Annotated in this window: 59 protein-coding genes, 1 pseudogene and 1 riboswitch (1 of these 61 only partly in view); of the genes and pseudogenes, 44 read left to right on the top strand and 16 right to left on the bottom strand. The window is 71.3% G+C overall.

The window, feature by feature from the left end:
- The 8 genes from NYZ95_RS09600 to NYZ95_RS09565 form a co-directional block, all read left to right on the top strand.
- Positions 1-635, top strand: the 3' portion of a protein-coding gene (locus NYZ95_RS09600; protein WP_262851049.1) for an ABC transporter permease. The gene continues 232 nt to the left of window position 1, outside the view; only the last 635 of its 867 coding nucleotides appear in the window; its start codon lies off the left edge, out of view; the stop codon is at positions 633-635.
- Positions 636-641: 6 nt separating this feature from the next.
- Positions 642-986: a cupin domain-containing protein gene (locus NYZ95_RS09595; protein WP_262851048.1), complete on the top strand. Its 345-nt coding sequence runs from the start codon at positions 642-644 to the stop codon at positions 984-986.
- Between the two features lie 50 nt (positions 987-1036).
- The gene (locus NYZ95_RS09590) at positions 1037-1750 is read left to right on the top strand and encodes an SGNH/GDSL hydrolase family protein (RefSeq protein ID WP_262851047.1); all 714 of its coding nucleotides are present in this window, start codon (positions 1037-1039) and stop codon (positions 1748-1750) included.
- A 9-nt stretch (positions 1751-1759) separates the two neighbouring features.
- A complete protein-coding gene (locus NYZ95_RS09585) occupies positions 1760-2143 on the top strand; it encodes an ankyrin repeat domain-containing protein (RefSeq protein ID WP_139105295.1) in 384 nt (127 codons plus the stop codon).
- Positions 2144-2193: 50 nt separating this feature from the next.
- A riboswitch (TPP riboswitch) is annotated at positions 2194-2313 on the top strand.
- Complete coding sequence (locus tag NYZ95_RS09580; protein WP_139087034.1) at positions 2304-2942, top strand: ECF transporter S component; 639 nt, start codon at positions 2304-2306, stop codon at positions 2940-2942. (Overlaps the previous riboswitch by 10 nt.)
- Entirely contained in the window at positions 2939-4393 is a 1455-nt protein-coding gene (locus NYZ95_RS09575) for an ABC transporter ATP-binding protein (protein WP_262851046.1), read from the top strand. Before NYZ95_RS09580 ends, NYZ95_RS09575 begins: the two co-directional genes overlap by 4 nt.
- Positions 4390-5079 (top strand): energy-coupling factor transporter transmembrane component T family protein, encoded by a 690-nt coding sequence (locus tag NYZ95_RS09570; protein ID WP_262851045.1) that lies wholly within the window; start codon positions 4390-4392, stop codon positions 5077-5079. Before NYZ95_RS09575 ends, NYZ95_RS09570 begins: the two co-directional genes overlap by 4 nt.
- A 78-nt stretch (positions 5080-5157) precedes the next feature.
- Positions 5158-5610: a MaoC family dehydratase gene (locus NYZ95_RS09565; RefSeq protein ID WP_139087037.1), complete on the top strand. Its 453-nt coding sequence runs from the start codon at positions 5158-5160 to the stop codon at positions 5608-5610.
- A 19-nt stretch (positions 5611-5629) separates the two neighbouring features.
- Here NYZ95_RS09565 and crcB read toward each other — a convergent pair whose 3' ends face one another.
- The 3 genes from crcB to NYZ95_RS09550 all read right to left on the bottom strand — a co-directional run bounded on the left by crcB (position 5630) and on the right by NYZ95_RS09550 (position 10042).
- Positions 5630-6010: a fluoride efflux transporter CrcB gene (crcB, locus tag NYZ95_RS09560; protein WP_262851044.1), complete on the bottom strand. Its 381-nt coding sequence runs from the start codon at positions 6008-6010 to the stop codon at positions 5630-5632.
- Positions 6007-6456 carry a fluoride efflux transporter FluC gene (locus tag NYZ95_RS09555; protein WP_262851043.1) on the bottom strand — a complete coding sequence of 150 codons (450 nt, stop codon included), beginning with the start codon at positions 6454-6456 and terminating at the stop codon, positions 6007-6009. The genes crcB and NYZ95_RS09555 overlap by 4 nt, the downstream gene beginning before the upstream one ends.
- A 142-nt stretch (positions 6457-6598) precedes the next feature.
- Positions 6599-10042 carry an FUSC family protein gene (locus NYZ95_RS09550; protein WP_262851042.1) on the bottom strand — a complete coding sequence of 1148 codons (3444 nt, stop codon included), beginning with the start codon at positions 10040-10042 and terminating at the stop codon, positions 6599-6601.
- A gap of 170 nt (positions 10043-10212) precedes the next feature.
- On the opposite strand from NYZ95_RS09550, the gene NYZ95_RS09545 reads away from it, so the two are divergent.
- The 14 genes from NYZ95_RS09545 to NYZ95_RS09480 all read left to right on the top strand — a co-directional run bounded on the left by NYZ95_RS09545 (position 10213) and on the right by NYZ95_RS09480 (position 24178).
- Positions 10213-10518 (top strand): urease subunit gamma, encoded by a 306-nt coding sequence (locus NYZ95_RS09545; RefSeq protein ID WP_262851041.1) that lies wholly within the window; start codon positions 10213-10215, stop codon positions 10516-10518.
- A gap of 3 nt (positions 10519-10521) precedes the next feature.
- A complete protein-coding gene (locus NYZ95_RS09540) occupies positions 10522-11403 on the top strand; it encodes a sirohydrochlorin chelatase (RefSeq protein ID WP_262851040.1) in 882 nt (293 codons plus the stop codon).
- A gap of 53 nt (positions 11404-11456) precedes the next feature.
- On the top strand, positions 11457-11936 hold the full coding sequence (locus NYZ95_RS20595) for an urease subunit beta (RefSeq protein WP_443677474.1): 480 nt from the start codon (positions 11457-11459) through the stop codon (positions 11934-11936).
- A complete protein-coding gene (gene ureC / locus NYZ95_RS09530) occupies positions 11936-13663 on the top strand; it encodes an urease subunit alpha (RefSeq protein ID WP_262851039.1) in 1728 nt (575 codons plus the stop codon). The genes NYZ95_RS20595 and ureC overlap by 1 nt, the downstream gene beginning before the upstream one ends.
- A 5-nt stretch (positions 13664-13668) precedes the next feature.
- Complete coding sequence (locus NYZ95_RS09525) at positions 13669-14364, top strand: urease accessory protein UreF (RefSeq protein WP_262851038.1); 696 nt, start codon at positions 13669-13671, stop codon at positions 14362-14364.
- A gap of 43 nt (positions 14365-14407) precedes the next feature.
- Positions 14408-15043: an urease accessory protein UreG gene (gene ureG / locus NYZ95_RS09520; RefSeq protein ID WP_262851037.1), complete on the top strand. Its 636-nt coding sequence runs from the start codon at positions 14408-14410 to the stop codon at positions 15041-15043.
- Positions 15040-16053, top strand: coding sequence for an urease accessory protein UreD (locus NYZ95_RS09515; RefSeq protein WP_262851035.1), 1014 nt, complete (start codon positions 15040-15042; stop codon positions 16051-16053). Before ureG ends, NYZ95_RS09515 begins: the two co-directional genes overlap by 4 nt.
- Positions 16054-16061: 8 nt before the next feature.
- Positions 16062-16994: an urea transporter gene (locus tag NYZ95_RS09510; protein WP_262851033.1), complete on the top strand. Its 933-nt coding sequence runs from the start codon at positions 16062-16064 to the stop codon at positions 16992-16994.
- Positions 16995-17066: 72 nt separating this feature from the next.
- A complete protein-coding gene (locus tag NYZ95_RS09505) occupies positions 17067-17882 on the top strand; it encodes a P-loop NTPase family protein (protein ID WP_262851031.1) in 816 nt (271 codons plus the stop codon).
- A complete protein-coding gene (locus tag NYZ95_RS09500) occupies positions 17879-19972 on the top strand; it encodes a YhgE/Pip domain-containing protein (RefSeq protein ID WP_262851029.1) in 2094 nt (697 codons plus the stop codon). The genes NYZ95_RS09505 and NYZ95_RS09500 overlap by 4 nt, the downstream gene beginning before the upstream one ends.
- Positions 19973-20171: 199 nt before the next feature.
- Positions 20172-22013 carry a molecular chaperone DnaK gene (gene dnaK / locus NYZ95_RS09495; protein ID WP_262851027.1) on the top strand — a complete coding sequence of 614 codons (1842 nt, stop codon included), beginning with the start codon at positions 20172-20174 and terminating at the stop codon, positions 22011-22013.
- A complete protein-coding gene (grpE, locus tag NYZ95_RS09490; RefSeq protein WP_262851025.1) occupies positions 22010-22585 on the top strand; it encodes a nucleotide exchange factor GrpE in 576 nt (191 codons plus the stop codon). The genes dnaK and grpE overlap by 4 nt, the downstream gene beginning before the upstream one ends.
- 43 nt (positions 22586-22628) lie before the next feature.
- Entirely contained in the window at positions 22629-23774 is a 1146-nt protein-coding gene (gene dnaJ / locus NYZ95_RS09485; RefSeq protein WP_262851023.1) for a molecular chaperone DnaJ, read from the top strand.
- 2 nt (positions 23775-23776) lie between these two features.
- The gene (locus NYZ95_RS09480) at positions 23777-24178 is read left to right on the top strand and encodes a heat shock protein transcriptional repressor HspR (RefSeq protein ID WP_279307580.1); all 402 of its coding nucleotides are present in this window, start codon (positions 23777-23779) and stop codon (positions 24176-24178) included.
- Between the two features lie 3 nt (positions 24179-24181).
- Here NYZ95_RS09480 and NYZ95_RS09475 read toward each other — a convergent pair whose 3' ends face one another.
- Positions 24182-24682 carry an Lrp/AsnC family transcriptional regulator gene (locus NYZ95_RS09475; protein WP_262851021.1) on the bottom strand — a complete coding sequence of 167 codons (501 nt, stop codon included), beginning with the start codon at positions 24680-24682 and terminating at the stop codon, positions 24182-24184.
- 153 nt (positions 24683-24835) lie between these two features.
- Between NYZ95_RS09475 and hppD the strand changes: the two genes are divergently transcribed.
- Positions 24836-26041 carry a 4-hydroxyphenylpyruvate dioxygenase gene (gene hppD, locus NYZ95_RS09470; RefSeq protein ID WP_262851019.1) on the top strand — a complete coding sequence of 402 codons (1206 nt, stop codon included), beginning with the start codon at positions 24836-24838 and terminating at the stop codon, positions 26039-26041.
- A gap of 38 nt (positions 26042-26079) precedes the next feature.
- Positions 26080-26838 (top strand): polyphosphate--glucose phosphotransferase, encoded by a 759-nt coding sequence (ppgK, locus tag NYZ95_RS09465; protein ID WP_262851017.1) that lies wholly within the window; start codon positions 26080-26082, stop codon positions 26836-26838.
- A gap of 7 nt (positions 26839-26845) precedes the next feature.
- On the opposite strand, the gene NYZ95_RS09460 is transcribed toward ppgK, so the two are convergent.
- Together NYZ95_RS09460 and NYZ95_RS09455 are read right to left on the bottom strand one after the other, a co-directional pair.
- A complete protein-coding gene (locus NYZ95_RS09460) occupies positions 26846-27346 on the bottom strand; it encodes a DUF421 domain-containing protein (RefSeq protein ID WP_262851015.1) in 501 nt (166 codons plus the stop codon).
- A 40-nt stretch (positions 27347-27386) separates the two neighbouring features.
- Positions 27387-27896, bottom strand: coding sequence for a hypothetical protein (locus NYZ95_RS09455; protein ID WP_262851013.1), 510 nt, complete (start codon positions 27894-27896; stop codon positions 27387-27389).
- A 72-nt stretch (positions 27897-27968) separates the two neighbouring features.
- Between NYZ95_RS09455 and NYZ95_RS09450 the strand changes: the two genes are divergently transcribed.
- From NYZ95_RS09450 to NYZ95_RS09440, 3 genes are read left to right on the top strand one after another with little or no spacing between them, the layout of a single operon-like run.
- On the top strand, positions 27969-28979 hold the full coding sequence (locus tag NYZ95_RS09450; RefSeq protein ID WP_262851011.1) for an aldo/keto reductase family protein: 1011 nt from the start codon (positions 27969-27971) through the stop codon (positions 28977-28979).
- Positions 28980-28990: 11 nt separating this feature from the next.
- Positions 28991-29419 (top strand): pyridoxamine 5'-phosphate oxidase family protein, encoded by a 429-nt coding sequence (locus NYZ95_RS09445; protein ID WP_262851010.1) that lies wholly within the window; start codon positions 28991-28993, stop codon positions 29417-29419.
- A gap of 4 nt (positions 29420-29423) precedes the next feature.
- On the top strand, positions 29424-30584 hold the full coding sequence (locus NYZ95_RS09440) for an acyl-CoA dehydrogenase family protein (protein ID WP_262851008.1): 1161 nt from the start codon (positions 29424-29426) through the stop codon (positions 30582-30584).
- On the opposite strand, the gene NYZ95_RS09435 is transcribed toward NYZ95_RS09440, so the two are convergent.
- The gene (locus tag NYZ95_RS09435; RefSeq protein WP_262851006.1) at positions 30585-31217 is read right to left on the bottom strand and encodes a nucleoside/nucleotide kinase family protein; all 633 of its coding nucleotides are present in this window, start codon (positions 31215-31217) and stop codon (positions 30585-30587) included.
- 76 nt (positions 31218-31293) lie between these two features.
- On the opposite strand from NYZ95_RS09435, the gene NYZ95_RS09430 reads away from it, so the two are divergent.
- From NYZ95_RS09430 to NYZ95_RS09415, 4 genes are all read left to right on the top strand, one after another.
- Positions 31294-31566 carry a DUF7218 family protein gene (locus tag NYZ95_RS09430; RefSeq protein WP_262851004.1) on the top strand — a complete coding sequence of 91 codons (273 nt, stop codon included), beginning with the start codon at positions 31294-31296 and terminating at the stop codon, positions 31564-31566.
- A gap of 53 nt (positions 31567-31619) precedes the next feature.
- Entirely contained in the window at positions 31620-32219 is a 600-nt protein-coding gene (locus NYZ95_RS09425; RefSeq protein WP_262851002.1) for a sulfite oxidase-like oxidoreductase, read from the top strand.
- Positions 32219-32947 (top strand): ferredoxin reductase, encoded by a 729-nt coding sequence (locus tag NYZ95_RS09420; RefSeq protein ID WP_262851000.1) that lies wholly within the window; start codon positions 32219-32221, stop codon positions 32945-32947. Before NYZ95_RS09425 ends, NYZ95_RS09420 begins: the two co-directional genes overlap by 1 nt.
- Before the next feature lie 90 nt (positions 32948-33037).
- Positions 33038-33487: a hypothetical protein gene (locus tag NYZ95_RS09415; protein ID WP_262850998.1), complete on the top strand. Its 450-nt coding sequence runs from the start codon at positions 33038-33040 to the stop codon at positions 33485-33487.
- A gap of 11 nt (positions 33488-33498) precedes the next feature.
- Here NYZ95_RS09415 and NYZ95_RS09410 read toward each other — a convergent pair whose 3' ends face one another.
- Positions 33499-34398: a hypothetical protein gene (locus NYZ95_RS09410; RefSeq protein ID WP_262850996.1), complete on the bottom strand. Its 900-nt coding sequence runs from the start codon at positions 34396-34398 to the stop codon at positions 33499-33501.
- A 144-nt stretch (positions 34399-34542) separates the two neighbouring features.
- On the opposite strand from NYZ95_RS09410, the gene NYZ95_RS09405 reads away from it, so the two are divergent.
- The gene (locus NYZ95_RS09405) at positions 34543-35166 is read left to right on the top strand and encodes a vitamin K epoxide reductase family protein (protein WP_262850994.1); all 624 of its coding nucleotides are present in this window, start codon (positions 34543-34545) and stop codon (positions 35164-35166) included.
- Between the two features lie 75 nt (positions 35167-35241).
- Here the strand turns inward: NYZ95_RS09405 and NYZ95_RS09400 are convergent, their stop codons facing one another.
- The 3 genes from NYZ95_RS09400 to NYZ95_RS09390 are packed head-to-tail and all read right to left on the bottom strand — an operon-like array spanning position 35242 to position 39407.
- Complete coding sequence (locus NYZ95_RS09400; RefSeq protein ID WP_262850992.1) at positions 35242-35997, bottom strand: PspA/IM30 family protein; 756 nt, start codon at positions 35995-35997, stop codon at positions 35242-35244.
- Between the two features lie 59 nt (positions 35998-36056).
- A complete protein-coding gene (locus NYZ95_RS09395) occupies positions 36057-38018 on the bottom strand; it encodes a TPM domain-containing protein (RefSeq protein ID WP_262850991.1) in 1962 nt (653 codons plus the stop codon).
- Positions 38019-38063: 45 nt separating this feature from the next.
- A complete protein-coding gene (locus NYZ95_RS09390) occupies positions 38064-39407 on the bottom strand; it encodes a GH1 family beta-glucosidase (RefSeq protein WP_262850989.1) in 1344 nt (447 codons plus the stop codon).
- Positions 39408-39421: 14 nt separating this feature from the next.
- Here NYZ95_RS09390 and NYZ95_RS20565 point away from each other — a divergent pair.
- Together NYZ95_RS20565 and NYZ95_RS09385 are read left to right on the top strand one after the other, a co-directional pair.
- Positions 39422-39742, top strand: a pseudogene (locus NYZ95_RS20565) (hypothetical protein); the annotation flags it as partial.
- Positions 39737-40633, top strand: a complete 897-nt coding sequence (locus NYZ95_RS09385; RefSeq protein ID WP_372500470.1) for an MFS transporter — start codon at positions 39737-39739, stop codon at positions 40631-40633. The pseudogene NYZ95_RS20565 and the gene NYZ95_RS09385, both read left to right, overlap by 6 nt.
- Before the next feature lie 30 nt (positions 40634-40663).
- Here the strand turns inward: NYZ95_RS09385 and NYZ95_RS09380 are convergent, their stop codons facing one another.
- On the bottom strand, positions 40664-41827 hold the full coding sequence (locus NYZ95_RS09380; protein ID WP_262850986.1) for a pyridoxal phosphate-dependent aminotransferase: 1164 nt from the start codon (positions 41825-41827) through the stop codon (positions 40664-40666).
- Positions 41824-43149: a SpoIID/LytB domain-containing protein gene (locus tag NYZ95_RS09375; protein ID WP_262850984.1), complete on the bottom strand. Its 1326-nt coding sequence runs from the start codon at positions 43147-43149 to the stop codon at positions 41824-41826. The genes NYZ95_RS09380 and NYZ95_RS09375 overlap by 4 nt, the downstream gene beginning before the upstream one ends.
- 105 nt (positions 43150-43254) lie before the next feature.
- Here NYZ95_RS09375 and NYZ95_RS09370 point away from each other — a divergent pair, with 105 nt between their 5' ends.
- Together NYZ95_RS09370 and pyrE are read left to right on the top strand one after the other, a co-directional pair.
- A complete protein-coding gene (locus tag NYZ95_RS09370) occupies positions 43255-43929 on the top strand; it encodes a class E sortase (RefSeq protein ID WP_262850982.1) in 675 nt (224 codons plus the stop codon).
- A 27-nt stretch (positions 43930-43956) separates the two neighbouring features.
- Positions 43957-44496: an orotate phosphoribosyltransferase gene (pyrE, locus tag NYZ95_RS09365; protein ID WP_262850980.1), complete on the top strand. Its 540-nt coding sequence runs from the start codon at positions 43957-43959 to the stop codon at positions 44494-44496.
- Here the strand turns inward: pyrE and NYZ95_RS09360 are convergent.
- Positions 44457-45500: a glycerophosphodiester phosphodiesterase family protein gene (locus NYZ95_RS09360; RefSeq protein WP_262850978.1), complete on the bottom strand. Its 1044-nt coding sequence runs from the start codon at positions 45498-45500 to the stop codon at positions 44457-44459. The two genes, pyrE and NYZ95_RS09360, sit on opposite strands and share 40 nt — an antisense overlap.
- An 88-nt stretch (positions 45501-45588) precedes the next feature.
- On the opposite strand from NYZ95_RS09360, the gene NYZ95_RS09355 reads away from it, so the two are divergent.
- From NYZ95_RS09355 to NYZ95_RS09340, 4 genes are all read left to right on the top strand, one after another.
- On the top strand, positions 45589-46218 hold the full coding sequence (locus NYZ95_RS09355; RefSeq protein ID WP_262850977.1) for a TrmH family RNA methyltransferase: 630 nt from the start codon (positions 45589-45591) through the stop codon (positions 46216-46218).
- Between the two features lie 267 nt (positions 46219-46485).
- Positions 46486-47850 carry an FAD-dependent oxidoreductase gene (locus NYZ95_RS09350; RefSeq protein WP_262850975.1) on the top strand — a complete coding sequence of 455 codons (1365 nt, stop codon included), beginning with the start codon at positions 46486-46488 and terminating at the stop codon, positions 47848-47850.
- 39 nt (positions 47851-47889) lie between these two features.
- Positions 47890-48909: a class II fructose-bisphosphate aldolase gene (gene fbaA / locus NYZ95_RS09345; RefSeq protein ID WP_262850973.1), complete on the top strand. Its 1020-nt coding sequence runs from the start codon at positions 47890-47892 to the stop codon at positions 48907-48909.
- Between the two features lie 10 nt (positions 48910-48919).
- On the top strand, positions 48920-49336 hold the full coding sequence (locus NYZ95_RS09340; protein WP_262850971.1) for a DUF3151 domain-containing protein: 417 nt from the start codon (positions 48920-48922) through the stop codon (positions 49334-49336).
- A gap of 133 nt (positions 49337-49469) precedes the next feature.
- On the opposite strand, the gene NYZ95_RS09335 is transcribed toward NYZ95_RS09340, so the two are convergent.
- Positions 49470-50378, bottom strand: coding sequence for a diacylglycerol/lipid kinase family protein (locus NYZ95_RS09335; protein WP_262850969.1), 909 nt, complete (start codon positions 50376-50378; stop codon positions 49470-49472).
- A 112-nt stretch (positions 50379-50490) separates the two neighbouring features.
- Here NYZ95_RS09335 and NYZ95_RS09330 point away from each other — a divergent pair, with 112 nt between their 5' ends.
- The 4 genes from NYZ95_RS09330 (at position 50491) to NYZ95_RS09315 (ending at position 54042) form a co-directional block, all read left to right on the top strand.
- A complete protein-coding gene (locus tag NYZ95_RS09330) occupies positions 50491-51774 on the top strand; it encodes an adenylosuccinate synthase (RefSeq protein WP_262850967.1) in 1284 nt (427 codons plus the stop codon).
- A gap of 93 nt (positions 51775-51867) precedes the next feature.
- Positions 51868-53130: a phosphoribosylamine--glycine ligase gene (gene purD, locus NYZ95_RS09325; protein ID WP_262850965.1), complete on the top strand. Its 1263-nt coding sequence runs from the start codon at positions 51868-51870 to the stop codon at positions 53128-53130.
- 28 nt (positions 53131-53158) lie between these two features.
- Entirely contained in the window at positions 53159-53602 is a 444-nt protein-coding gene (locus NYZ95_RS09320) for a nitroreductase family deazaflavin-dependent oxidoreductase (RefSeq protein ID WP_262850963.1), read from the top strand.
- Between the two features lie 8 nt (positions 53603-53610).
- Positions 53611-54042 (top strand): nitroreductase family deazaflavin-dependent oxidoreductase, encoded by a 432-nt coding sequence (locus tag NYZ95_RS09315; RefSeq protein ID WP_262850962.1) that lies wholly within the window; start codon positions 53611-53613, stop codon positions 54040-54042.
- Here the strand turns inward: NYZ95_RS09315 and NYZ95_RS09310 are convergent.
- On the bottom strand, positions 54039-54138 hold a 100-nt coding region (locus NYZ95_RS09310), incomplete at its 5' end, for an integrase core domain-containing protein (protein WP_262851540.1). The genes NYZ95_RS09315 and NYZ95_RS09310 overlap by 4 nt on opposite strands.

The following is a 54138-nucleotide window of genomic DNA, read 5'->3' as shown; positions in this document are numbered from 1 at the left end:
TGCTCGCGTCGATGGTGTCCACCGTGCTCGGCACGATCGGCGGAGTCGCCCTCGCGCGTGCCCGTGCCGGGGCGCGCTGGGCCGGCATCCTGACGGCACTGCTCGCGGTCACGCTGATCACGCCGGAGGTCATCGACGGCATCGCGATCCTGCCGTGGCTCGTCACCCTCGGGACGGACGGCGGCCTCGCGGTCGTCAACAACGGCATGGTGCGCCTGGTGATCGTGCACACCTCGCTCGCGGTCGCCGTGGTCACGTTCATCGTGCGTGCGCGGATGCGAGGGATGGACGAGCAGATCGAGGAGGCGGCCGCCGACCTCTACGCGGCTCCGTGGAACAGGTTCCGTCAGATCACGCTTCCGTTGGCCTCGCCCGGCATCTTCGCCGGTGCGCTGATGGCGTTCACGCTGAGCCTCGACAACACGATCGTCGCGTCGTTCGTCCAGGTACCGGGCTACACCCCGTGGCCGGTCTACGTGTTCGGATCGCTCAAGGTGGGCCTGCGCCCGGAGATCGCTGCCGTGTCGACCGTGATGCTGCTGCTGACGCTCGCGGCGCTCGCCGTCGTGTGGGCAGTGCTGCGGCGGTCCGGGGACGACAACGCCTCGGTCGCCTCGACCTTTACCGGAGGATGAGCACGAATGACAAAGGCACGTGAGCGGCTTCTGTCGGCCGCAACCGGAACCCATCCGCTCGAGCCAGGAACGCTCGACCCGACGGACGTCGTCGACGGCTCGCCGAGCACGGCGTCCACCGAGCTCGCGGCGCTCGACGGCGCGTCCGTCGGACTTTGGGAGATCACCGCCGGCACGGTCCGCGACACCGAGATCGACGAGGTCTTCGTCGTGCTGTCCGGGGACGCGACCGTGCGCTTCGAGGACGGCAGCACGCTTTCGCTGCGGCCCGGCGTCGCCGTACGCCTGCGCGCCGGCGACCGTACGGTGTGGGAGGTTCGCGAGACCCTGCGCAAGGTCTACCTGGCCTGATCCGTCCCGGTTCCGACCCGCCGGGCCCACGCACGAGGGATCATGAAGGGGTGAGCGCCTTCGGCACGCCCCGACCGCGACGTGCGGACGCGTCGTGGCGGGCACGTCTGGCGGTGGTCCTGCTGCTTCTGACGCTCAGCGCGGCGTTCCTCACCGACCTCGGGCAGAGCCGTGCCGACGCCGTGCGGTGCGAGCGGTTCACGTCGCAGTCCGAGGCACGCCGTGCGGTCGTCGCCCCCGCCCTCGGGAAGCGGGTCGTCGTGATCGGCGACTCCTGGTCCGCGGGCCTCGGCCTGGACGATGCCGGCGACGCCTGGACCTCGCGGCTGTCCGGGCAGGTGCACGTCGACGCATTCTCCGGTTCGGGGTTCAGTCGGTCGGCGAGCCCGTGCGACGGCTCGTGGTTCGGCGCCCGTGCCGGCCGTGCCGTGGCCGGGGGCGCGGACCTGGTCGTGGTGGCAGGAGGTCTCAACGACGTCGACCAGCCGGTGGGTGCCGTCCGAGCGGGCTTCGCGCGGGTGATGCGTGCGGTGGGGGAGCTGCCGGTCGTCGTGGTCGGACCCGCGTCCGCGCCGTCGCGCGCCGGGGGTGCGCCCGAGGTCGACACGCTCCTCGCCGATCTCGCGGAAGCCCACGGTGCCGCCTACGTCTCGACGCTCGGTCTCGACCTTCCATACCTCGAGGACGGGCTGCACCTGTCGCCGGAGGGCCACCGCGCGTTCGGCGACTTCGTCGCGACGCGCCTGGAGGTTCTCGGCGCGTAAGGTCCGTGCATGGAGCGGAACGAGCCTCCCGACCCCGAGGTGGTCGAGCTCGCGCACCGGATGTTCGACCTGGCGCGCGACGGTGACGCCGACAGCCTGCTCGCGTACGTCGACGCCGGCGTACCCCTGGAGATGACCGACCCCGACGGCAACACGCTGCTGATGCTCGCGGCGTACCACGGCCATGCCGACGTGGTGCAGCGTCTGCTCGATGCCGGCGCGGACGTCGACCGGCTCAACGACCGCGGTCAGAGCCCGCTCGCGGGCGCCGTCTTCAAGGGGGAGGACCTCGTGGTGTCGCTGCTCATCGGCGCCGGGGCCGACCCGGACCTGGGGACGCCGTCGGCCCGGGCGACGGCCGCGATGTTCGGCCGGGACAACCTGCTGACCTGACGACCCACGGCGGACACCTCGTCCGTCGCGGCAGCGAGGCGCTACAGTCGATCCCACGACAGGGGAGCGCGGGTGCCCACGGGCACGGTGCGCTGAGAGTGCGGAAAGCCCGCAGACCCTCCGAACCTGCACCGGTTAGCACCGGCGAAGGGAGTCACCCATGGCTGAGGCCATTCGTTCTCGCACGTCCGCGACCACCCGTTACCGCACGGTCGACCTCGTCACCGTCGCGATGCTGGGGGTCGCGCTCGGTGTCGTCTTCTGGGGCTGGAACCAGCTGTTCGCCGTGGTGAGCGGCACTGCGCTGTTCGCCTTCCCGCCGAGCTCCGGGCTCATCTGCGGCGTCTGGCTGCTCGGCGGTGTCGTCGGCGGTCTCGTCGTCCGCAAGCCCGGTGCCGCGGTCGGCACGGAGCTGGTCGCGGCCACGGTGTCGGCGCTGCTCGGCAACCAGTGGGGGATGTCCGTCGTCGTCTCGGGACTGATCCAGGGGTTCGGCGCCGAGCTCGTCTTCGCCGTGTTCCTCTACCGGCGGTGGGGCGTCGTCGTTGCCGCGCTGGCCGGTGCGCTGGCGGGCGCTGGTGAGGCCGTGTACGAGTGGTTCGCCTACTACGCGGACTGGTCGTTCGGCTACCAGCTCGTCTACCTCGCGTTCTTCGTGGTCTCCGGCGCGCTCGTCGCTGGGGTCGGCGGCTGGGCCCTCGTCCGTGCGCTCGCGTCGACCGGGGCGCTCGACGCGTTCGGGCCGGGACGCGACTACCACGCACGCACGGCGGTGTCTGCGGACCACGATCAGGCGTGACCGGCTCGATCACGCTCCGCGGCTTCGGCTGGCGTCCGCTCGGTCGGCGGGCCCCGGTCGTCGCCGGACTCGACCTGCGGGTCGAGCCCGGTGAGCGCGTCCTGCTCGCCGGTCCCTCCGGTGCCGGCAAGTCGACCGTGCTCCGCGCCGTCGCCGGGGTGCTCGCGACCGCCGGTGACGGCGACCTGCTCGGCGAGGTCGAGACCGAAGGCCGGATCGGTCTGCTCCTGCAGAACCCGGGTGACGCCGTCGTCGCTGAGCGGATCGGGCGTGACGTCGCGTTCGGTCTCGAGAACGCGCGCGTCGCCCCGGATGCGATGTGGCCCCGTGTCCGTGCCGCGCTGGAGGCCGTCCGACTCCCGTACGGGGTGCAGCACCCGACGGCGGCGCTCTCGGGAGGTGAGCTCCAGCGTGCGGCGCTCGCCGGGGTCCTCGCGTCGCGGGCCGACGTCCTGCTCCTCGACGAACCGACCTCGATGCTCGACGACGCGAACGCCGAGGGCGTGCGCCGGTGCATCACCGACGTCGTGGCCGAGAGCGGGGCGACGCTCGTGGTGGTCGAGCACCGGCTCGCGCCGTGGCTCGACCACGTCGACCGGGTCGTCGTGCTCGGGCGCGACGGCGAGGTGGTCGCCGACACGGACCCGGCGACGTTCGCGGCCACGATGCGCGACGACCTTGCCTCCGCGGGCGTCTGGATGCCGGGCGTGCCCGCGCCCGAACCCGTCGAGCCTCCCGCCGCGCTCGTCGTGCCGCATCGTCGGCCCGCGCCGACCCTCGAGGCCGTCGCGCTGAGCGTCGACCTCCGCCGCACCGACATGCGCGGGACGGTCGTCGCGGCCGCGCTCCGGGAGGTCGACGCCACGCTCACACCCGACGCGGTCACGGTCCTCGGCGGGCCGAGCGGCGCCGGCAAGTCGACTCTGCTGGCGACCCTCGGCGGACTGCAGCGTCCCACCGCGGGGGAGGTGCGTGGCCTGGGCATGCCGCCGCACCGGATGCGTTCGCGTGCGCTGGCGGCGGTCGTCGGGTGGGTCCCCCAGAATCCTGAGCACGGGTTCCTGACGACCCGCGTCCGCGACGAGGTCGCGGCGACCTCCCGGCGGGTCGGGGTCGTCGTCGACGTCGACGCGGTGCTCGCGCACCTGGGGCTCGACCGGCTCGCCGACGCCAACCCGTACCGGCTCTCCGGCGGCGAGCAGCGCCGGCTCGCCCTCGGCGCCGCGCTCGCACACCGCCCGTCCGTGCTGCTCCTCGACGAGCCCACGGTCGGCCAGGACCGCGGCACCTGGGCGGCGGTCGCGGGGTGGATGCGCGCGGCCGCGCACGGCGGTGCCGCGGTCGCCGCAGCGAGCCACGACAGTGCGCTGGTGAGCTGCGCCGACCATGTGGTGCGCCTCGCGGACGGACGCAACGCTGTACCCGCGCCGCGCGTCGAGGGGGCACGATGAGGCGCCTCGTCCCCGCTGCGAACCCGTTGGTGCTGCTGGCCATGGGGACGCTCGCGATCGTCGCGTCCTTCGCGGTGCGCGACCTGAGGACCGCCGCTGTCGCGCTGGGAGCGTACGTGCTTGCCGGTGCGCTGCTGCTGCCGTCCCCACGGTTCGCGCTGGCGCGGTTCGCGGCGATCGCGGTGGCGTCGGTGTCCCTGGTCTCGTCGACGTGGTGGCTCGGCGGGCGTGACCTCGAGGTCGCGCTGACGGCGGGTCTGCGGATCGTCGTCCTCGCCCTGCCCGGAGCCGTGCTGGCCGCGTTCGTCGACCCGTCACGGCTCGCTGACCAGCTCGGCCAGCGGCTTCGTCTGCCGGCACGACCCGTCGTCGCGTTCGCCGCGGCGATGCAGCGCTTCGGTGCCCTGCGGGAGACCTGGGGGCAGCTCGACCGAACCCGGCGAGCGCGTGGCTACGGACCGACACGCAACCCGCTCTCGCGCGGACGGCACGCGGCCTCGCTCGCGTTCGCGCTGCTGGTCAGCGCGCTGCGCGACGCGGCGCGGATGTCGGTCGCGATGGACGCGCGAGGTTTTGCCGGGGCGCAGACCCGGACATGGGCGGAACCGGCGCCGTGGACCCGGGCGGACACCGGCCTGCTCGCCCTCGGAGTCGTCCTCGCCGCGGTCCCTTGGCTCGTACGGTGAGACGGCCGGTGTGCCGCGCGTCACGGTCGCCCTCTAGGATCGGGGCGCAGTAAGCGATCGCTTAGTACGGAGGCCCCGATGCGCACCTTCAAGAACCTTGCCGAGCTCGCGTCCTGCACGGGCGAGGAGCTCGGCGTCAGCGACTGGCACGAGGTCACGCAGGAGCAGGTGAACCTCTTCGCCGAGGCGACCGGTGACCACCAGTGGATCCATGTCGACCCGGAGAAGGCTGCCCACGGGCCCTTCGGTCGCACGATCGCGCACGGTTACCTCACGGTGTCGCTGATCCCCATGCTGTCGGCCGAGACGTACAAGGTCGAGAGCGTCAGGATGGGCGTCAACTACGGGTCCGACAAGGTGCGCTTCCCTGCGCCGTTGCCCGTCGGCTCACGCGTCCGCGGGCGGGCGAAGCTCGTCGAGGTCGTCCCGGTCGCGCTCGGCCAGCGCGTCACCGTCGAGTTCACGGTCGAGGCAGAGGGCGTCGACAAGCCGGTGTGCGTCGCGCGCACGCTCGCGATCTTCGCGGAGTAGCCGCCGGGACGGCCCGCCGTCAGAGGCTCTTGCCCCACACGTACCCGAGCAGGGCGAGGGCGATCGTGGCGGCCAGCACGCCGAACCCGTACGCCGCGGCGAGACCGTAGCGCCTCTCGCGGACCAGGGTGACGGCCTCGTAGCTGGCAGTGCTGAAGGTGGTGTAGCCGCCGAGGAACCCTGTCCCGATCACCGCGCTGACGTCCGACGAGGCCAGGTCGCCGACCACCAGGCCGGTGAGGAAGCCGAGCACGAGCGAACCGGTCATGTTGATGATCGCGGTCGACCACGGGAAGGCCGAGCGGGAGGTCTTGGCCTTGATCATCCCGTCGACGACGTAGCGCACGCTGGCGCCCGCGCCGCCGGCCACGATCATCAGCAGGAACAGGGGGAACGTCATGAGCCCGCTCCCTTGTCCTCGTGCTTGCGTTCGTGGAGCCTCGACGCCAGCACGATGCCGAGCATCGTGGCGCAGGCACCGATGATGACGGTGCCCAGCGCGTACGTGAGGGCGATGCCGATCCGCGCGTCGTCGACGAGCACGGCGGTGTCGGTCGCCAGCGAGCTGTACGTCGTGAGGCCTCCGCAGAACCCCGTACCGACGAGGAGCTTCAGCCGCGCGGTCGTCTGCGGAGCGGGAGCGGTGCGGGTGAGGCCCTCGTACAGGTACCCGAGGATGAACGCGCCGAGCAGGTTCACGATCGGCACCACGATCGGGATGTTGTCCTCGTTCGGGACGGCGAGCATGAAACCCTCGCGGGCTGCCACGCCGACGACTCCTCCGGCGAAGACGAGGGCGATCGACGCCGCGCGCAGGTAGGCTGGTCGGCCCGTTGTCGTCGTCATCAGCAAGCCTCTCAGCCGAGTCGTTCTCGCGCGTCACCCGGCGCCGCACGGTGCCGGTGGTCCTGGTTCGACGGTAGGTCCGCTGATTCCCGACCGCGCGCCGGACGCCGCCTCGTCGTCGCCGGACGGGGCGACTGCGAGGTCACGCCGACACCGGCTCACGCGTGTTCGGATCGTTCACCGCGCCGGGCGACACGTCCTCGATCATGACCAGCAGCGTGTCGTTGACCAGCCCGAGCTCGCGCAGGACGGCACTCTGCTCACGGGCGGCGGTCGCGCTCGACGGGTCCGTGTCGTCCCCACCCACGTCCGGGTCGACGGGGCCGGGGAGCTTGCCGTCCAACGCCGTGGTCAGGGCGGTGGCGTTCTTGCTCAACGTACGGCTCAGCCCGTCCCAGTCTTCCGAGGAGCCGTCGACGCCGGCGTCGATGGCGCTCTCGACGGCAGCGACGAGCTGGCGGGTGTGGAACATCAACGCCCACACCGCGGTGAGCCGGGCCTCGACGCCACCGACCTGGACCGCACCGGGTGCCAGTCGGAGCGGCGCGAACGCCGACTCGAGTGCGCGGACGTGCTGCTCGGCGGCGAGGAGCCGCTGACGGATCGCCGCCTTCGAGATCGAGTGGTTCCCGGCCAGTCGGCCCAGGCTGGCGGAGGTGATCGCGTCGACGTCCTTCACGACGGTGGTCGCGTCCTTGCTTAGCACGTTGCGGGTGCGCGTCGGCAGGACCAGCGCGGCGACGACCAGGGCGATCGCCGCACCGAAGAGCGTCTCCAGGATCCGCATCTCCAGTGCGAGGGTGGTCAGGCGGCCGAGGAACTCGTAGAGGACGGCGAAGATCATCGTCGTCCAGAACGTCGACACCGCCGGTGCGACCGGGCGGTAGTAGGTCGAGCCGAAGACCGCGACGGCGAGGAGGGGGAGGACCACCCTCGGGTCCGCTCCCGTCGAGAGCGCCAACCCGAACCCGACCGCGGCACCGGCGACGGTGCCCGCGACCCGCTGCGCGCCCTTGAGGAACGTCTCTCCGTTGGTGCCGCCCAGCACCTGGTAGGCGGCGAGCGCCGCCCAGTACTGGTGGGAGGCCGAGACCACCTCGCCGATCGTCAGTGCGGCGCCGGTCGCGACCGCCGTCTGGATCGCTCGACGGGTGGGCGGGGACAGCGGCCATCGGCCACGCGGGGGGTCTTCGGATGGTGGGGTCGCGACGGAGCGGTCGACGTCACCACTCGTGTCCTCCTCGTCGTCCAGCGGGACGGCGACCGGCGCGCTCGGATCGAGGGCGGCGACGGCGGTGGCCCGGAACTCGGACGCGGCGCCGTGAAGCTCGTTGGCCGCCTGGAACACGAGGCGGGCGGCGCGCGGCCAGTCAGCCGCCGGCTCGTCATCTCTCCACGGGGCGAGCTGGGCGTCCGAGGGAACCACCTGCGAGGCAGCGTCACCCGGGATCACGGCCATCTGTGCGAGGTGCGCCTGCAGCAGCTCCACCCGGCCGGCGAGCCGGGCGCGAAGCTCGAGCGAGATCATGGTGCCTGTGACGCTGTGCGCCGCCGCCACCAGGTTCATGGCCGCCAGCTCGGTGTCGAACAGGCGGAGCCTCAGCGCCGTCGCACGGTGGGCGCTGACACCGGTCAGGGTCTCGTCGCCGCTGACCTGGCCGGCGACGAACGCCGCATCGCTGCGGAGCTGCCTGATGTCGGCGGAGACGTTCCTGCGGATGTCGGGATCCCAGCGAGCCGCTGACACCGCGTCGAAGAGGGTGTCCATCGACGACACCAGGCGCTGCGCGAACCCGCTCAACCCGCTGCGCAGTGCACGCAGCGGCTGTTGCCGCAGGAGCACGTGGGTGAACAGGTACGCCGACGCGACCCCGACCGCCGCGGCGGTGAGGTAGAGCGCGACGTCGGTGAGCTGCAGGCGCAGGATCAGCGCGAAGTAGTACGCCATGAAGGTCACCTGGCCGAGCGCCGCCCAGCGCGGACCGAACCGCCCGGCCCAGACGCCGACCATCGCCACCACGACGACGAAGACCCCGGTCAGCACGACGGAGCCCGACACGAGTGCGCCGAGCATCACGACCACGGCGACCGGCACGATGATCAGCGCGCTCGTGAGACGCGCGGCACGCGGTGTCCTGTCCGCCGATATCCCGGCGCTCAGCATGCCGACGAAGCCGCCGAAGATGGCCGGCGACAGCGAGCTGCGACCGGTCGCCTCGAAGATGCCGTAGAGGAGGAGCGCGGCGGTGGCCGCCGCGAGGACCGACCGCGCCGCCGCGCGGAACCGTGAGTATCCGGGGTCGACCTGCGAGTGCCGGAGGTCGCGCCTCGCCCACCAGCGGCCGAGGTGCGAGCCGTGGGAACCGGCGACCGTCTTAGGGGTGCTCCTCCCGACGAGCGGCGTGATCTCCGCGACGTTCTCCAGAGCGATGGTGTCGTGGTCGTGGAGCATGGAGACGGGCTCGTCCGAGACGATGGCGGGCTGGTAGTCGAGGTCGGCGCTCACACCGAGGGTGATCTGCTGCGCCCGGTAGGCGAACGGCAGCCATTCGCTGTACCGCCGATACGTGTCGTCCATGTCGGCCAGCGGCTCGACCTCGGCCAGTCGCGCCATCGCGGCGTCCAGGTCGAGGAACTGGGCGACCCACTCGTTCTCGCGCTTGCCTCGGGGATCGCGGGCGAGCTTCGCGAAGGTCTCGGCACTCACGACCTCGGGCACGTCGCGGCTCCGCCATCCCACGCTGCGCTGCAGGTACTCGCCGAACTGGAGGAACTGGAAGGTGAGCGAGATCAGGCTGGGGTCGGCGGCGGCCGGGTGCCCAGTCGGGAGACCCCACCGCAGCGCGCCGAGCGTTCCCGCCAGCATCCGGATCGCGTACGGCAGCGCGAACTGGTCGCGTCCGCTCTGGAAGTAGTAGGCGGCATGGTGCAGACGCACTCCGTCGGTGTACGAGGCGAACGAGCCGGAGATGCCGTCGAGGTGGGTGTCCAGCCCGTTCGGCTGACCGTTCCTGAAGAAGGGGGTGAGGGTGGCGACGGTGGAGCCGGCTCCTCGCTCCGCGGTGAAGAAGTACCGGCACAGCCCGTTCAGGTCGCTGAAGACCGAGTAGATGGCCAGCAGGAACGTGAGGATCAGGGAGATCAGGACGACGCCGGAGAGCGTCTCCGCGATGCTGAGGAACCGCAGGAGGTCGGTCTCCGCCGTCAGGGACGAGCCGCCCACGGTCGACAGCTGGGCGGCGCTGAAGTAGAACGCGTCGAAGAGGGTGAGCCCGGCGCCTTCGCCCGACACCGAGAAGCTGGACCGCGACATCAGGCCGTAGTAGATGAGCCCGAACCCGGTGATGATCCCGAACACCCAGAGGACGATGACGGTGATGATCTGGATCCCGGTGACCTGCCGGAGCCCGACCGGTCGCCACCGCCGAGACAGGCGCCGGGTGATCCGGCGCAGGATCCGCCACTGCCAGCGCGTCGCAGCACCGCTGAAGATTCCCGCCTCGTCGTAGTTCAGCGCCGTAAGGAACACGTCGAGCAGAGTCGCGCCCAGGATGACGGCTCCCAGGGCGATCCAGACGATGTCCACCCGTGCAAGGCTAGTCGCGCGGCCGGGATGCGCTTTGCGAACTATTTCTGCTTTGTCTGTTTCGACTTGCGGTTGTTTCCGGCCAGGCAAACGATCTAGGGAACGTACGACACACCCAGGTTGGTGTCCCATGATCGCCAGCCGCGAGCTCCGAAAGGTGGGTCGAGGCGATGAACCTCACTCCGCGGGAGATCGACAAGCTCTACGTCTACCAGGTCGCAGACCTCGCCCGGCGGCGTCGCGATCGCGGCACCAAGCTCAATCTCAGCGAGGCCCAGGCGCTGATCTCCGAGGCGATCCTGGAGGCGGCCCGCGACGGCAAGTCCGTGGCCGAGTGCATGGAGCTCGGCAAGCACGTGGTCTCCGAGGCCGACTGCATGGCGGGGGTCCGTGAACGCCTGGCCCTGCTCCAGGTGGAGGCCACCTTCATCGACGGCAGCAAGCTCGTCTCCTGTCACGACCCTGTGGCGGCCTGACAGATGCCGACGGGGGAGCACAGCGCGGTCACGACGGTGCTCGTCGGTGGCCACGAGAGCGCGTACGGGAGTGACCTGCTTCCCCTCCTCGACCTGCTCCCCGACGCCGTCGTCACCCCTGCAGGACGAGCGCTGCACAACACCGTCGCCCCGTCCCTCGCCGCGGGCGAGACCGTCGTCGTCGTCACCATGACCTGGGGTCGCGATCCCGTCATGGTCGCCGACGTCGCGAAGACGCTGAGCTGGCTCGCCTCCGACGCCGGTGGGCGCCTTGCCCTGACACCGAGCTTCGGGACTGTGGACCACCTGGTCGCGTGGCTGCGCCGCGCCGCGACGGAGACGGCACGTCAGCGGCCGGGAGCCGGCGTGCTGGTGACAGCGCCGTCGTCCAACCCGTTCGACGACGCGGAGCTCCACCGCATCGCTCATCTCGTGCGCACGCACGGTGCGGGGGTTCAGGTCGAGGTCGCATGCGTCGCTGAACCCTCGGATCTCGGGCGCGCCGTCGAACGAGCACTGCTGCTCGGCTCCGACGACGTCGTCGTGGTGCCGGCGGGATTCGGCAAGGGACCGCCGCCAGGACTGCCCGGCGAGCACGCGACCTTCTTCGGGCCGCTGCTCTCCGAGGCGGCAGTGCTCGACATCGTGCGCCGACGGGTGAGCGAAGCGCAGCACGAGCTGGGCCACGGGCGGGACGGGATCGCTGCCGGGCTGCTTGCCGACCACGGTCACGGGTATGCGCACTCGCACGCGTTCGAGGACGGTGCTGCTCCCGGACACGGTGGCCATGTGCACCCGCACGTCCACCCGCACCACGTTCCACACGAGACGCCCGTCGAACGTGGCGCCTCCCACGACGAGGTCCTCACCTCGCCCCACCACTGAGCCATCCGGGCCGCGTGCACGCGCGCGGCCCGCACAGATGCGGAGGGAACCACATGCTGGGAAGTCCCAAGTACCACCACCTCGACGACGAGATCGAGATCAACGCCGGACGCGAGAGCGTCACGCTCACGGTGAGCAACACGGGCGACCGTGCGGTGCAGGTCGGGTCGCACTTCCATTTCTTCGAGGTCAACCGTGCCCTCCTCTTCGAGCGGGAGAGGGCCTTCGGGATGCACCTGGACATCCCCGCCGGGACCGGTGTCCGCATCGAGCCCGGTGACACCCGCGACGTCGTCCTGACGGCGTACGCAGGCGCGCGCCGCGTCTACGGGTTCAACAACCTCGTCGACGGCGGTCTCGACGCGAGGCAGACGCAGATCGACGCGATGGCCAGGATGACCGAGGGCGACTTCAAGAACGGCAAGCCAGCGGCCAAGGCGAAGAAGTCGAGCCCGGCGAAGAAGTCGAGCGCGGCGAAGAAGTCGAGCCCGGTGAAGAAGTCCGCAGGGTCCACGAGGAAGAGGAAGAGCTGATGGCAACCGTCTCGCGCAAGCAGTACACCGATCTCTTCGGGCCGACGAGGGGCGACCGGGTCCAGCTCGCCGACACCAACCTCGTCATCGAGATCGAGAAGGACTTCAACGAGGGGCACTACGGCGACGAGGTCGTCTACGGCGGCGGCAAGACAGCACGCGACGGCATGGCGGCAGACCCGCAGGCGACCAGCGCCCAGGGCGCGCTCGACCTCGTCATCACCAACGCGATCATCCTCGATCCCGTCCTCGGCGTGGTCAAGGGCGACATCGGTGTCAAGGACGGCAAGATCGCGGGTGTCGGCAAGTCCGGGAACCCGGCGCTGCAGGACGGAGTCGACCCGCGACTCGTGGTCGGCGCGACCACCGAGGTCCTCGCGGGAGAGCACTGCATCGTGACCGCCGGGGCGATCGACACTCACGTGCACTACATCTCTCCGCAGCAGGCGCTGGCGGCTCTCTCGAACGGCATCACCACACTGTTCGGTGGTGGCACCGGACCCACGGACGCCACCAACGGGGTCACGACCACGCCGGGAGCGTGGCACCTTCACCGCATGATCCAGGCGGCCGAGGACGTCGGCGTCAACATGGGCTTCCACGGCAAGGGAAACGGCTCCCTCCCCGCGGCCCTCATCGAGCAGATCGAGGCCGGTGCGTCGTCGCTCAAGGTCCACGAGGACTGGGGCTCGACGCCGGCGGTCATCGACAACGCACTGTCGGTCGCCGACGAGTACGACATCCAGGTGTCGATCCACACCGACAGCCTCAACGAGGCGGGCTTCGTGGAGGACACGATCTCTGCCATCAACGGTCGGACGATCCACACGTACCACACCGAGGGCGCCGGCGGCGGTCACGCGCCGGACATCATGAAGGCGGCGGGCTACCCGAACATCCTGCCGTCGTCGACCAACCCGACGCTGCCCTACACCGCCAACTCGGTCGATGAGCTGCTCGACATGGTGATGGTGTGCCACCACCTGTCGCACGACATCCCCGAGGACGTGGCGTTCGCGGACTCGAGGGTGCGTGCCGAGACCATCTCGGCGGAGACGGTGCTGCACGACGAGGGCGTCCTCTCGATGTTCTCGTCGGACTCCCAGGCCATGGGCCGGATCGGCGAGTCCGTGACGCGCGCGTTCCAGACCGCGCACCACAACAAGGAGATGCGCGGAGCGCTGCCGGAGGACGAGGGCACGGGCAACGACAACTTCCGCGTCCTGCGCTACCTCGCCAAGGTGACGATCAACCCGGCCATCACCCAGGGGGTGTCCGACTACATCGGGTCGCTCGAGGCCGGCAAGATCGCCGACATCGTGGTCTGGACGGTGGACGCCTTCGCCGCGAAGCCACGGATGATCGTCAAGGGTGGCCTGATCAACTGGGCGATCATGGGTGATCCCAACGCGTCCCTGCCGACGCCTCAGCCGGTCTACTACCGGCCGATGTTCGGCGGGTACGGCAAGGCGCAGCAGAAGACCCGGGTGACCTTCATGTCCCAGGCCGCCATCGATCTCGGCGTCCCGGAGCAGCTGGGGCTCGAGAGTCAGGTGCTGCCCGTACGGCGGTGCCGGTCCATTGGCAAGCAGCACATGCTGTACAACGATCAGGCTCCCGTCATCGAGGTCGACCCTGAGACCTACAAGGTGACGTACGACGGGAAGCCGGCGCACATCGAGCCGGCGCAGTCCTTGCCGCTGACCCAGCTCTTCTTCCTCGCCTGAGCACCATGACGTCGACCACCGTGCGGGACCTCCTCGTGAGCCTCCAGCTCTCGGACTCCGCGTTCCCGAGCGGCTTCTACACGATGTCGCACGGGTTGGAGGGGTTCAGCCAGGCGGGTGCGGTCGACCAGGACGGGATCGAGGGGCTGCTCACCGGACTGCTGCGGCACTCCGTCGGCCCGGGGGACGCCACGGCGCTCGCCCGGGCGCACGACGCGGTCGAGGACGGTGACTGGGAGCGCGTGCGCCGGGTCGACGAGATGCTGTTCGCCGCGAAGCTCAACGCAGAGATGCGCAGAGCGTCGGTGCGCAGCGGCCACCAGCTCACCGACATCGCGCTCGAGGCGATCGGTGGGCCGGAGCTCGAGGAGTGGAAGCGGGCCGTCGCCGCGAAGGAGACGCCGGGCTGTCAGCCGGTCGCGACCGCGGTCGCGTACGCGGCGGCCGGCGTGGGAACGGAGCAGGCGGTCGCCTCGGACCTGTTCGCGTTCGCGGTGAGCTTCCTCGGGGCGGCACTGCGGCTGCGTCTCTCCGACCACCGGCACGTGCAGGTCGTGCTGCACGCCGTCGGACCTGTCATCGCCGAGGAGGCTGCCGAGGCGGTCGGCCGTGACCTCGAGGACATGGGCGGGTGCGTCCCGATGGCGGACGTCATGTCTGCCCAGCACGAGCGCGCGGAGGCACGACTCTTCGCGAGCTGACGGCACCCCAGCGGTGCCCGACCGACGACAACGAGGGGGACGGATGAGCAACGACGTGCTGCGGATCGGCATCGGAGGACCGGTGGGCTCGGGCAAGACGGCACTGACGGAGGCCCTCGTGCCCCGGCTCTTCGCCGCCGGGCGCCAGCCTGCGGTCATCACCAACGACATCTACACGCAGGAGGACGCCCAGCACGTGCGACGAGAGCTCGCCGGCATCCTCGACCCGGAGCGGGTGGTCGGGGTGGAGACCGGCGCGTGTCCCCACACCGCGGTCCGTGACGACCCCACGATGAACCTTGCGGCGGGTGCGGAGATGCTCGAGCGGTACCCGGAGGTCGACACCCTGGTGTACGAGTCGGGCGGCGACAACCTCACGCTCACCTTCTCGCCGTCGCTCGCCGACGTCTTCGTGTTCGTCCTCGACACCTCCGAAGGGGAGAAGATGCCGCGCAAGCGTGGCCCCGGCATCACGGAGTCCGACATCCTCGTGATCAACAAGATCGACATCGCCCAGTACGTCCGGACCGATCTCTCCGTCATGGAGTCCGATGCGCGACGCGTCCGTGACGGCAAGCCGGTCGTCCTCACGAACTCGCTGACGGGCGACGGTGTCGACGAGCTCCAGGACCAGATCCTCGCCGCCTGGCACGCCCGGCCGGCGGTGCTGTCGCGATGAAGACCGTCACCCTCCACGACGCGCCGCCGGCGTCCGCGGTGCCGAAGGTGGGCGCGCCGTCGACGGGGTACGGGGGGCACCGGCTCGAGCCGGCGTACTACGAGCCGGTCCGGGTCCCGCACGAGGTGGCCCGCTTCAGCGGGGTGCCCGACACGCTCCCGACCGGGAGCCCGGGCAAGATCGGCGTCCTCGAGCTCGAGTTCGCGCGCACCGGGAACGGGACCGAGCTGGTCCAGCACTACCAGAAGTCGCCGCTGCAGATCATGCACCCGCTCTACTACGACACCGCGCGGCCGGACATGCCGTACACGTACCTCATGTCCACCGGGGCCGGCATCCTGCAGGGCGACCGCCTCCGTACGGACCTCACGTTCGGCCCGGGCACGTCCGCGTACGTGACCACGTCGGCGTACACGAAGGTGCTGCGGATGGAGCACGACTACGCGGTGGCGCAGGTCAACGTCCGCGTCGACGACGACGCGTACGTCGAGTACCTCCCGGACCCGGTGATCGCCTTCGCCGACGCCCGTCTCTACCAACGCACCCACGTCACGCTCGCGCCGTCGGCCACGCTGGTGATCGGCGAGACGCTGGTCGCGGGGCGGCTCGCCAGCGACGAGCGCCACCAGTACACCGCGCTCGCGGCGGACCTGGAGGTGCGCCGTCCGGACGGCTCGGTCGTCGCCCTCGACCGTGTGCGCCTCACCCCCACCGACCGTGACACCGGGGGACTGGCGGTCCTCGACGACCACGACGTCCTGTCGATGCTCTACGTGCTGACGCCCCGCGCGTCGGTGGCCGAGATCAGCGAGCTCCTGCACCAGGCGCTCGCCCCGTCGGTCGAGGCCGGCGTCGTCCTGGGAGTGAGTGCGCTCCCCAGGGACGCCGGCGTGTGGGTACGCCTGCTGAGCGACGACACCCACCTGGTCCTCGACGCCGTCACGCAGGCGTGGCGGGCGCTGCGAGGTCTCCTCACCGGCATCGAAGCCCCCGTCGTTCGCAAGAGCTAGGAGCTGTCATGTCGGCAACCGGAGCCACGGCCGCGGCACCCCCCAACACCTGGGTGACGTGGCTCGCCGCGCTGCCGCGGGGCATGTCCGAGATCTTCTTCCAGAGCAACGTCTGGACGGGGCTGCTGATCCTGGCCGCCTTCGTCGTCGCCGACTGGGAGATGGCGGTCCTGGCGCTGCTCGGGACCATCGCCTCGACCCTTGCGGGCGCGGCGCTGAAGGTAGGCGCCGACAGCATCAGGATCGGGATGCAGGGCTTCAACGGGGCGCTCATCGGTGCGGCGGTCTACACCGCGATGGGCGGGCAGGGCTGGTCGTACGTCCTCACCATCGTCGGCGGCATCCTGACCGCACCGGTGGCCTGGTTCCTGGTCTGGCTCTTCGGGAGACGGCCGCTGGAGCGGTTCGGACTGCCCTCCACCACGGCGCCGTTCTGCGCGGTCGCAGGGATCATCTACGTCTCCACGACCAGCCTGCACGTCAGCTCGTCGCCCGTGCACACCACGGACGGCACGGGAGAGTCCGTGCTGCGCTCGCTGCTGGCCAACGTCTCCGAGGTCGTCCTGGTCAACAGCGTGTGGGCCGGCGCGCTGATCCTGCTCGGACTCTTCATCGCCTCCTGGAAGGTCGGCGTCGCCGCTGTGATGGGCAGCGTGATCGGCAGCCTCTGTGCGCTCGCCCTCGGGGAGACCGACGCCACCATCGCGGAGGGCCTGGCCGGCTACTCCGGCGTCCTGACGGCGATCGCGCTCTCGGTCGTGTTCCTCAGGAGCAGCACTGCCTCGTGGGTGTACGCCGGGGTCGGTGCGGCGATCACGGCGGTGACGACCCTCGTCATGACCGACCTCACCGATCAGCCGCACTACACGTGGCCCTACATCCTCACCACCTGGGTGCTGCTGGTCGTCGCGGGGTTCATCCCGGTGCTCAAACGCCCATGACGCCGCAGGGCGGACGCGCGCGCCAGCCGCGACGACGACGCCCACGCGGTCGCTGACCGAGGGAGTGCCGACGTGCAGCTCGTGCTGGAGGACATCACCGTCTACGGGCGGCGCGGCCCGCTGCTCGAGCTCGACCGGTTCACCGTCTCGACGGGTGAGTGCGTGCTCATGGCCGGGGAACCCGGGCAGGGCCACACAGCCATGGCCCTCGTCGCGACCGGTCGCCTCTCCCCGTTCTCGGGTCGGGTGCGGCTCGTCAGGGACGACGGGTCGACGACCGAGGACCGGAAGGAGCGCCGACGCCTCACCGCCGTCGTCGACCTCCCCGCCGTCTCCGAGCCCGACGACGCGGTCCCGGTGGGGACCGTCACCGCCGAAGGCCTCGCCCTGGCCCGCCGGGGTGCCGTGCCGGGTGAGCCGACGCGCTGGCTGGAGCGGCACGACATGGGTGCGCTGCGCACCGTCCGGGTCGACGAGGTCGGGGGGGCCGTCCGTACGGCGCTGCTGACTGCGCTGGCCGCCGAGCGGAAGGGGGTCCGCTTCCTCGTGCTCTCCCTGCCCGACAGGCATGGTGGTGAGCCGGCGGACTGGTGGGAGATCGCGCAGGCGTACGCGTCGTTCGGGTACGGGGTGGTCGTCCAGTGCGGCCGCTCCTCGGCGCGCGACCTCGGTGCCGACATCCCGCCGGCCCACGGGGACAGCGCACGCCGCGCGACACCGCTGGAGGCGCTCCGTACCCGGCCGCCGTCCGCGCCGAGACCGACCACAGGCGACGCCGAGCGTCCGGCCCCCGACCAGTCGCTCGACACCGCATGGCTCTTCGGCGAGGTTCCTGCCGACGACCAGCACGAGCCCGGTGCTCCCCGTGCGAAGGAGGAGGATCGATGATCGCGATCCGGCTGGCCGTCTCGGAGATCCGGCGCATCAGCGCCGGAACCCTGCCCAAGCTGGCGATCCTCGCCATGGTCGTGATCCCTTCGTTGTACGCAGGGCTCTACCTGTTCGCCAACGAAGACCCTTACGGCGAGCTCGACCGCGTCCCGGCGGCCCTCGTCGTGCAGGACCGTGGCGCGACCCTGACCGACGCGATCGACGGGACGACCGAGAAGGTCGACTACGGCGGCGAGGTCGCCGACCGCCTCTTGCGAGGCGACGGCGGGTTCGGCTGGGTCGAGACGACGGAGGGAGAGGCGGAGTCCGGCGTGCGGAACGGACGCTATGACGCCGCGCTCATCATCGGTCCCCAGTTCTCCGAGGAGCTGACGTCGTCCGCCCGGTTCGAGCCGGAGCGAGCAGGGCTCACCCTCATCACCAACGACGCGAACAACTACCTCGTCACCCGGGTCGCCGAGACGATCGTGGGCGATGTGCGGGACACGATCGCGACACAGGTCGGCACCGTGGCCGCGAGCAGCTTCCTCGACGGCCTCTCCGTCGTGCACACCGATCTCACCAAGGGGGTGAAGGGCGCTCAGGAGCTCGTCACCGGCTCCAGCCGGCTCACCAGCGGGACCGCCGAGCTCGTCGACGGGACGGCGACCCTCGCGCGTGGCGCCGAGGAGGCGGCGGACGGAGCCGCCCGTCTCGAGTCTGGCGCCGACGAGCTGGCGAGCGGGACGCGTCGGATCGCGGGCGGCGCGAGCACGCTGTCGAACGGGCTCGACGAGCTGAAGCGCCGCACGGGGAGCCTGCCGTCGGACACGCGCACGCTCGCGAACGGCGCGCAGGAGGTCGCCGCAGGAAACGCGAAGGTCGCCGCCGTCGGTGACGACGCGGCCGAGGTGGCAGGCGTGGTCGTCGACCAGTTCCGGGCCGCGCGAGCCTCGCTCGACGAGGGCCTCGACGCGCTCGTCGCGCAGGGGAGGATGACCGACGCCGAGAGAGACGCCCTGATGGCGTTGTTCGCCGACGCCGAGGTCCCGGTCGATGCGGTGGCGGCGCAGATCGAGAGCGCCGCGGACCGGCTGGACGCGCTGAGCAAGGGCTCCTCCGAGGTCGCCGCGGGCACCGAGAAGCTCGCGGCCGCCGCCCCCGTGCTCACGCGGGGCATCAGGAAGGCCGCGTCGGGCGGAGCCGAGCTCGCCTCGGGATCGGCGCGCGTCGACCGCGGCGCCCAGACCCTCGCGCGTGGCACCGGCACGCTGGCGGACGGGACGGAGAAGGTGGCGAACGGCGCTGAGCGGCTCGCCACCTCGAGCACGGCGCTGCGCAAGGGCAGCGCGAGGCTCGAGACCGGGACCGGCGAGCTCCGGAACGGGCTGCAGGACGGGCTGCGCAAAGTCCCCGACCTGGACAAGACGACCGCACGTGACACCGCGGAGACGATCGGTGACCCGGTGGCCGTCAAGGAGGACACGCTCGCGCGCGCCGGGTCGTACGGTGCCGGCCTCGCCCCGTTCTTCATGTCGCTCGCGGCATGGATCGGGGCGTACGTGCTCTTCCTGCTCGTGCGGCCGTTGTCGGCGCGTGCCCTCGCGGCGAACGGTCCGGCGACCCGGACGGCGCTCGGCGGGTGGGCCCCGCCGGCGGTCGTCGGGCTGGTCCAGGTCGCGGTCATGTTCACGATCGTCCGGTTCGCTCTCGACATCGATCCGGTCTACGAGGTCGCGACGGCCGCGGTGCTCGTGATCTCGTCGATGGCCTTCGTCGCGATCCTGCAGGCGCTCAACGCCTGGCTCGGCGAGGTGGGCGAGTTCCTGGGGCTCGTCCTCATGCTCGTCCAGCTGGTCACGGCGGGCGGCACCTTCCCGTGGGAGACGATCCCGGAGCCGCTGCGGTCGCTGCACTGGCTCCTGCCCATGTCCTACGCGGTCAACGGGCTCCGGCAGACGCTCTACGGGGGCGAGGCGTGGATCGTCGCCCGGGACCTCTCGGTGCTGGTCGCCGTGTTCGTCGTCGCGATCCTGCTGACCGCGCTGGCGGCCCGACGGCAGAAGGTCTGGACGCCCAAGCAGCTGCAGCCCGAGCTCGTCCTCTGAGCCGCTCCCGGCGGGCGTCCGCCGGCCGCAGCGCCCTCCTCTGCCCCGGGGCGGAGGCGAAAATCGTTGCCGCTACGGTGGAATGAAGTCGCGCTCACATAAGTTGATAACATCAGACTCAATTAACAAGAGTGCTGGCAAAGCGGGTCCGCGTCGAACCCATGACGCGCCCCGTACCGCGATCCATCAGGAGGAACTCATGGCCCGTGCGGTCGGAATCGATCTCGGCACGACCAACTCTGTCGTCGCCGTCCTGGAGGGTGGCGAGCCCACCGTCATCGCTAACGCCGAGGGTGCCCGTACGACCCCGTCCGTCGTCGCGTTCGCCAAGAACGGCGAGGTGCTGACCGGCGAGGTCGCCAAGCGTCAGGGTGTGACCAACGTCGACCGGACGATCCGGTCCGTGAAGCGTCACATGGGCACCGACTGGTCGGTCAAGATCGACGACAAGACGTTCACCCCGCAGCAGATCTCGGCGTTCGTGCTGCAGAAGCTCAAGCGCGACGCCGAGGCGTACCTGGGCGAGCCGGTCACCGACGCGGTGATCACCGTTCCGGCGTACTTCAACGACGCCCAGCGTCAGGCCACCAAGGAGGCAGGCGAGATCGCCGGCCTCAACGTGAGCCGCATCATCAACGAGCCGACCGCGGCTGCGCTCGCGTACGGCCTCGACAAGGGCGACGACCAGACGATCCTCGTCTTCGACCTCGGCGGCGGCACGTTCGACGTGTCCCTGCTGGAGATCGGTGACGGCGTCATCGAGGTGAAGGCCACCAGCGGTGACAACCACCTCGGCGGCGACGACTGGGACCAGAAGGTCGTCGACTGGATCGTCGACAAGTTCAAGGCGAGCACCGGCCTCGACCTCACCAAGGACAAGATGGCGATGCCGCGTGTCCGTGAGGCCGCCGAGCGCGCCAAGATCGAGCTCTCCAGCTCGCAGTCGACCTCGATCAACCTCCCGTACATCACCGTCGACGCCGAGAAGAACCCCGTGTTCCTCGACGAGACGCTGACCCGTGCGGAGTTCCAGAAGATCACCGCCGACCTGCTCCAGCGCACCCGCGCCCCCTTCGAGCACGTCATCAAGGACGCGGGCATCAAGGTCGCCGACATCGACCACGTCGTCCTCGTCGGTGGCTCGACCCGCATGCCGGCCGTCTCCGACCTGGTCCGTGAGCTGCTCGGTGGCAAGGAGCCCAACAAGGGCGTGAACCCGGACGAGGTCGTCGCCGTCGGCGCCAGCCTCCAGGCCGGCGTCCTGAAGGGCGAGGTCAAGGACGTCCTCCTGCTCGACGTCACCCCGCTGTCGCTGGGCATCGAGACCAAGGGCGGCGTGATGACCAAGCTCATCGAGCGCAACACCACGATCCCGACGCGGCGCTCGGAGGTCTTCACGACCGCCGACGACAACCAGCCGTCCGTCGCGATCCAGGTCTACCAGGGGGAGCGCGAGATCGCGGCACACAACCAGATGCTCGGCACGTTCGAGCTGACGGGCATCGCGCCGGCGCCGCGCGGCGTGCCGCAGATCGAGGTCACCTTCGACATCGATGCCAACGGCATCGTCAACGTCTCCGCGAAGGACCGGGGCACCGGCAAGGAGCAGTCGATGACCATCACCGGCGGGTCGGCCCTCTCCAAGGACGACATCGACCGCATGGTCCGCGAGGCCGAGCAGTACGCCGAGGAGGACCGCAAGGCCAAGGAGGCCGTCGAGGTCCGCAACCAGGGTGAGACGCTCGTCCACTCGACCGAGAAGTTCCTCGCCGAGAACGGTGACAAGGTCGGTGACGACGTCAAGGCCGAGGTCCAGGCCGATGTCGACGCCCTCAAGGAGACGCTGAACGGCGACGACACCGACGCCATCAAGGCGGCGATCGCCAAGCTCGGTGAGTCGAGCCAGAAGATGGGCACGGCGATGTACGAGGCGGCGTCCGCCCAGGCCAACGCGGCCGGCTCCGGTGAGGGCCAGGCCCAGGCCGAGGAGGACGACGTCGTCGAGGCCGAGATCGTCGACGACGAGGGTGAGACGAAGTGACGTCGGACCGCGACTTCACGTCCGAGGCCGAGGGGGTGCCGGAGCAGGAGGCTGCTCCGGCCCCCGAGGCCACGGCCCAGGAGGAGGAGCTCGCCGTCTCTGACCTCGCCCGGCAGCTTGCCGAGCGGACGGCCGACCTCCAGCGCCTCCAGGCCGAGTACGTCAACTACAAGCGGCGCGTCGACCGTGACCGCGAGGCGCAGCGGGTGAACGCCACCGCGGCAGTGCTCGCCTCGTTCCTCCCGGTGCTCGACGACATCGGCCGCGCTCGCGACCACGGCGAGCTCGAGGGCGGCTTCAAGGCCGTCGCCGACTCGCTCGTCCAGGCCACGAGCGCGCACGGTCTGGAGGCATTCGGCGAGCGCGGGGACGTGTTCGACCCGATGCTCCACGAGGCGCTCATGCACCGCCTCGACGCCGACGCGCCCGAGGGCGAGCCGACGGTCGACGCGATCATGCAGGTCGGCTACCGGATCGGTGACAAGATCCTGCGCCCCGCGCGGGTGTCGGTCGTCGAGCACGAGGAGGCCGAGCCGGAGGTCGACGATGAGTCCGAGTCCACGGCAGAGTGACACGCACGTCCGTGCGATCGAGCAGAAGTAGGGAGGTGGTCTCGTGAACAACGAGTGGTTCGAGAAGGACTTCTACAAGATCCTGGGAGTCTCGAAGGACGCGAGCGCGTCCGACATCAAGAAGGCGTACCGCAAGCTCGCGCGAGACCACCACCCTGATGCCAAGCCCGGTGACAAGGCGGCCGAGGAGAAGTTCAAGGAGATCTCCGAGGCCTACGGTGTGCTCTCGAACGCGGACAAGCGCAAGGAGTACGACGAGCAGCGGGCGATGTTCTCCTCCGGCGCCTTCGGTGGAGGCTTCGGCGGCGGGCGTACGAGCGGCGGCGGCTTCGGCTACGGCCAGGGCGGCGGCGGGGGGTTCGACTTCTCCGACCTGCTCGGCGGCATGTTCGGCGGCGGTGCCGGGACGCGGACGCGTTCGGCGCCGGCGCGCCGCGGTGCCGACCTCGAGTCCGAGACGACGTTGTCGTTCGACGACGCGATCTCGGGGACGACGGTCTCGCTGCGGATGTCCAGCGACGAGCCGTGCCCGACGTGCCACGGCACGGGCGCCAAGGCCGGCACCGTCCCGCGTGTCTGCCCCCGTTGCGAGGGCAGCGGCATGCAGACGAGCGCCTCGGGCGGCGTCTTCACGATGACCGAGCCGTGCGACGTGTGCCGCGGCCGCGGGCTCGTGGTCGACGAGGCGTGCGACACCTGCCACGGGTCGGGCCGCGCTGCGTCCGCGCGGACCATGCAGGTCCGCATCCCTGCCGGCGTGAAGGACGGCCAGCGCATCCGGCTGAAGGGCAAGGGTGCCAAGGGTGAGAACGGCGGGCCGAACGGCGACCTGTACGTCACCGTCCACGTCCGGCCGCACCGCGTCTTCGGGCGCAAGGGCGACAACCTCACCATCACGGTGCCCGTCACCTTCGACGAGGCTGTGCTCGGTGCTGAGATCGCCGTTCCGACGCTCAACGGGGCGCCGGTGAGGATCAAGGTCCCGGCCGGCACGCCGAACGGGCGTACCTTCCGGGCGCGGGGCAAGGGCGCTCCGCGCAAGGACGGCACCAAGGCCGACCTGCTCGTCACGGTCGAGGTGCAGGTTCCCACCGCTCCGACCGAGGACGAGCGCGCGGCCGTGGAGTCGTACCGTTCCGCCCGTGACGGCGCCGACCCGCGGGCGGCGCTCTTCGCAGGAGGTGCCTGACCATGTCGCGCGGTAAGGAGTTCGTCCCGCCGGGCCCGGAGGCGAAGGTCTTCGTGATCAGCGTCGCCGCCGAGCTCTCAGGGCTGCACCCGCAGACGCTGCGCACGTACGACCGGCTCGGGCTGGTCAGCCCCGCCCGGACCGGCGGCGGTGGCCGCCGCTACTCGCTGCGCGACATCGAGCTGCTGCGCTCGGTCGCCCAGCTCACTGCCGAGGGGCTCGGGCTCGAGGGCGTCAAGCGTGTCCTCGAGCTCGAGAACCAGGTGATGGCCCTCCAGTCGCGTGTCGCCGAGCTGGAGGCCGAGCTGGAGGCGCGCGACTCGTCGGTGCCGCGGGTGCGCAATCTGCCGGTGCGGTTCACCGAGGCGCCGACGTTTGTCGTACGCCGGTCCCGGGCGCGCTGACGCTCAGCGAGCCCGGTACGCGGGGGCGCGGTGCGTCTGCGCGTGCGGGGCGGCTTCGAGCAACGGCTGCACCCGCCGTCCGATGAGCACCGACAGCACGACGATGCTGGTCGACCGGACGATGCTCGGGGACTGGTCCAGTCGCAGGAGCGTCTCCTGGAGCTCTTCGTGCGACGCGGTCGCGACGAGGCACAGCACGTCGAACGAGCCGGTCGTCACGACCGCCTCGACCACCTGGGGGATCGCGTCCAGCGCCTCGCGGACCTCGTCGAGCGCGCCCTGCGCGATCTCGAGCGTCACGTACGCCTGGACCGGGAAGCCGGCGCGCCGCAGGTCGACGTCGGGGCCGTAGCCGGTGATGACGCCCGCGTCCTCCAGGCGCTTCAGGCGTGCCTGGACCGTCCCGCGGGCGACCGAGACCGTCCGGGACAGCTCCAGCGCGCCGGCGCGGGGGTGCTCGCGCATCGCGCGGACGAGGGCAAGGTCCAGTGCGTCCAGGTTCATCCCTCCACGATCGTACGAACTGGACTGAGCGTCTACTGGCCCACGGGATCGGCTGGTCGATCTGCGCATTCTGACCAGCGCGGACCTTGCGAGTTGCACAGCCACCTGCGGACGCGCTGTGATCGGGCCCACAGCCGCCCAGGAGGATCTGAGATGACCATCGAGCACACGCTGACCAGTGAGGAAGCCCTCGCCGGACTCGACGTCGACCAGCTCAAGCAGCTCGTCGGCCTGGTGGAGTACGACGAGCAGAACGACCCCTTCCCGGTGACCGGCTGGGACGCGGTGGTGTGGGTCGTGGGCAACGCCGCGCAGACCGCGCACTACTTCCAGTCCGCGTACGGCATGGAGCTCGTCGCCTACTCCGGGCCCGAGACGGGCAACCGCGACCACGCCTCGTACGTCCTGCGCAGCGGGGGCGTTCGCTTCGTCCTCAAGGGTGCCGTCGCTCCTGACAGCCCGTTGGTCGCCCACCATGCGGCGCACGGCGACGGCATCGTCGACATCGCGCTCGAGGTGCCCGACGTCGACCGCTGCGTCGCGCATGCCCGCGCGCAGGGCGCGACCGTGCTCGAGGAGCCGCACGACGTCACCGACGAGCACGGCACGATCCGGCTCGGCGCGATCGCCACGTACGGCGACACGCGCCACACCCTGGTCGACCGGTCCCGCTACGACGGGCCGTACCTTCCGGGGTACGTCGCCCGTACGGGCACCTTCCAGAAGCGTGCCGGCGCCCCGAAGCGCGTCTTCCAGGCTCTCGACCACGTCGTCGGCAACGTCGAGCTCGGCCGCATGGACGAGTGGGTGGACTTCTACCACCGCGTCATGGGCTTCACGAACATGGCCGAGTTCATCGGGGACGACATCGCGACGGACTACTCCGCCCTGATGAGCAAGGTCGTCGCCAGCGGCAACCACCGCGTGAAGTTCCCGCTCAACGAGCCGGCCCCGGGGAAGCGGAAGTCGCAGATCGACGAGTACCTCGAGTTCTATGGAGGGCCTGGGGCCCAGCACCTCGCGCTGGCCACGAACGACATCCTCGCGGCCGTGGACGTGCTGCGCGCCGAGGGCGTGGAGTTCCTCGACACCCCGGACTCGTACTACACCGATCCGGAGCTGCGCGAGCGCATCGGCGAGGTCCGGGTGCCGATCGAGGAGCTGCAGGCGCGCGGGATCCTGGTCGACCGCGACGAGGACGGCTACCTTCTGCAGATCTTCACCAAGCCGGTCGGCGACCGCCCGACGGTGTTCTTCGAGCTGATCGAGCGGCACGGGTCCCTGGGGTTCGGCAAGGGGAACTTCAAGGCGCTGTTCGAGGCCATCGAGCGCGAGCAGGAGCGTCGCGGCAACGTCTGAGCCAGCACCAGACGCCGCACGGTGGCACCTTTGGTCCCATGGCCAAGCATTCGCGTCCGATCGGGGTCGACATCGGCGGCAGCGGCATCAAGGGCGCGCCCGTCGACCTGAAGAAGGGTGTGTTCGCCGACGAGCGGCTGCGCATCGAGACCCCGCAGCCGTCGACGCCAGACGCGGTCGCCGACGTCGTCGCCGAGATCGTCGACCACTTCGCGCCCGCGAAGGGGGCTCCCGTCGGGGTCACCGTCCCGGCCGTCGTCACGCGCGGACTCGTCCGCACCGCGGCCAACATCGACCGCAGCTGGATCGGCACCGATGCCGAGCGCCTGCTCTCCGAGCGGCTCGAGCGTCCCGCCGTCGTCACCAACGACGCCGACGCGGCGGGCATCGCCGAGCTGGAGTACGGGGCGGGGCGTGGGACGTCCGGGCTGGTGCTGATGACGACGCTCGGCACCGGGATCGGCACCGCGCTCATCAACGACGGCGTCCTCGTCCCCAACAGCGAGCTCGGCCACCTGCGGATCGACGGGGAGGACGCCGAGCTGACGGCGTCGTCGGCGGCCCGCGAGAACGAGGACCTCTCGTGGGAGGAGTGGGCCGAGCGGCTCCAGACGTACTACGCGCGTCTGGAGGACCTGCTCTGGCCGGACCTCATCATCGTCGGCGGTGGGGTGGCCAAGCACGCCGACAAGTACCTGCCCCTGCTGCACCTGCGGGCCCCGATCGTCGCCGCTCGGCTCGGCAACGCCGCCGGCATCATCGGGGCCGCGCTGATCGCGGCGAGGGCGAACGACTGAGGCGGCCTCACGCCGCCTGCGGCCCGCTCTCGGGGGCGCCGTCGTCCTCGCCGTCGTCCCCGCCCTCGTCCTCGTACGTGAAGAACGAGATCCGCCCGTCGGTCTCCAGGACGGCGATCTCGACGTCGCTCAGCCGGCGCACCCCCTGCTGTCGGGCGGAGGTCACGAGGTCGGCCAGGGCGAGGCGCTGGTCGGCGAGCACCTTCATCCGTGGCTCGCCGTCGCGCAGTACCACCACTGGCTCACCGCGGATGAAGCGCAACCGCTTCGGCCATCGCCAGGAAAGCCACGAGAGGGCGACCGTCAGGAGGGTGAACGTGCCGACGGCCAGGACGGCCCCGGTGACGGAGGTGTCCTGCTGGGTCACCGCGCCCTGCACGAGGTCGCCCATGACGATGAAGAGCACCAGCTCGAACGTGCTCAGCTCGCCCAGCGTGGAGCGTCCCACAGCACGGGTGATGAGCCACAGGAACGCGAACACGACGATCGCGCGGACGACGATCTCCATCGCGGTCCTCCGTTCTGCCGCAGGGGCGTGGTCGGTCGGGTCAGGGGACGAGGCTGGTGCGGATCTCGGTCGAGACCACGGGTCGACCGCCCTCGACCACCGCGACGGTCGCCTGCTCGCCCTCCTGGGCGGAAGGCTGGATGTACACGTCGAAGTCGACCCGCACCTTCGTCGCGCCGGGCTCGGCCGCGATCGTGAGGTAGAGCAGGTCGCCGTCGGTGGTCGTGTCGCTGGGGTCGGGGAAGATCCCCTGGTGCTCGAAGATCGTGAGGTACTCCTGCGAGATCGCCACCACGACCTCCTCGCCGACACCGTCGGGGTTCGAGACGGTGATCGACAGCGGAGTGTCGAGCCCGGCGCGCGCCAGCCTCGGGTAGTCGACGGAGAGCTTCCAACCGCTTTCCTCGGCGGTCGCCGTCAGGTTGCGGACGCCGAGCAGGCCGGTGGCCCCGGCGATCACGACGACGAGGAGCGCCACGAGCGTGACCCGCGTCGTCCAGCGCGCGGTGCCGGTCGTGCTGCCCTCGGGAACGTCGTCGAACGTCGTCACGCAGCACATCCTGCCGTGCGACCGGCCCGTGGCCGGGACCCGGTGCCAGGCAGGTCGCACTAACGTGGGGTCATGGAGTTCCGCTACCTCGGCGCGAGTGGTCTGAAGATCAGCGAGATCGCGTACGGCAACTGGCTCACCCACGGCTCGCAGGTCGAGGCCGACGTCGCGACCGCGTGCGTACGCCGCGCGCTGGACGAGGGCATCACGACCTTCGACACCGCCGACGTCTACGCCAACACGGCAGCGGAGTCCGTCCTCGGTGACGCGCTCGCCGGCCAGCGGCGGGAGTCGCTCGAGATCTTCACCAAGGTCTACTGGCCGACCGGGCCTCGCGGTCACAACGACAGCGGGCTCTCGCGCAAGCACATCATGGAGTCGATCAACGGCTCGCTGCGTCGCCTTCAGACCGACTACGTCGACCTCTACCAGGCCCACCGCTACGACGTGGAGACGCCGCTGGAGGAGACGATGCAGGCGTTCGCCGACGTCGTACGCTCCGGCAAGGCGCTCTACATCGGCGTCTCGGAGTGGACCGCCGACCAGCTGCGCGCGGGTGCGGCCCTCGCGAAGGACCTCGGCATCTCCCTGATCTCCAGCCAGCCGCAGTACTCGATGCTCTGGCGGGTCATCGAGGAGGAGGTCGTCCCCGCCAGCGAAGAGCTCGGCATCGGACAGATCGTCTGGTCGCCGATCGCGCAGGGCGTCCTCACCGGCAAGTACAAGCCCGGCGCCGCGCTGCCACCCGGCTCGCGGGCCACCGACGCCAAGGGCGGAGCCGACATGATCGCCCGCTGGCTCAACGAGCCGGTGCTCGAGCGGGTGGCGCGCCTCGCGCCGATCGCCGCCGACACAGGGCTGTCGATGGCGCAGCTGGCCGTGGCTTGGGTCCTTCAGAACCGCAACGTCTCGGCCGCCATCATCGGCGCGTCGCGACCCGAGCAGGTCTCCGACAACGTCGCGGCGAGCGGCGTCACGCTGGAGCCCGAGATCATGACCGCCATCGACGACGTCCTCGGGGACGTGGTCGTCCGCGATCCCGCGATGACGGCGCAGAACGCGCCGAAGGAACGCCCGAGCTGAGAGGACGACCGATGAGCCCGCTCGACGAACGAGGACCCCACCGTCAGCTGCTCCAGCTGTCGGAGGCCGACTGCTGGGAGCTGCTGGCGACGCAGGAGGTGGGACGGGTCGGGTTCATCCATCACGGCACGCCGCAGATCTTCCCCGTCAACTTCCAGGTGCACGAGGGACGCGTGCTCTTCCGGACGACCCCGTACGGGGCGGTGGCGCAGGCCGTGACCGACGCACCGATCGCGTTCGAGGTGGACATGATCGACCACCCCAACCAGACGGGGTGGTCGGTCCTGCTCAGCGGCACCGGGCAGCACGAGACCGACCCGGCGGTGCTCAGCCAGCTGTGGGGGCCCGACCGCGCGACACCGTGGGCCGACGGGACCCGCATCCTCTGGATCTCGCTCACGCCCAGCGAGGTCAGCGGTCGTCGCATCGCGTGGGAGTGACCTCGTGAGCCAGCAGGTGGGAGACGACGAGCTCGCCGACGTCCTCGACCAGGTCCGTCGGTTCGTCCGCAAGGAGGTCGTGCCGCGCGAGCGGGAGATCGTCGACACGGACGCGATCCCCGACGACCTCCGGGCCAGGGCCCGCGAGATGGGGCTGTTCGGCTACGCGATCGACCAGGAGTGGGGCGGGCTCGGTCTCGACCTCGCCCAGGAGGTCGAGCTCGCGATGGAGCTGGGCTACACGACGCTCGCGTTCCGCTCCATGTTCGGGACGAACAACGGGATCGCCGGCCAGGTGCTGGTGAACTTCGGCACGGACGCCCAGAAGTCGGCATGGCTCGGGCGGGTCGCCAGCGGCGAGGTCGTCGCCTCCTTCGCGCTGACCGAGGCAGGCGCGGGCTCCAACCCCGCGGGCCTACGCACCCGAGCGCGTCGCGTCGACGGAGGGTGGGTGCTCAGCGGTGAGAAGCGGTTCATCACGAACGCGCCGCTGGCGGGCCTCTTCATGGTCTTCGCGCGGGTCGAGGGCGGCGAGGCGGAGGACGGCCAGATCGCAGTCTTCCTCGTTCCCGGTGACGCGCCCGGGCTGTCGATCGGCCCGCACGACCAGAAGATGGGCCAGGAGGGTGCCTGGACCGCCGACGTCCACCTCGAGGACGTGCGGGTGGACGACGACGCGCTGGTCGGCGGGGCGGTCGAGGTCGGCTACCGCGCGGCGATGACCTCGTTGGCGAAGGGGCGCGTCCACATCGCCGCCCTCGCCGTCGGGCAGGCGCAGCGGGCGCTCGACGAGTCGGTCGCCTACGCCGCGACGGCGACGCAGGGCGGGACGCTGCTCGGGGACTTCCAGCTGGTGCAGGCGATGCTCGCCGACCAGCAGACCGGTGTGATGGCCGGACGTGCACTGGTGCGCGAGGCGGCCCGTGCCTACGTCAGCGGCGAGGACCGGCGGGTCGCGCCGTCGGTCGCGAAGCTCTACTGCACCGAGATGGCGGGCAAGGTCGCCGATCTCGCCGTCCAGGTCCACGGGGGATCGGGCTACATGCGTGAGAGCACGGTCGAGCGGATCTACCGCGACGTCCGCCTGCTGCGGCTCTACGAGGGCACCAGCGAGATCCAGCGTCTCATCATCGGCTCGAACCTGGTCCGGCGCGCGCGACGCTGATCAGCCGAGGTGGACCTCGACGTCGGCGCGCCCTCGTACGGCGACGACGCGTCGGGCGTTCGCCTCGTCGCTGCGGCGTACCCAGGCCGCTGCCTCCTCCCGCGCCTTGCCGAACGTAACGTGGCGCTCCACCAACCGTCGTACGCGCACGTCGTCGGGGACGTTCACGTACCAGACCTCGTCGAGCAGCCCGCGCGCCTCGCGCCAGCCGGGCTCGTCGAGCAGCAGGTAGTTCCCCTCCGTCACCACCAGCCCCGCCTCGCGAGAGACCTCGAGCGCGGCGGCGAGCGGCTCCTCGAGGTCCCGCGAGAACCCGGGGACGTACACGCGCCCCTCCGCGCGGGACACGATCCGCCGCAGCGTCGCCACGTAGCCCCCGACGTCGAACGTCTCCGGAGCGCCCTTGACGTTGCGCAGCCCGAGCCGGTCGAGCGTGACGTCCGCGAGGTGGAAGCCGTCCATCGGGACGTGGGCAGGCGCGAGGTCGACAAGTCGTACGAGCAGCTCGTCGACGAGCCACGACTTGCCCGCACCGGGCGCACCGGCGATCCCGAGCATGCGCCCGCCGGCGGCGACGAGATCTCGTGCGCGCGCCACCGCGCCGTCGAGGTCGTGCAGGACGGTCGTCGTCATGGCACCAGTGTGGCCGCGCATGTCCGCGGGGCCACCCGGGTACTCCGAGGACGAAGGCGCAAGAGAGGAGAGCACCATGCCTGCTCGCAAGTCACCGGGACCGAGCGTCAAGGACAAGAAGCTGTACGAGGAGCTGCGCGACGAGGGCAACTCGAAGCAGAAGTCGGCGCGCATCGCCAACGCCGCCGCGGCACGCGGGCGCTCCAACGTGGGGCGCAAGGGTGGGAAGTCGGGCGACTACGAGGACTGGTCCAAGTCCGACCTGTACACGCGGGCGAAGGAGGTCGGGATCGACGGGCGGTCGTCGATGAGCAAGAAGGAGCTGATCTCCGCCCTGCGCAACAGCTGAGCGACAGCCCCGCGCGGCCCGTACGCTCGCACCCTGGACCGAAGGGAGCGGCGATGGGCATCGTGACGCGAGGCTTTCGTGGGCGACGCGACCGCGAGGAGGTCGTGCTGCCGCCAGGTCAGTACCTCGAGCGGGGGTTCCCCGTCCTGTCGGCGGGGCCCACCCCGCAGATCGCCCCCGGCGCATGGTCGTTCACGGTGACGACCGAGTCCGGCGCCCAGCGTCGGTGGAGCTGGGAGGAGCTGCGGTCCCTGCCGACCGAGGACGTGACCACCGACATCCACTGCGTGACGAAGTGGTCCAAGCTCGGCACCCGCTGGCGCGGCGTCAGCGTCGACGTGCTCCTCGAGGGGGTCGAGACGCGGGCGTCGTACGCGATGGCGCACTCGTACGGCGGGTACACCACCAACATGCCGTTGGCCGACCTGCGGGACGGGCAGGCGTGGGTGGCGTTCGCGTACGACGACAAGCCGCTGCGTCCCGAGCACGGAGGGCCCGCACGCCTGCTCGTCCCGCACCTCTACTTCTGGAAGTCGGCGAAGTGGGTGCGTGGGCTGGAGCTGATGACGCAGGACGCGCCAGGGTTCTGGGAACGCGCCGGCTACCACGACTACGGCGACCCGTGGCGCGAGCAGCGCTACGCGGGCGACTGATGGTGGGGATGCCCTGGCGGCGGGCCGTGGTGCTTGCGCGTCGCGAGGAGACACCGACGGCTGCCACGCTCCTGCTGCACGTCGGCGGGGAGCGCCCGTCGGTCGCTGGACAGCGGATCGAGCTCCGGCTGACCGCCGAGGACGGCTACACCGCCGACCGGGAGTACTCGCTCGCGCGCGCCGGTGATCCTGAGCGGGCGGAGATCACGGTGCAGGCGATCGACGGGGGAGAGGTCTCGCCCTTCCTCGTCGACGAGATCGAGGTCGGGACCGAGCTCGAGGTGCGCGGGCCGATCGGCGGCTGGTTCGTGTGGCGGCCGGAGCAGACGGAGCCGGTGCTGCTCGTCGCGGGCGGTTCTGGGGTGGTGCCCCTGATGGCGATGGTCCGGGCCCGCCGCGACGCCGGGAGCAAGGCGCCGTTCCGGCTCATCTACTCGGTACGCTCGCGCGCCGAGGTCTTCTACCGCTCCGAGCTGCGGGCGCCTGATCCGGGTCTCGACGTCACGATCGCCTACACCCGACAGGCCCCGGAAGGATCCCCGCGGCCGGCGGGTCGGCTGTCGGTCGCCGACGTCAACACCGGCGGGTGGCCGCCGGACTTCGCCCCCACCTGCTACGTCTGCGGGCCGACGGGATTCGTCGAGACCGTCGCCGACATGCTGGTGGCGCTCGGGCACGACCCTCGTCGGATCCGCACCGAGAGGTTCGGTCCTACGGGCGACGCCTGAGCAGCCGGTTCTCCCCGTGCACGAGCGATGGCGGTGGACGCCCCTCCACGCCATGATGAACGGACGCGACGCGGACGAGAGGGGCGAGCGATGACGGCACCGACCGACGTCGAACTGCGTGTCAGCGGAGGGCTGGCCGGGACCCAGACGGTGGAGGTCGCCGTCTCCGAGGACGCCGCAGGGGCGTTCACGAGCGTCCTCGAGAAGCACGACATCGGCTACGAGGTGCTCGACAAGCGGCTCGAGTCGCTTCCCGACGCGTCCGTGCTGTCCGTGGGTTCCTACCATCTCGGGGCCGGCGGCGCCGGGCTCGGCCGCGCGTTGGAGGACTTCGCCCGGGCGTGCGAGCCGGCGCCGCTGCACGTGACGATCGGCGGCACGCCGTACGAGCCCGCGGAGACGGGCGCGGTCGCCTCGGCCCTGGTGGCGCTCCGTGCGGCTCAGGAGGCCGAGGACTCCGCGGCCGAGCAGGCTCGCGCGCAGTGGCAGCGCGGGTACGAGATGGAGCAGGGAGCAGAGGACTCCGAAGAGCCCAAGTAGTCCGTCGTCGCTCAGGCGGCGCTGTGGAAGAGCCGGGCGAGCTTGTCGAGCTCGCCCTCCGGCTCGGCCGGCGCGTCACCCCTCGGCTCCGAGTCGTCGTCCTCGCCTTCGTCCTCCTCAGCCACGACGTCCTCGACGGCGGGCTCGGCGGCGGGCTCTGTGGCGGGCTCTGCGTGAGGGCTCGCGGGCTTCGGCACCCAGTCGGCGGGAACCGGCAGCACGGGACGCGGGGCGTCCGGGCTGTCGAGGATCGAGGTCATGCGCTCGATCTCCCTCGAGACCCGCACCTCGGGTGCGGCGTCGTCCTCCACGACGAGATACTTCGCGACGCTCTCCTCGCGCGCCACCTCCGCAGGGTCGCGCGGCTGGGGCGGCGCCGGCGCTGGACGGACAGGACCCGGGAGGACGAGACCGCGGCTGTCCTTGCGGGCCGCGGTCACCGTCCGTACGACCAGCGCCCCGGTCAGCAGCAGCGAGGCGACGACCCAGACGGTGACCATGGCCTCGACGCCGTCGTTCGGGGCCAGGGGCAGGATGAGGTTGAACGGCACGAGCGCGGCGGCCAGGCCGACCAAGAACACGGTCCCGAGAGGGCGGTGCCAGCTGCTCTCCCACGCGAAGAGCCGTCGTTCACGCTCGTCGACGCGGTGGCGGTACGTCGGGAGGTCCTTGCCGAGGCCCGCGAGCCAGCGACGCTGCTCGGCGACAGCCCGCCGCAGGTCGCGCCGTACGAGGACGTCGGCGACCACACCTGCCACCATCACGGCCATGAGGAGGGCCAGCACGGGGACGACGAGTGCGTCCGGAAGGCCGGTCCACGACAGCAGGAGCAGGACCACCGCGGCTCCGGTGGTCGTCGCCAAACCGGCCATCATCGGCCAGGAGGCCCGTCCGTCGGTGCTCATGCTCATGCGCTCCCTCCCCACGTTCGCGCGGCGCAAATCGCCTACAACAAGACAACGAGGTCTCGGTCTCTCCATGTTTCCTCGGCTGCGAGTGAGACGCATCACGACGTCCGGCTCCGCGGCGGTGGGTGACGCGCCTACGATGGCCTGGTGATCGACATCGACGAGCAGGTGGCCCCGCGCGACGTGGCCGTGGACGCGACCGGGACGCGCAGCGTGCTGGCCTGGCTCATGGTCGTGGGCGGCGCCATCGGCGTCCTGGCCTCCGGGATCCTCACCTACGACAAGATCAAGCTCCTCCAGAACCCCGACGCCCAGCTCGCCTGCGCGCTCAACGCCTGGGTCGACTGCGGCGGAGTCGTGTCCAGCTCGCAGTCGTCGCTGCTGGGGTTCCCCAACACCTTCCTCGGTCTCGTCGGGTTCGCCGTCGTCGTCACGCTCGGCGTCGTGCTGCTCTCCGGCGCCCGCCTTCAGGAGTGGATCTGGGGCGGCCTGCAGGTCGGCGTCGTGCTCGCCGTCGCGCTGATCACGTTCCTGCAGTACACGAGCATCTTCACGCTCGAACGGCTGTGCCCCTACTGCATGGTCGTCTGGACGGTCACGATCCCGCTGTTCGTCGCCGTGACCGCCCGCAACCTGCGGTCGTGGGCGCCGGCCTCGGGCTTCACCAGGCTCGTGTCGAACTGGTCGCTGCTCATCGTCCTGCTCTGGTACGTCGCGGTGGCGACGGTCATCTGGTTCCAGTTCGGCCCGGAGCGCCTCTTCGCCTCCTGACCCGTACGGGCTCGAAGACACGAGACCGCGCCTCGGCCCACGGGCCGAGGCGCGGTCGTCTGCTGGCGGTGCCACTCAGGCCAGGCTCGAGCCCAGCTCTCGTGCCGAGGTGCCGGCGCCCACGCCCTTCAGCTCGGCCAGACGTGCCTCGATCTCGACCTGGGTGTCGGAGGCGGCGAGCTCTTCGAACTGCGCGTCGAGCGACGACGCGGCCACCTCGGCCTGGCCGGCGGCCTTGGCCTCCTCACGGCGGACCTTCTCCTCGAAGCGCGAGACCTCGCTCGTCGGGTCCAGGACGTCGATCGACTGGATCGCGTCCTGCACCCCCGCCTGCGCCTGAGCAGACTTGGCACGCGCCACGAGCTCGTCGCGCTTGTTCCGCAGGTCCTCGAGCTTGGACTTCATCGCCGTCAGGCCCGACTTGAGCTTGTCGACGACCTCGGTCTGCGACGCGATCATCGGGGCGGCGGTCTTCGCCTCGCTCTCGGCGTCGATCTGCTTGCCGAGCGCCACCTTCGCCAGGTTGTCGAACTTGTCGGCCTCGGCGGACTGGCCGGCGGCTCGCAGCTGGTCGGCCTTCTCGGAGGCGGCGAGTGCCTTCTGACCCCACTCCTGTGCTGTTGCGACATCCTCAGCGTGGTCCTGCTCGAGGAGACGGAGGTTGCCGATCGTCTGCGCGACGGCGTCCTCCGCCTCGGCGATGTTGTTGGTGTAGTCCCGGATGAGCTGGTCGAGCATCTTCTCGGGATCCTCGGCCCGGTCGAGCAACGAGTTCACGTTGGCCTTGGCAAGCTGCGTGATACGCCCCAAGATCGACTGCTTCTTTGCCATCGTGGCGGTCCTTTCTGGACTTCAGGTGTGGTGGTGCCATCGAGCCGGAGGCCGAACGGTCAGAAGCGACCGCCACCTCCGCGTCGGCCGCGGGTGCTTCCGCCGCCGAAGCTTCCAGGGGAACGCCTCACGTCTCCGCCTCCGCGGCTTCCGAGCGTGGAGTTGATGAGGATGCCGCCGAGGATCATCGACGTGAGGTCGGTGCCGCTGGACTGCGGTTGCCGGCTGCGCTCCCACGCGGCTACGTCGTCCTCCGCCAGCCGCTGGGCCCGCGCTGCCATCTCCTCGGCCTGCTGGATCTCGGAGAGCGCGTACGGCGGGTCGCCGGCGCCGGCGCGGATGGCGAGGTCGAGATGGCGTGCCGCCTCGGACAGACGGGTGCGGGCCTCCGCGCCGACGGCACCTCGCCGTGTCTCGACGAAGGCGCTGACCGCGTCCACCTGTGACGTCACGCGGCCGAGCGACTCCTCCAGCACCTTGCGCGCCTTCTCCGCCTCGGCGGCCTCGGCACGGACCGGCGCCAGGAGCGTGTCGAGCGCGACCTCGGCCTCCTCGAGCGCGCGGACAGCGGCGAGCGGGTCGCCGTTCGAGGCTGCGCGTCCGAGCGCGACCGCCTGTGCGGCTGCGGCTCGCGCTTCGCGGATCGCGGCGTCCTCCGGCGCCAGACGGTCGGCGTCGGCGATGTCGAGAGAGAGGGAGGCGACGCCGTCGGTGATCGCCTCCGCTGCCCGGCTGAGCGCCTCGTCGGCGCCGGCGACGGCGTCGAGCAGGAGGACGGCCTGCCCGACGGCGTCCTCGGCCGCCCGGAGGTGGGCGACGGCGGTGGCGCGGTCGGATTCGACGACCTCCTGGCCGGCGACGATCGTGGCACGCGCCTCGGTGAGGATCCGCTCTGCGGCATCAGGGTTCTGCGCGACCGAGGCGAGGGCCGACGTCGGGTACTTCGCGGCCAGGTGCTCGACCTGGACGCGTGCGGTCGAGAGGCGGGCCTCGGCCTGCGCCGCCCGCTCGGCGAGCGCGCCGAGCACGGCAGGGGCGCTCGCGTGGAGGTCGCGCAGCGTGTCGAACTCCTCGACCTGCTCGTCGAGCGCATCGTCGACCTCGTCGCACAGCGCGAGGATCTGCCGCGACATCGTCCGAACCTCGGCCTCGGTCTCGGGCTCGGCGTCGTCCAGCCGTTGGCGGAGCGCGAACGCCTCGGCGGCCTTCGCGCGCCCGTCGGCCAGCGTCGCCCGGAAACCCGCCGTCGCCTCGCTACCGAACTGTGCTTCTGCGTAGCCGAGCTCCTGCGCCGACGTCTTGAGGGCGTCGTCGATCGCGACGAGCGCCGAGCCGGCCCGTGTCACGAGCTCGTCGGTGCCGAGACCCGCGAGGGGGTCGACCGGTTGGCCGTTCTCGTCCAGGACGAACTCGTCGGACCGTCCGCGGGACCGTCGCCGAGACCGCGCGACCAGGTAGGCGCCCCCGCCGACGACGGCGACCCCGCCGATGACGACCGGGACGACGGGGAATCCGCCGGAGGTGGCCGCGTCGCGGTAGCCATCGGCGCCGTCGATCGCGGCCCGGGCCCAGTCGCCGTCGGCCAGCGCAGGGCGAATGTCGCCCTTGCGGACCGCGTCGAGCTCCTTGTCGTTCAGGGGGATCGCGTCGTCGACCGAGATCGCGTACGCGCGGTCGTCCGTGGCGACCGTGAGGAGGATGTCGTCGGTGCCGAGGCCTGAGCGGGTCGCGGTGTCCTTCGCCCAGTCCTGGGGGTCGGCGCCCTCGAAGCTGTCGACGTAGACCACGAACATCTGCAGGTCGGTGTCGTCGGCCAGACGCGCGAAGGCTTCCTCGATGTCCTCGCCGTCGTCTCCGGAGAGGACACCGGCATGGTCGGTGACGGGTTGGGAGAGTCGCGGTGGCGCCTCGGCAGATGCGACTGACGGCACGACTGCGCCGGCGGTGCCGAGGAAGAACAGGGCGGCGACGCGAACGGCCACGCCGGAAAGGCGCCGCTCGGTGTGGTTCGGCTCGATCACGACATGATCGTGCCCTGGAAACTCAGTTTGTGCAGAAATGCCCGGTTAGGGGAGATCCGGGGCCCAGTCGCGGGAGATGCGGTTGCGGTACCACCCGTACGAGGCCTTCGGGGTGCGCTCGCCGGTGGCGAAGTCGACGCGGGTGATCCCGAAGCGTTGCGTGTAGCCCTCGGCCCACTCGAAGTTGTCGAGCAGCGACCACACGAGGTAGCCGCGCACGTCCACCCCGGCTTCACGTGCGGCCCCGACGGCGCGGATGTGTGCGTCGAGGTAGGCGATGCGGTCGGGGTCGTCGACCGTGCCGTCCGGCGCCGGCTCGTCGGGGTAGGCGCACCCGTTCTCGGTGACGACGAGGGGTGGGAGCGCGTCGGCGTATGAGTCGCGCAGCCCGACGAGCAGCTCGGTGAGGCCCTGGGGGACCACGGGCCAGTCGAAGCCCGTACGAGGGTAGCCCTCGAGCGGCACGATCTCGAACGGCAGCGGGTTGTCCGGTCCGGGCGCCTTCACCTGCGTCGGGTTGTAGTAGTTGACGCCGAGCAGGTCGAGAGGCTGGGCGATCGTCGCGAGGTCGCCCTCGCGCACCACCTCAGCGTCGGCGAGCTCCTCGGGATACGTGCCGAGGAGGACGGTGTCGAGGAACATCCGGTTGTGGAAGGCGTCGTACACGCGAGCCGCGGCAACGTCGTCCGGCTCTGCCGACGCCGCGCGTACGGGGGTCAGGTTGTTCACCAGCATCACCGCAGCGCTGCTCGCCGCCCGCAGCGCCTGCGTGGCGAGGCCGTGCCCGAGGAGCTGGTGGTGGCCTGCCGCGAACGCGTCGAGCAGCAGCACCTCGCCCGGAGCGTGGGTGCCGAACGCGTAGCTGAGCGCCATGTGGACGAACGGCTCGTTGAGCGTTCCCCAGCACGCGACCCGGTCGCCGAGCGCGTCGCCGACCACGCCCGCGTACTCGGCGAAGCGCTCGGCCGTGTCGCGCGAGAGCCACCCGCCGGCGTCCTGCAGCGCCTGGGGAAGGTCCCAGTGAAACAGCGTGGGGAACGGCGCGATGCCGCGCTCGAGGAGGCCGTCGACGAGGCGGTCGTAGTACGCGAGCCCGGCCGCGTTCACAGCTCCGCTCCCGAAGGGCTGGACGCGGGGCCAGGCGATCGAGAACCGGTACGCGTTCGCGCCGAGACCGTTGAGGAGGTCGAGGTCCTCGCGCCAGCGGTGGTACGAGTCGCAGGCGACGGCGCCCGTGGAGCCGTCGGTGATCCTGCCGGGCTCCGCGGTGAAGGTGTCCCAGATGCTCGGGCCTCGGCCGTCCTCGTCGACGGCGCCCTCGACCTGGTAGGCGGCGGTGGCCGCTCCCCACCAGAAGTCGGGCGCAGGTCTGGTCACGTCGCCGGTCATGGGCACATACTGGGCGCGTGTCCAAGATCACGCAAGCCCCCACGGCGGCGGCGCGGCGTGCGCGACTGGCGACGTTCGTCGCGTTCTTCCTCCAGGGTCTGCTGTTCGCGACGATCCTGACGCGCCTGCCGGCGTTCGAAGAGGAGCGCGGCATCACCGAGGCCGACGTGACCGTGCTCCTGCTGCTCGCGTCCGTGCTGGCCGGGGTCGGCTCCTTGCTGGCCGAGCAGGTGGCGGTGCGCCGTTCGAGCGCGCTCGCGCTGCGGCTGGCGCTGGTGATGATCGCGGTCATGGCGCCGGTGGCGGGATTCGCGCCCGCGGGGGTGGCGATGATGGTCGCCTTCGGGGTGTACGGGATCGGGGTCGGCGCCGTCGACGCCTCGATGAACATGCAGGGCGTGACGATCCAGCGTCTGTACGGGCGCAGCATCATGACCGGCTTCCACGGCGCGTGGAGCATCGGCGCGATCTGCGGCGCGCTCTACGCGTCCGGGACCGCCGCGCTCGACATCGAGGTCGGTCCTTCGCTTCTCGCGGCGGGGGTGGTGTGCCTGCTGCTCGCGCTCGTCGCCGGCCCGGCGTACGTGCGCCCGAGCCTCGAGCACGTCGCCACGGCGCAGAGCGAGGCCGCGGGCCCGGCGATCCGTGTCCCGTGGCGGCCCGTGGTGGCGCTCGGGCTCGTGATCGTCGTCTTCTACCTCGCCGACACCGGCGTGGCGAGCTGGGGCACGCTGTTCCTCACCAACGCGCTGGGCGCGACGGCGAGCGTGGCCGCGCTCGGCTACGCGGCGTACCAGGTCGGTGCCATCACTTCTCGCGTGCTCGGCGACCGGTTCGTCGTCCGCTACGGCGCCGTCGCCGTGGTCAAGGCGGGCACGCTCCTCGGCACCGTCGGCCTGCTCGGTGTCGTCCTCTCGCCGACTCCCGCCGTCGCGATCGTCGCCTTCCTCGTGATGGGTCTCGGGCTGCCGGTTGTCGTGCCGCTGGCCTTCGCCGCAGCCGGCAGCATCCCCGGCACGGACGCCGACGTCGCGATCGCGCGCCTCAACGTCTTCAACTACGTCGGGACGATCCTCGGTGCCGCACTGCTCGGATCCCTGGCGACGGCCGACCTGTGGCGCTGGGTCTTCGTGGTGCCGCTCGTCCTGGTGCCGACGATCCTCTTCGTCGCCCGGACGTTCGCGCCGGCGAAGGACATCGAGACCGCCGCACGCGCCCGCCCCTGACCCGCGAGTCACCCCTCGGGCGGCTGCCACTCAGCGCGGGGGACGGAGGGCCTCGAGGCGGCGCAGGGCCTCGGCGATCACCGCCTCCTGCTTGCAGAACGCCCAGCGTACGAGCGGCCGGCCGGCCTCCTCGTCGTCGTAGAACACCTGGGTCGGCACCGCCACCACGCCGGCGAGCTCGGGCAGCGCGCGGCAGAACGCGATGCCGTCGTCGTAGCCGAGCGGGCGGATGTCGGTCGTCGTGAAGTACGTCCCCTCCGGCACGTACGTGGTGAAGCCGATCTCCTCCAGCCCGGCGCAGAGCTGGTCGCGGCGGGCCTGCAGCGTCGCGGCGAACCCTTCGAAGTACGCGGCGTCGTGCCCGAGGGCGTGCGCGATGGCGGGCTGGAACGGCGAGCCGGACGTGTACGTCAGGAACTGCTTGGCGCCGACGGCGGCGCGGACGAGCGGGGCGGGCCCGCTCATCCAGCCGACCTTCCAGCCGGTGAACGAGAACGACTTGCCGGCGCTCGAGATCGTCAGCGTGCGCTCGCGCATGCCGGGCAGCGTCGCGAGGGGCACGTGCCTGACGCCGTCGAAGGTGAGGTGCTCGTAGACCTCGTCGGTCACCACGACGAGGTCGTGCTCGACGGCGAGGTCGCGGACCGCCTCGCGCTCCTGCGCGTTCAGCACCATGCCGGTCGGGTTGTGCGGGCTGTTGAGCAGCATCGCGGTCGTGCGCGGCCCCACGGCGGCACGCAACGTGTCGAGGTCGAGCCGGAAGTCGGGCGCGCGCAGCGTCACGGGCTTGCGGACGCCGCCGGCGAACTCCAGCACGGCCACGTACGAGTCGTAGTACGGCTCGAGGACGACGATCTCGTCGCCGGGGTCGACCAGTCCGAGGATCGCCGCCGCGATGGCCTCGGTCGCCCCTGTCGACACCGCGAGCTCCGAGTCGGGGTCGAGCTCGAGGCCGTACCACCGCTTCTGGTGCACGGCGATCGCTTTCCGGAGGGCGGGGACGCCGATGCCGGGGGCGTACTGGTTGGCGCCGGACCGCATCGCCTGGACCGCCGCGTCGATGACGTCGTCCGGCCCGTCGGTGTCGGGGAATCCCTGGCCCAGGTTGACGGCGCCCGTACGGACGGCGAGCGCCGACATCTCGGCGAAGATCGTCGTACCGAGCCCGGCCACGCGTGCGCTGCTGGTCTTCACCGTCCCGACTCTAGGCGCCACCAGGGGCTGCGCAGGCCGTGGGCGTGGGCCGGCCAGGCGTACGCGGCCGCGAGCGCGGACGCCGAGACGGTCGTCGTGCGGTAACGACCGGCGACCGTCCACTCCAGCAGGACCGATCTCGGTCTGCCGCCGAACGCCCCACGCCCGTCGCGCCCCAGCACCTGGACGCGGACCAGTCGGGCCTTCGCTGCCGGGGCGAAGCGGCGGACGAGCGCGGACACCGGTAGGTGTGCGGTCCACGCGTGGGAGCGTGAACCGGTCAGGCGGTCGTACGGGTCGGCCTGCGCGGGGAGGTACGGATGGGTGCCGCGCGGTTGGCCGTACTTCTCGTCGGCCGAGACGGTCCAGCCGCCGTTCGCGGCAGAGAACATCGCCGAGATCACGGAACCCTTCCAGGTGAGCACCTGACCTGCGGTGCCGCCGTGGGCGGGCGACGCCTCCGCGGCCGCGCGGACGGCGGGTGTCGCGTACGTGGTGCGCCGTCCGTCGCGCCCGCGCTCCCACGCTCCGCCGTAGACCTGGCAGGCGGTGGTGTCGCAGAGAAGGCGGCGCGCGCCCGGGCCTGCCGCCTGCAGGGCGTAGCTGCGGGCGGCCACCGCCTGGGCCCGCAGGGCGTGGGCGGGAGCGCCGGCCGAGATCTCTCGGGCCACGACGGCGGAGACGTAACGGTCCACGGGGACGACGTTGCGTGTCCGCAGCTGTTTTCCGACCCGCCTGAGCACGAGCGTCCCGTCGTACGCGCGGGTCGTCCCGGCAGCCGTGACCACCCGCACCCGCCCTCGGGCGGCAAACCGCATCGGGAACCGGTGCGGCACGGTGACGCCCACGGTCTGCGCTGCGACCCAGCGCCCGCCGACCCGGGCCTGCAGCCCTGCTGCGGGAGTCACCCGCCAGCGGCGCACCGTGGCCGGGAGACGGACCGTGGTGCCGTCGGCGCGGACCCGAAGGTCCGTCGACGCCCGGACCACGACCGACGTGCTGCGGACCGACGAGAGCCGCACCTTGAGCCGCTGCTGAGCGGTCGAGGCGAGCCGCGTGCCGGGGTAGTAGTGCTGGAGGATCGCCCGGTAGCCGACGCCGGCGCGTGCCGCGCCGATCGCGCCCTCCTGGCTCATGCCGATGCCGTGACCCCATCCCCGGCCGTGCACGGAGAACGTGCCGGACGACGGCACCGCGAGGACCTCGCTCGCCTGGGGTCTCGGGGCGGGCAGCGAGGCCGCCGAGGCGGTGGACGGCGTCGCGAGCGAGACCACGAAGGCGCTGGCGGTCGTGACGACGACGAGAGCAGGGACACGGCGCATGGTCCTGGCACGCTAACTCCGGTGGGCGCGACCCGCCCGTCGGAATCAACCCCTATGACCCGCTACGACCCGGTACGACCGGCCTCGCGGTGGGAGACTGGTGCGGTGTCGACGACCGCCGCACCTCCCGCGCCCCGGCGCGGACGCGCGCGCCGGACGCCGCTCGGGACCGCGCTCACCGTCCTCGGCGTGGCTCTGGTGCTCGTCGGGATAGGGCTGCTCGGCTACGTCGGCTGGCAGTACTTCGGCACGAACATCGTCTCCAAGCAGCAGCACGAGCAGCTGCGCAAGGACCTCGTCCGTTCGTGGGACAGCTCGGGCAAGCAGAAGGCCCCAGCAGCGGGCGACCCGGTCGCGCTGCTGCGGGTGCCGCGGTTCGGCGACGACGAGGTGCCGGTCGTCAAGGGCGTCGACGACCGGTCTCTTGCGCGCGGGGTGGGGTGGTTCCCCGAGAGCGCAGGACCGGGAGCGATCGGGAACTTCGTCCTCGCCGGCCACCGGGTGACCCACGGCGAGCCGTTCCGCGACTTCCTCGAGCTGCGGGCGGGCGACAAGGTGCTCGTCGAGACGCGGACGCACGTCTACACCTACGTGCTGCGCGACGACGGCACGGACCGCGAGGTCGACTTCTCCGAGGGCTGGGTGCTCGACCCCGTCCCCGGGCAGCCGGGCGCGACTCCGACCGAGCGGCTGATCACCCTGGTCACGTGCGCGGAGCTGTTCCACACCGACACGCGCTCAGTGGTCTTCGGCGAGCTGGCGTCGGCCGTCGAGAAGTGAGAGGGCACGGCTCGATACCCTCGGGCCATGAGCGATCGCGACGCCCTCATCGACCAGGTCAAGGACAAGGCCGTCATCCACGGCAAGGTCACGCTCTCCTCGGGCAAGGAGGCGGACTACTACGTCGACCTGCGCCGCGTGACGCTCGACCACGAGGCAGCGCCGCTGGTCGGACGCGTGATGCTCGATCTCCTCGACGACCTGGAGTACGACGCGGTCGGAGGTCTGACGATGGGTGCGGACCCGGTCGCCGCAGCGATGCTGCACCAGGCGGCCGCCCAGGGGCGTGCCCTCGACGCGTTCGTCGTCCGCAAGGCCGAGAAGGCGCACGGCCTCCAGCGCCGGATCGAGGGTCCCGACGTGGCCGGGCGCCGCGTCGTGGCCGTCGAGGACACCTCCACGACCGGAGGCTCGGTGCTGACCGCCGTCGAGGCGTTGCGCGAGGCAGGCGCCGAGGTCGTGGCGGTCGCGGTGATCGTGGACCGCGAGACCGACGCGGCCGACCGCGTACGGTCCGAGGGTCTCGACTACCGCTTCGCGATCTCGAAGTCCGACCTCGGGCTGTAGCGCGCCGCCCGCGCCGCCACCGCCGCGACGGCCACGTCCGGCTGGTCGGCGAACACCCCGTCGACCCCGAGCGCCAGCAGCGCGTCGAGCTCGCGGGCCACGTCGCCGCTGTCGCCCCCGATGTCGCTGGAGCGCAGGTCGAGCGGCAGGAACGCGTTCTCGCGCCGCACGGTCCACACGTACACCTCGAGGCCGGCGGCGTGCGCATCGTCGGCGAGGGTGCTCGCGGTGCCGAGCCCGCCCGCAGGGGTACGGGGGAGCAGCCGCGCCTTCGGCGCGCCGAGCACGTGGGCGTACTCGGCGATCCGCGCCAGGCCGGGAGGCCGCACCATCTCGTCGTACGTCAGCGGGTCGCCGGCGCGCACCCGGTCGTACGGGGCGCCCGTCGGGTCCACGAGCTGGACCAGCCGCAGCTGCGACTCGGCCGCCAGCCGCTGGAGGTTCGCCACCTCGTACGACTGCACCGCGAACCCGGAGTCGGCGGAGTCGAGACCCCACTCGCGCACCGTCCGCAGGAGCGGCTCCTCGAGGGGCAGGTCGCGCTCGCGGAAGTACGTCGAGGTCTTGAGCTCGGGGACGACGCCGACGTGCCGGCCGAACTGGATGCTGGCGAGCTCGGCGAGCCCGAGGATCTCGTCGAGGGTCGGCACCTCGTACCAGCCGTCGTACGCGGTGTTGCTCGGCCTCAGCTCGGGGATGCGCTCACGGGCGCGCAGCGTCTTGAGCTCGGCGAGCGTGAAGTCCTCGGTGAACCAGCCGGTCACCTCGTGGCCGTCCACGCAGGTGGTGGTGCGGCGGTCGGCGAACTCGGGGCGCTGCGCAACGTCGGTGGTGCCCCCGATCTCGTTCTCGTGCCGGGCGACGAGGACGCCGTCCGCGGTGCTGACGAGGTCGGGTTCGATGACGTCCGCGCCGAGCGCGACGCCGAGCAGGTAGGAGGCGAGCGTGTGCTCCGGGCGGTAGCCCGAGGCGCCACGGTGCGCGATCACGACCGGTCCAGACATAGCGGGTCCGAGGCTACGCCCGGTCGGCAAGCAGCACCTGCTCGGCTCGCCGTACGGGCCGGCGCCCGCCAGCCCGTACGCTCGGGCCGTGGGCGAGGACGAAGAGCCGCAGGCGGAGGTCGGGGTCGGTCCCTGGGAGGGCGCCTGGCCCGACGACCCGCGGCTGGACCCTGAGCTGCTGCGCGAGGGGGACCGCCGCAACGTGGTCGATGCCTACCGCTACTGGTCGATGGACGCGATCGTCGCCGACCTCGACGCGCGTCGTCACCCGTTCCACGTCGTCGTCGAGAACTGGCAGCACGACCACAACATCGGCTCGATCGTCCGGTCCGCCAACGCATTCCTCGCGGCCGAGGTGCACATCGTCGGGCGGCGCCGCTGGAACCGCCGCGGCGCCATGGTCACCGACCGCTACCAGCACGTACGCCACCACCCGAGCGTCGAGGACTTCGTCGCCTGGGCGCGTACGGCAGGGGTGGCGCTGGTCGCGATCGACAACGTGCCGGGCTCACGCCCGCTCGAGCGCGAGAGCCTGCCGAGGGAGTGCGCACTGGTGTTCGGCCAGGAGGGGCCGGGGCTCTCCGACGAGATGCTCGCGGCGGTCGACGTGGTCCTGGAGATCGCGCAGTTCGGCTCGACCCGCTCCCTCAACGTGGGCGCGGCTGCGGCGATCGCCATGCACTCCTGGGTCGTCCAGCACGCCGACCTCCCTCGCTGACCCCCCCGGCGCCCGCCCTGGCCCCTCCGCCTGGGCCGTCCCCGCCCGCCCCGCCCCGCCCCGCCCCCGCCTCCGCCCGGTTTGCCACGCCAACGTGGCGAGCTCCGGTTAGCGGGGCAAGTACGCCCCGCCAACCGGGGTTTGCCGCGCCAGCGTGGCAAACCGTGTGCGCCAACCGGGGTTTGCCGCGCCAGCGTGGCAAACCCTGCGCGGGCGGTGGAGGCTGCGCGGGGAAGCCTCGGCGCGGTCAGGCCCTAGGCTCGACGCATGGCCCGAAGACTGCTCGTCGTCGGCGGAGACGCCGCCGGCATGTCCGCCGCCTCCACCGCCAAGCGCGCACTCGGTGACGCCCTCGAGGTCGTCGTGCTCGAACGCCAGCGCTGGACCTCCTACTCCGCGTGCGGCATCCCGTACTGGGTCGCCGGCGACGTCCCCGCCCTCGACGACCTCGTGGCCCGGACGCCCGAGCAGCACCGCGCCAACGGCATCGACGTCCGTACGGGCACGACGGCCACCGAGCTCGACCTCGACGCCGGCAAGGTCGTCGCGCGCACGCCCTCGGGGACCGAGACGTTCGGGTACGACGAGCTCGTGATCGCCACCGGCGCCGAGCCGGTAAGCCCCGACGTCCCCGGAGCGGACGCGCGGGGGATCTACGGCGTCCAGACGCTCGCCGACGGCCAGCGGCTGCTGGAGGCCCTCCAGCAGGACCCGCAGCACGTCGTCATCGTCGGCGCGGGCTACATCGGCGTCGAGATGGCCGAGGCGTGCGTACGCCGCGGGCTGGAGACGGTCGTCGTCGGCACCCACCCGACACCGATGCCGACGATCGACTCCGACCTCGGCGAGCAGATCGCGGCCGAGATGCGCGAGGACGGCATCGACGTACGGACGGGCGTCACCGTGACAGGGTTCGAGACCGACGCCGACAACCACGTACGGGCGGTGGTGACCGACCACGGCACGATCGAGACCGACCTGGTCGTCCTCGGCACGGGGGTGCGGGCCCGTACGGAGCTGGCTGCAGGTGCCGGGCTGCCGACCGGCGTCAAGGGGGCACTCCCGGTCGACGACCGGGGGCTGCTCGACGCCGACCGGAACGTCTGGGCGGCCGGTGACTGCGTCGAGTCGCGGCACCGCGTGAGCGGCCACCAGGTCTACGTCCCGCTCGGTACGCACGCCAACAAGCAGGGCTGGGTCGTCGGGCGCAACCTGGCCGGCGGCGACGCGCGGTTCCCCGGCATCGTCGGGACCGCCATGACGAAGGTCGTCACGCTGGAGATCGCCCGTACGGGGCTGGGGGAGCAGCACGCCCTCGATGCCGGGTTCGACCCGCTCGCGGTCCAGATCGACGCGACGACGGTGGCCGGCTACATGCCGCACGCCCGCTCGATGACGGTCAAGGTCGTCGTCGACCGTCCGAGCCGGCGGCTGCTCGGCGCCCAGATCGTCGGGCGCGAGGGGGCGGCGCTGCGGATCGACTCGTTCGCGCTCGCGCTGTGGAACGAGATGACGGTGGACGAGCTGATGATGACCGACCTCGGGTACGCCCCGCCGTTCGCGTCGGTCTGGGATCCCGTCCAGCAGGCCGCACGCGCCGCGGTGTCGAGGCTCGGGCCGCCCCTGCGATAATGGCCGGACCGCCGTCCCGAGGTCGATGAGGAGACATCCATGCCCGTCGCAACGCCCGAGGTCTACGCCGAGATGCTCGACAAGGCGAAGCGCGACGCGTTCGCCTACCCCGCGATCAACGTCAGCTCGTCCCAGACGCTCAACGCCGCGCTCGCCGGCTTCGCCGAGGCCGAGAGCGACGGCATCATCCAGATCTCGACAGGCGGCGCCGAGTACCTCTCCGGCCCGACCGTCAAGGACATGGTCACCGGGTCGCTGGCCTTCGCCGCGTACGCGCACGAGGTCGCCAAGAAGTACCCCGTCAACGTGGCGCTGCACACCGACCACTGCCCCAAGGACAAGCTCGACGGCTTCGTCCGTCCGCTGCTGGCCGCCTCGACCGAGCGCGTGAAGCAGGGCGGGCTGCCCTACTTCCAGTCGCACATGTGGGACGGCTCGGCCGTGCCGCTCGACGAGAACCTCCAGATCGCCGAGGACCTGCTCGCCGCCTGCGCCGCGGCCAACGTGGTCCTCGAGATCGAGGTCGGCGTCGTCGGCGGCGAGGAGGACGGTGTCGTCGGCGCGATCGACGACAAGCTCTACACGACCCCCGAGGACGCGCTCGCCACCGTCGCCGCGCTCGGCACGGGCGAGAAGGGGCGCTACCTCACCGCGCTGACCTTCGGCAACGTCCACGGCGTCTACAAGCCGGGCAACGTCAAGCTCCGTCCCTCCGTCCTCGACGCCGCCCAGAAGGCGGTCCAGGAGAAGTACGGCGTCGAGCGCGCGTTCGACTTCGTCTTCCACGGCGGCTCGGGCTCGACGGCCGAGGAGATCGCCGAGGCCGTCTCGTACGGCGTCATCAAGATGAACATCGACACCGACACCCAGTACGCCTTCTCGCGCCCGGTGGCCGACCACATGTTCCGCAACTACGACGGCGTCCTCAAGGTCGACGGCGAGGTCGGCAACAAGAAGACCTACGACCCGCGCTCGTGGGGCAAGGCTGCCGAGGCCGGCATGGCGGCGCGTGTCGTCGAGGCCTGCCAGCACCTGTCGTCGACCGGCACCCGGATCTGAGGCGGCGGCCGTGACGAACCTCCTCGGCGAGCCGCCGGAGACCCTGCTCCCGGACGATCCCGCTGCGACCGCCGACGGCACGCCGCAGGAGATCGCACGTGCCTACCCGGCGTCGAGCCTCGCGTGGGCGCTGTGCGCCGAGGAGGCGCTGGCCGCTGACGACGACGTCGCGGCGTACGCGTTCGCCCGTACGGGCTACCACCGCGGGCTGGACGCACTGCGCCGCAACGGCTGGAAGGGCCACGGCCCGGTGCCGTGGGGACACCCTGGCAACCAGGGCTTCCTGCGGGCGCTGGCCGACCTCGCGGAGGCCTCGGAGCGCATCGGCGACCTCGAGGAGGCGCACCGCTGCCGGGAGTTCCTGCGGGAGTCGAGCCAGGAGGCGTACGACACGCTCGTCAGCGGCGGCCGCGCGGGCACGGAGTAGGGGCCCCTGGAAAGGCGTAACAGTGGCCGCGGACTGGAGCCATCCCCCGGTAGACTCCGTCGCGGCCACTGCCACTAGAACCATTGTGACCCCGAAGGGGTCACAACGCAATATGTCCAGTTCGACCGAGTTCTTACGGTTGTTCTGACGGCGTGTCAGATGCCGGGACCAGGACGCGGTAGCCGGACGGCTCGACCCGCCAGGTCCGCCTCTGGAGGCCCTCTCCGAGCTCGCCGTCGGCGTTCCAGGTCATGGCGTCACCCGAGATCGTGACCTCGCGTCCTCGTACGGTCACGACGTCGGCGCTGTCCCCGTGCCGCCCCCGCAGGAGCCGCAACCCGTACGCGAGCCTGCGGGGGAGGGCGTCGGCGTGGGAGACGGTGATGTCGAGGAGCCCGTCGCTCGGGTCGGCTTCCGGGAGCAGCGGAGCGCCTCCACCGACGTACCGGCCGATCCCGACCGCCGCCTGGATGACGTCGTCGCCGTGCGCGACCAGCTCGCCGTCGACGACGACGTGCAGGCGTTCGGCCGTGCCGACGAGGCCGGCCTTGAACGCGCCTACGGCATAGCCCAGGGGCCCGAGCCGGCGCTTCCACGGTCCCGCCTCCTGGCCCGCCATCGCCCCGACGCCCACGTGGACCGCGTTCACGACGACGCCACCGTCCTCGTCGACGGCGAGGTCGAGGTGCTGCGGCTCGGCCTTGAGCAGCCCGCGGGCCACCTCGACCGGGTCCTCGGCGAGCTCGAGCGTCCGCGCGAAGTCGTTGCCCGTGCCCATCGGGACCAGGGCCATGAGCTGCTTGGGGAGACGATCGAGGCCGTACAGCTCCTGCACCACCACGTGCCAGGACCCGTCTCCACCGGCCGCGACCACCACGTCGACGTCGGGGTGGGCGGCGAGCACCTCCCGCAGCTCGTCCGACCCCGACGTCCGGGCGATCTCGACCTCCCAGGCCGTGCGCAGCGCGTCGACCACCTCGTCGAGGACCTGGTCGTCGGCGCTGCCGGCAGAGGCGTTCGCGATGAGGAGTGCGGAGGTCATGGAGACGGTCTACCACCTCGCGGGGCACGGCCGGTGGGCGCGGCCCGGTAGACTCCCACCGTAAGAGCCCCGTCGGACGGGGCTTGTCGCATGTCTCAGGTGGTGCAGGCCCATGCCCGCAGTCGTGATCGTCGGAGCCCAGTGGGGAGACGAGGGGAAGGGCAAGGCGACCGACCTGCTCGGAAGCCGCGTCGACTACGTCGTCAAGTTCAACGGTGGCAACAACGCCGGCCACACGGTGGTCATCGGCAGCGAGAAGTACGCGCTGCACCTTCTGCCCAGCGGCATCCTCACGCCGGGCTGCGTCCCGGTCATCGGCAACGGCGTCGTCGTCGACATCGGCGTGCTGTTCGAGGAGATCGACGGCCTCGAGGCGCGAGGGGTGGACACCTCGGCCCTCCAGGTGAGCGCCAGCGCGCACGTCATCCCGGAGTACAACAAGGTCCTCGACAAGGTCACCGAGCGGTTCCTCGGCTCCCGCAAGATCGGCACGACCGGTCGCGGGATCGGCCCCACGTACGCCGACAAGATGAACCGTCAGGGCATCCGCGTGCAGGACATCTTCGACGAGAAGATCCTGACCCAGAAGGTCGAGGGTGCGCTCGAGCTCAAGAACCAGATCCTGACCAAGGTCTACAACCGTCGTGCCGTGACCGTCGACGAGGTCGTCGACGAGCTCCGGGCGTACGCCGACCGGCTGGCCCCGTACGTCACGGACACCACGCTGCTGCTCGACCGCGCGGTCGCTGAGGGCAAGACGGTCCTCCTCGAGGCCGGCCAGGCCACGATGCTCGACGTCGACCACGGGACGTACCCGTTCGTCACGTCGTCCTCCGCGACCTCCGGCGGAGCCGCGACCGGTTCGGGCATCGCCCCGACGCGCATCGAGCGCGTCATCGGCATCGTCAAGGCGTACACGACGCGCGTCGGTGAGGGACCGTTCCCGACGGAGCTGCACGACGACTCGGGCGACTTCCTGCGCGAGCAGGGCGGCGAGTTCGGCACGACGACGGGCCGCCCGCGCCGCTGCGGCTGGTACGACTCGGTCGTCGCCCGTTACGCCGCCCGCGTCAACGGCGTCACCGACTTCGTCCTCACGAAGCTGGACGTGCTCACCGGCCTGGAGACGATCCCGGTCTGCGTGGCGTATGACGTCGACGGTGTCCGGCACGACGAGATGCCGGTGAACCAGACCGACTTCCACCACGCCGTCCCGGTGTACGAGGAGCTGCCGGGCTGGTCCGAGGACATCTCGGGCGCCCGCTCCTTCGAGGAGCTGCCGGCGAACGCGCAGGCGTACGTCCGTCGCGTCGAGGAGCTGTCGGGCGCGCGCATGTCGGTCATCGGGGTCGGCCCGGGACGCGACCAGGCGATCGTCTGCCACGACCTGCTCTGAGGGCACCACGGTGAGCCGGCGGCGGTGAGCCTGGTCCCACCGCGGCCGTGCGGGTGGGACCTGGTTCACCGCGGCCGACTAGGCTGGGCGCCCGTGAAGACCCTCGTCATCGGCACCGGCGGTCGCGAGCACACGCTCGCGCTCGCGCTCTCCCGCGACCCCTCCGTCACCGAGGTGCACGCCGCGCCCGGCAACCCCGGCATCGCGCAGGTCGCGACGCTCCACGAGGTGGACCCGCTCGACGGCGCGGCGGTGGCCGACCTCGCGGCGTCGCTCGCCGTCGATCTCGTCGTGGTCGGACCCGAGGCCCCGCTGGTCGCGGGCGTCGCCGACGCGGTCCGCGCCCGGGGGATCGCGGTCTTCGGCCCGTCCGGAGAGGCAGCGGCGCTCGAGGGCTCGAAGGCGTTCGCGAAGGACGTCATGGCCGCGGCCGAGGTGCCGACCGCCATGGCGCACGTCTGCGAGACCGCCGAGGAGGTGGCCGCTGCGCTCGACGCCTTCGGCGCCCCGTACGTGGTCAAGGACGACGGCCTCGCCGCCGGCAAGGGCGTCGTGGTCACCGACGACCGCGAGGCGGCGGCCGCGCACGCCGCGCAGTGCGAGCGCGTGGTGATCGAGGAGTACCTCGACGGTCCCGAGGTGTCGCTGTTCGCCCTGTGCAGCTACACCGAGTCCGACGGCGCCACCGTCGTGCCGCTCCAGCCGGCACAGGACTTCAAGCGCGCGTACGACGACGACGCCGGCCCGAACACTGGCGGCATGGGGGCGTACACCCCGCTCCCGTGGGCCCCGGACGACCTTGTCGACGAGGTGACGCGCCGCGTGCTCCAGCCGACGGTCGACGAGATGGCGAAGCGCGGCCGTCCGTTCACCGGCTTGCTGTACGCAGGCCTGGCCCTGACCTCGCGCGGCCTGCGGGTCGTCGAGTTCAACGCGCGCTTCGGCGACCCCGAGACGCAGGCGCTGATGGCGCTGCTCGACTCGCCGCTGGGTGCGCTGCTCGCAGGCGCCGCCGACGGCACGCTCGCCGAGGTGCCGGCCCCTCGCTGGCGCGACGGTGCGGCGGTCACGGTGGTCGTCGCCGCCGAGGGCTACCCGGCGTCACCGCGCAAGGGTGACGTCATCACCGGCGTCGAGGCTGCGGACGCGGTCGAGGGCGTCGACGTGATCCACGCCGGCACCGCACGCGACGAGGCGGGCAACCTCGTCACCGCAGGAGGGCGCGTGCTCACCGTCACCGCCCGCGGCACCGATCTCGCCGACGCGCGCCGGCGGGCGTACGAGGCCGTGGACCTGATCCACATCGACGGTGGCTTCTCGCGCCGCGACATCGCCGCCAAGGCTGCCCTGGTCTGACCGCCCGGGCGCGGGCAGACTGGCGCCCATGCCGATCAGCGGAGAGTACGTCCCGAGCGCGTGGAAGATGTCGCGCGACCAGGTCGCGGGGTACGAGGCGTCGGGCGGCCGCACGCATGCCACGATCGTCGGGCGACCGGTCGTCATCGTGACCTACCGCGGGCACCGGACCGGCAAGGTGCGCAAGACGCCGGTGATGCGGGTGGAGCACGACGGCGTGTACGCCATGGTGGCCTCGATGGGTGGTGCACCGACGAATCCGCAGTGGTACGCCAGCATCGTCGCCGCCCCGCACGTGATGCTCCAGGACGGGCCGGAGCCGCAGGACTTCGTCGCGCGCGAGGTGCACGGCGACGAGAAGGCGCTGTGGTGGGAGCGTGCCGTCGAGGCGTTCCCGACGTACGCCGGCTACCAGGAGAAGACCACCCGCGAGATCCCTGTCCTCGTGCTGGAGCCCGCGACCGGTGCTTGACTGAGCAGATGTCAGTCACCGGAGAGTACGAGCCGAGCCCTTCGGCGCGGGTGCGCAAGCACGTGGCGGAGATGGAGACGACCGGTACGGCGACGGGCACGCCGCTCGACAAGCCGATCGTCGTCCTCACGTTCCACAGCCGCCGGTCGCGCAAGGTCCACAAGACCGCCGTCATGCGCGTCGAGCACGACGGCGCCTATGCGCTGGTCGCCTCCAAGGGAGGGGCGCCGCAGCATCCGCAGTGGTACCACGCTCTCACCGTGCATCCCGAGATCGACCTTCTGGACGGGACGGAGAAGCACGCCATGCGGGTCCGCGAGCTGCACGGCGACGAGCGTGCGCAGTGGTGGAAGCGCGCGGTCGAGGCCTACCCGCCGTACGCGGAGTACCGCAGGCGCACGGACCGGGAGATCCCGGTCCTCCTCGCCGAGCCGGTCTAGTTGTGATGTCCAGGCAGGTTGGTCAGTCTGGTGATGGGTGCGGCTTTGCCGATTGCTGAGTGGGGCCTGTGGTGGTTGTAGTGGTGGATCCATGCT

Source organism: Mumia quercus (genome assembly GCF_025506335.1).
GTDB classification, from domain to species: Bacteria; Actinomycetota; Actinomycetes; order Propionibacteriales; family Nocardioidaceae; genus Mumia; species Mumia quercus.
The sequence above is the reverse complement of the archived record's forward strand: the minus strand, read 5'-3'. Positions and strand labels throughout refer to the sequence as shown.

What these genes read in the sequence shown, in the direction of transcription:
- NYZ95_RS09595 (WP_262851048.1), top strand. Translation starts at nt 642, where the DNA reads ATGACAAAGGCACGTGAGCGGCTTCTGTCGGCCGCAACCGGAACCCAT.
- NYZ95_RS09585 (WP_139105295.1), top strand. Translation starts at nt 1,760, where the DNA reads ATGGAGCGGAACGAGCCTCCCGACCCCGAGGTGGTCGAGCTCGCGCAC.
- NYZ95_RS09580 (WP_139087034.1), top strand. Translation starts at nt 2,304, where the DNA reads ATGGCTGAGGCCATTCGTTCTCGCACGTCCGCGACCACCCGTTACCGC.
- NYZ95_RS09570 (WP_262851045.1), top strand. Translation starts at nt 4,390, where the DNA reads ATGAGGCGCCTCGTCCCCGCTGCGAACCCGTTGGTGCTGCTGGCCATG.
- NYZ95_RS09565 (WP_139087037.1), top strand. Translation starts at nt 5,158, where the DNA reads ATGCGCACCTTCAAGAACCTTGCCGAGCTCGCGTCCTGCACGGGCGAG.
- crcB (WP_262851044.1), bottom strand. Translation starts at nt 6,010, where the DNA reads ATGACGTTCCCCCTGTTCCTGCTGATGATCGTGGCCGGCGGCGCGGGC.
- NYZ95_RS09555 (WP_262851043.1), bottom strand. Translation starts at nt 6,456, where the DNA reads ATGACGACGACAACGGGCCGACCAGCCTACCTGCGCGCGGCGTCGATC.
- NYZ95_RS09545 (WP_262851041.1), top strand. Translation starts at nt 10,213, where the DNA reads ATGAACCTCACTCCGCGGGAGATCGACAAGCTCTACGTCTACCAGGTC.
- NYZ95_RS09540 (WP_262851040.1), top strand. Translation starts at nt 10,522, where the DNA reads ATGCCGACGGGGGAGCACAGCGCGGTCACGACGGTGCTCGTCGGTGGC.
- NYZ95_RS20595 (WP_443677474.1), top strand. Translation starts at nt 11,457, where the DNA reads ATGCTGGGAAGTCCCAAGTACCACCACCTCGACGACGAGATCGAGATC.
- ureC (WP_262851039.1), top strand. Translation starts at nt 11,936, where the DNA reads ATGGCAACCGTCTCGCGCAAGCAGTACACCGATCTCTTCGGGCCGACG.
- NYZ95_RS09525 (WP_262851038.1), top strand. Translation starts at nt 13,669, where the DNA reads ATGACGTCGACCACCGTGCGGGACCTCCTCGTGAGCCTCCAGCTCTCG.
- ureG (WP_262851037.1), top strand. Translation starts at nt 14,408, where the DNA reads ATGAGCAACGACGTGCTGCGGATCGGCATCGGAGGACCGGTGGGCTCG.
- NYZ95_RS09515 (WP_262851035.1), top strand. Translation starts at nt 15,040, where the DNA reads ATGAAGACCGTCACCCTCCACGACGCGCCGCCGGCGTCCGCGGTGCCG.
- NYZ95_RS09510 (WP_262851033.1), top strand. Translation starts at nt 16,062, where the DNA reads ATGTCGGCAACCGGAGCCACGGCCGCGGCACCCCCCAACACCTGGGTG.
- NYZ95_RS09500 (WP_262851029.1), top strand. Translation starts at nt 17,879, where the DNA reads ATGATCGCGATCCGGCTGGCCGTCTCGGAGATCCGGCGCATCAGCGCC.
- dnaK (WP_262851027.1), top strand. Translation starts at nt 20,172, where the DNA reads ATGGCCCGTGCGGTCGGAATCGATCTCGGCACGACCAACTCTGTCGTC.
- NYZ95_RS09480 (WP_279307580.1), top strand. Translation starts at nt 23,777, where the DNA reads ATGTCGCGCGGTAAGGAGTTCGTCCCGCCGGGCCCGGAGGCGAAGGTC.
- NYZ95_RS09475 (WP_262851021.1), bottom strand. Translation starts at nt 24,682, where the DNA reads ATGAACCTGGACGCACTGGACCTTGCCCTCGTCCGCGCGATGCGCGAG.
- hppD (WP_262851019.1), top strand. Translation starts at nt 24,836, where the DNA reads ATGACCATCGAGCACACGCTGACCAGTGAGGAAGCCCTCGCCGGACTC.
- ppgK (WP_262851017.1), top strand. Translation starts at nt 26,080, where the DNA reads ATGGCCAAGCATTCGCGTCCGATCGGGGTCGACATCGGCGGCAGCGGC.
- NYZ95_RS09460 (WP_262851015.1), bottom strand. Translation starts at nt 27,346, where the DNA reads ATGGAGATCGTCGTCCGCGCGATCGTCGTGTTCGCGTTCCTGTGGCTC.
- NYZ95_RS09450 (WP_262851011.1), top strand. Translation starts at nt 27,969, where the DNA reads ATGGAGTTCCGCTACCTCGGCGCGAGTGGTCTGAAGATCAGCGAGATC.
- NYZ95_RS09445 (WP_262851010.1), top strand. Translation starts at nt 28,991, where the DNA reads ATGAGCCCGCTCGACGAACGAGGACCCCACCGTCAGCTGCTCCAGCTG.
- NYZ95_RS09435 (WP_262851006.1), bottom strand. Translation starts at nt 31,217, where the DNA reads ATGACGACGACCGTCCTGCACGACCTCGACGGCGCGGTGGCGCGCGCA.
- NYZ95_RS09430 (WP_262851004.1), top strand. Translation starts at nt 31,294, where the DNA reads ATGCCTGCTCGCAAGTCACCGGGACCGAGCGTCAAGGACAAGAAGCTG.
- NYZ95_RS09425 (WP_262851002.1), top strand. Translation starts at nt 31,620, where the DNA reads ATGGGCATCGTGACGCGAGGCTTTCGTGGGCGACGCGACCGCGAGGAG.
- NYZ95_RS09420 (WP_262851000.1), top strand. Translation starts at nt 32,219, where the DNA reads ATGGTGGGGATGCCCTGGCGGCGGGCCGTGGTGCTTGCGCGTCGCGAG.
- NYZ95_RS09415 (WP_262850998.1), top strand. Translation starts at nt 33,038, where the DNA reads ATGACGGCACCGACCGACGTCGAACTGCGTGTCAGCGGAGGGCTGGCC.
- NYZ95_RS09410 (WP_262850996.1), bottom strand. Translation starts at nt 34,398, where the DNA reads ATGAGCATGAGCACCGACGGACGGGCCTCCTGGCCGATGATGGCCGGT.
- NYZ95_RS09400 (WP_262850992.1), bottom strand. Translation starts at nt 35,997, where the DNA reads ATGGCAAAGAAGCAGTCGATCTTGGGGCGTATCACGCAGCTTGCCAAG.
- NYZ95_RS09390 (WP_262850989.1), bottom strand. Translation starts at nt 39,407, where the DNA reads ATGACCGGCGACGTGACCAGACCTGCGCCCGACTTCTGGTGGGGAGCG.
- NYZ95_RS09385 (WP_372500470.1), top strand. Translation starts at nt 39,737, where the DNA reads ATGATGGTCGCCTTCGGGGTGTACGGGATCGGGGTCGGCGCCGTCGAC.
- NYZ95_RS09375 (WP_262850984.1), bottom strand. Translation starts at nt 43,149, where the DNA reads ATGCGCCGTGTCCCTGCTCTCGTCGTCGTCACGACCGCCAGCGCCTTC.
- pyrE (WP_262850980.1), top strand. Translation starts at nt 43,957, where the DNA reads ATGAGCGATCGCGACGCCCTCATCGACCAGGTCAAGGACAAGGCCGTC.
- NYZ95_RS09360 (WP_262850978.1), bottom strand. Translation starts at nt 45,500, where the DNA reads ATGTCTGGACCGGTCGTGATCGCGCACCGTGGCGCCTCGGGCTACCGC.
- NYZ95_RS09350 (WP_262850975.1), top strand. Translation starts at nt 46,486, where the DNA reads ATGGCCCGAAGACTGCTCGTCGTCGGCGGAGACGCCGCCGGCATGTCC.
- fbaA (WP_262850973.1), top strand. Translation starts at nt 47,890, where the DNA reads ATGCCCGTCGCAACGCCCGAGGTCTACGCCGAGATGCTCGACAAGGCG.
- NYZ95_RS09335 (WP_262850969.1), bottom strand. Translation starts at nt 50,378, where the DNA reads ATGACCTCCGCACTCCTCATCGCGAACGCCTCTGCCGGCAGCGCCGAC.
- NYZ95_RS09330 (WP_262850967.1), top strand. Translation starts at nt 50,491, where the DNA reads ATGCCCGCAGTCGTGATCGTCGGAGCCCAGTGGGGAGACGAGGGGAAG.
- NYZ95_RS09320 (WP_262850963.1), top strand. Translation starts at nt 53,159, where the DNA reads ATGCCGATCAGCGGAGAGTACGTCCCGAGCGCGTGGAAGATGTCGCGC.
- NYZ95_RS09315 (WP_262850962.1), top strand. Translation starts at nt 53,611, where the DNA reads ATGTCAGTCACCGGAGAGTACGAGCCGAGCCCTTCGGCGCGGGTGCGC.